The organism is Phaeobacter sp. 11ANDIMAR09 (assembly GCF_001294455.1).
Classification (GTDB): domain Bacteria; phylum Pseudomonadota; class Alphaproteobacteria; order Rhodobacterales; family Rhodobacteraceae; genus Pseudophaeobacter.
In genome coordinates this window covers 56,011-111,487 of record NZ_LIKT01000012.1, presented here as the reverse complement: position 1 = coordinate 111,487, position 55,477 = coordinate 56,011, and the positions used below count along the sequence as shown (strand labels likewise).

Below are 55,477 nucleotides of genomic sequence, written 5' to 3'. Positions count from 1 at the left end.
CTTTCAGAGCCTTGGCAATGGTCATTTTCACGACCTTATCGGCTTCTTTCATGAACTTCTCGCCTGTGGCAGGGTTGCGCACTTCGCGCTCGGGGCGTTCACGGCAATAGATTTTGCCAACGCCGGGCAGTGTCACGGCACCGCCGCCGGACACTTCGCGAGTGATCAGTGCGCAGACGGCTTCCAGAGCCGCACCTGCGGTCTTTTTGTCTTCGCCCATTTCCTCAGCCAGAGCTGCAACCAGCTGGGTCTTTGTCATTGGTTTGGACATTCTCAGATCTCCTTAAAACTGCCCGAACTATGGGGCCTCATCGCGCAACATTATCGTTATGTTGTGTAGGAACACAACGTGTTGTGTTAGAAAACACCATAGAAACCAGCGGTTTTTTGCAGAAAACAGTGGAAAACTCGCGTCAGAGGAAGGCGGTTTCGTCAAAGGAACGCAGTTTTCGGCTGTGAAGGCGTTCCAAAGGCATGGATCTGAGCTGTTCCATTGCCCTTATGCCAATCTGCAAATGGCGCGCAACCTGTGTCTGATAGAAATCAGAGGCCATACCTGGCAGCTTCAGCTCGCCATGCAGCGGTTTATCAGACACACAGAGCAGGGTGCCGTAGGGAACCCGGAAGCGATAGCCATTGGCGGCGATGGTGGCGCTCTCCATATCCAGGGCGATGGCGCGCGATTGGCTGAGCCGCTGCACCGGGCCGGACTGGTCGCGCAGCTCCCAATTGCGGTTGTCGATGGTGGCGACGGTGCCGGTCCGCATGATGCGCTTGAGGTCATAGCCCTCATACTCGGTTACCTCGGCAACCGCCTGCTCCAGTGCAATTTGGATTTCCGCCAGCGCCGGGATCGGGGTCCAGACCGGCAGGTCATCATCCAGCACGTGGTCTTCGCGTAAGTAAGCATGGGCGAGGACAAAATCCCCCAGCGCCTGGGTATTGCGCAGGCCCGCGCAATGGCCGACCATCATCCAGGCATGCGGCCGCAGGACCGCGATATGATCGGTGGCGGTTTTGGCATTGGAGGGCCCGACGCCGATATTGACCAGGGTGATGCCTTTGCCGTCGGCGCGTTTCAAATGATAGGTCGGCATCTGCGGCAGTTTGGCGATCGCGGGGATCTCGGCCTCTGCATCGGTGATCTGGTGATTGCCGGTGCTGACAAAGCTGGTGTAGCCGGAGTTCGGATCGGCCAGCTGCGCGCGGGCATAGGCCTCAAACTCGGCGACGTAGAACTGGTAGTTGGTGAACAACACATGGTTCTGGAAATGCTCGGCATCCGTGGCGGTATAATGCGACAGCCGCGCCAGTGAATAATCAATGCGCTGGGCAGTGAACAGCGACAGCGGGCCGATGCCATCCTCAGATTTGTAGGTGCCATTGACGATATCGTCATTGGTGGTCGACAGGTCCGGTACATCAAAAACATCGCGCAGGGTGAATCCGGCAGCGCCCTCTTGCGGCACGGTCAGATCCGGGCGCGAGGCGACGGCAAAATGCACCGGGATTGGCGTGTCTGATGCGGCAATGGTGACGGGCTGGCCGTGGTTCTTGATCAATAGCGCGATCTGCTGGGTCAAGTAATTGCGGAACAGATCCGGTCGCGTCACCGTGGTGGCATAGGTGCCCGGTGCCGAGACATGGCCAAAGCTGAGACGGCTGTCCACCTGGGCAAAGCTGGAGGTGGTAAAGCGGATCTCTGGGTAAAAGGCGCGAATGCGCTGATCCCCTTGGGTGCCTGCGGCCATGCTGCGCATGAACTCTTCACAGAGAAAGGTTGTGGCCTGTTCATAGAGCTGTTCCAGCCGGGCTACGGCGGCGGCAGCATCGGTAAAGCTCTCGGGGGCGGGGATGCCGGGGTGTTTGATATCTGTTGCTGGGGCTGTTGGTGTCATGTCAGGGGCTCGATCACCGGAATCATCTCAAATGTGCGCACGTCCACCAGGCCAAGGTCCGAGATCCTGAGTTCAGGGATCACCACCAGGGCCAACAGGGAGTGCTGCATATAGGCATTATTGAGCGCGCAGCCGCAGGCCTCCATCGCCTCGCCCAGTTTCTGCGCCTTGGCGGCCACCTCGGTGGCGGGGCTGTCGGACATCAACCCGGCAATGGGCAGCTCCACCAGTGCCAGCTCTTTGCCATCGCGGAAGATGGTGACACCGCCACCGACTTCGGCCAGGCGGTTGGCAGCCAGCGCCATTTGATCCCGGTCGGTGCCGACCACGATCATGTGGTGGCTGTCATGAGCCACGGTCGAGGCCATGGCCATTTTGCCCTGATAGCCAAAGCCCGACACAAAGGCATTGGTGACGCCGCCGGTGGCGCGATGGCGTTCGACCAGAGCGATCTGGCAGGTCGCGCCCACACCTTCGACCAACCCGTCACGCACCGGCAGTTCCGCCTTCAGCGCCTTGGTCGGGGCCTGGTTTTCCACCATGCCGATGACATTGGCGGTGATGGCATTGGCGCCTTCAGGGGCCTTCAGTTCAAAATCTGCGGCGCTGAGTTCATGACCCAAATGGACGGTGCCACGGGCGCTTTCGGGCCAGTCAAGATGTGGGCAATCGACTGTAATAGAGCCTGATTCAGCGACGACTTTCCCACGCGCCACGACCAGCTCAATCGGCAGTTCTGTCAGGTCCGACGTCAGGATCACATCGGCGCGCCGCCCCGGAGTGATCGAGCCAAGCTCGCGCTCCAGGCCAAAATGAGTGGCGGTGTTGATGGTGGCCATCTGGATGGCGATCAAAGGGTCGCAGCCGCACTCAATGGCATGGCGCACCACTCGGTTCATGTGGCCGTCATTGACCAGGGTTCCGGAATGGCAATCATCGGTACAGAGAATGAAGTTGCGTGGGTCCAGGCCCTTTTCGGTAATGGCAGTGATCTGCGCCTCGACGTCATACCAGGCCGAGCCGAGCCGAACCATGGCACGCATACCCTGACGCATCCGGGCAATGGCGTCGGCCTCGCAGGTGCCCTCGTGATCATCTGCCGGACCGCCGGCCACATAGGCAGCAAAATCGGGCCCCAGATCAGGGGAGGCATAGTGCCCGCCGACGGTTTTACCAGCCCGCTGGGTGGCGGCGATTTCGGCCAGCATCTTGGGGTCGGCATTGGCAACGCCGGGGAAATTCATCATCTCTCCAAGGCCGATGATACCGGGCCATTGCATCGCTTCGGCCACATCCTCGGCGCTGATTTCATAACCTGTGGTCTCCAGCCCCGGCGCTGAGGGCGCACAGGACGGCATCTGGGTGAAGATATTGACCGGCTGCAACAGGGCCTCGTCATGCATCAACCGCACGCCCTCTAGCCCCAGAACATTGGCGATCTCATGCGGGTCGGTGAACATTGTGGTGGTGCCATGGGGGATCACGGCGCGGGCAAATTCGGCCGGCGTCAGCATGCCGCTCTCAATATGCATATGGGCATCACACAGACCCGGCATCATGTAGCGGCCATTAGCCTCGATCACCTGGGTGTCGGGGCCGGTGCAATAGCTGGCGTCGGGTCCAACATAGGCGATGCGGCCGCTTTTGATGGCGATGTCGTGACCGTCCAGCACCTCGCGGGTGTGAACATTTACCCATTTACCCTGACGTATCACCGTATCGGCGGGCGCACGCCCTGCTGCTACATTGATCAACTCTGGGGCGGTGTCGGGCCAACTGGGGAATGCGTTCTCTGTCATGTGCCAATTGTTCTGATTGCGCAGCAGAGCGCAAGCCCTGCACTTTGCTGTTCCAGCTAAAAGACCTATTGATATGGCAAGAGGATGACAGCCACCACAGAGCTGTGCGCAATACTGCCTGCTTCGGGACTGTTAGATCAGCTCCGGAGCAGATCCGCAGGCCAGTCTTTGCCGCCACCGTGCTCCAATGCCATCTCGCGGCGTAGCCAATCGGCAAAGGCACGTGCGCCAGGGGAGTGTTCCGCCGGGGCTGAGAGCAGCAGATAATAGGCTTCGGGCACGGGCACCCGGTGGTCAAAGGGCGCCATCAGTTTCCCCTGCCGGATCAGGTCGCCCGCCATGATGTCATGCGCCATGCCAACACCGGCGCCGGCCACCACAGCGGGCAGGCAGGCCATATAGGTGGTGGTATAGGTCACCGGCGGGTTGGGCCAGGGCAGGCCCTGATCCTCGGCCCAGGCAGGGAAATTGGCCATCAGATTGGCGCAGTCAAACAGCCGGTGCTGGTGCAGGGTGTCCAAGCTGACCTCATAGCCAGGGGCGCAGACCGGATAATAATGATCCCGGCGCAATAGCTCGCCACGCACCGTATCCGCCAGGCCGAGCGAAAAGCGGATCTCTACATCGGCGCCTTCCGCCATGTCACGCGGTTCCCAGATCTCGGTTGAGATATTCAGCAGAACATCCGGGTGCGCGTCATAGAAACGGCCCAGCCGAGGCGACAGCCATTGCACCGCAAAAGAGATATTGGACTGCACCTGCACCACATTTGTCTGGGGCCCGGATATGGCGCGGGTGCCATTGGTCAGGGTGCGAAAAGCCTCGCGCACCACCGGCAGATAGGTGGTGCCGGTCGGGGTCAGCTCCAAGGCGCGCGGGCGGCGGTGGAATAGGGTTTTGCCGAGATGCGATTCCAACCCTTTGATCTGCTGGCTTACAGCGCTTTGCGTCATATTGAGGTCGCGCGCAGCGCCCGTAAAAGAGAGATGCCGGGCAGCGGCCTCAAAGGTGCGCAGCCAGCCAAGGGGCGGGAGTGAGTTTTTCATACTCATAAGTTTGGCATAAGTTGAACTAATGGCAAGGCGGTAAATTTTTCGTTGGTCAAAGAGGGCTTTGCGGCTCAGGTTCTGAGAAACCCAAATATGCCAAGCGGCATCACCCAAGGAGCCCAAAGATGAGCGTTACAGAACTGCGTGCCAATATCGACCACTGGCAGGAGCGTGTGGATATGGCCGCAAGCTTTCGCTGGGTCGAGCGGCTCAACATGCACGAAGGGGTGGCCAATCACTTTAGCCTGGCGGTGAATGCGGATGGCACGCAGTTTTTGATGAATGCCAATCAGATGCATTTTGCCCGCATCACCGCGTCAAACCTGTTGTTTCTGGATGCCAATGATCCCGACACCATGACGAAACCCGGCGCGCCCGATCCCACCGCCTGGGGTCTGCATGGATCCATCCATCGGCTCTGTCCGCAGGCGCGTTGCGTGATGCATGTGCATTCGATCCACGCCACGGTTCTGGCCTCTTTGGCCGACAGCACCCTGCCGCCGATTGATCAGAACACTGCGACCTTTTTCAATCGCTATGTGATTGATGATGGCTATGGCGGTCTGGCCTTTGAAGATGAGGGCGCGCGTTGTGCGGCGATGCTGACCGACCCCAAGAAAAAGGTGATGATCATGGGAAACCACGGAGTGTTGGTGATTGGTTCTGACCCGGCGGATACTCTGAATCGTCTCTACTATTTTGAGCGCGCAGCCGAGACCTATATTCGAGCGCTTCAGACGGGGCAGCCTTTGCGCATTCTGTCGCATGAAATCGCTGAGAAGACTGCGCAGGAGCTGGAGGATTATCCCTCTCAGGCCGAGGCGCATCTGCGAGAGATCAAGCTGATCCTCGACAGTGAAGGTTCAACCTACACCAGCTAGGCACAGACCACGGTAAAACAGGCTCTAAACTAGGCATTGCCTCTCTCCCGCGTGACTTTCGCGGGGCCAGATAGGCTGTGCCTAAGGCCAGGAACAGTCCAGCACGAGGATTTTCAGACCATGCCAGACAACAAAGACAGCACAGAACAGATGCAGGATATGGGCCGCGACTGGAACTATCATCCTGATCTGCCGCTGACCAACCCGTCGATCTTTCAGTGGCCGCCCAACCCGGCCTTTTTGCTGCGCTGGCTGATGCGCAATTGGCTCACGCTGAGCGAGCGGGTTTTGATGCTGGTGCTCGCCATCGTGCTGTGGTGGCTGTTCTACCCGTCCCTGGAGGTGACACAGAGTTTTGCGCTGGGCTGGATACTACAGATCTGGCTGGTGAATTTTGTGATGATTTTTGGCGTGGCCGGAGGGTTGCATTGGTATTTCTACATGCGGCGCGGCCAGGGCAAAAAGCTGAAATTCGAGCGCCGCGAGCAGGGCCGCAACAACAAGCTGTGGGATTTCAGCGATCAGGTGAAAGACAATATGTTCTGGAGCCTCGGCTCGGGTGTGTTGCAGCTCACTGGGTTTCAGGTGGTGACCATGTGGTTGATGGCCAATGGCTATACGCCGATGATCACTTTTGCTGACAGCCCGGTCTGGTTTGTCGCCTTTCTGGTGATCCTGCCGATGTGGTCGGCCTTTCATTTCTACTGGGTGCATCGGCTACTGCATCAGCCGTTTCTGTACAAACGCGTGCACTCGCTGCACCACCGTAACGTCAATATCGGTCCCTGGTCGGGGTTTTCCATGCATCCGGTGGAGCATTTCATCTATCTGACCACGCTTTGCATTCACTGGGTGGTCGCGAGCCACCCGATCCACCTCTACTTTCACATCGTCTTCCAGGGGCCGGGCGCCGCAATGACCCACACGGGATACGAGGATCTGCTGATCAAGGACAAACGCTGGCTGGCGCTGGGCACTTTCTATCACCAGCTGCACCACCGCTATTACGAGTGTAACTATGGCAATCAGGAAATGCCCTGGGACCGTTGGTTTGGCACTTTCCACGATGGCAGCGCCCAGGCCACCGCTGAAACCCGCGCACGCAAGAAGCGGATGTTTGGCTAGATTACGCGAAGCGTCTGCCCGGGCGGGAGCGGAACGCGCCCGCCGTGGGGCGGGCAGGCGCGTGTCCGCCGCTGACGCGACAGACCTTTGCTATTTTGCCCGCAAGATCAATGCCATGATACAAACTGAGCCGAGTTTGAAGGTTGCGGCGGCAAGCCTACTGGTTGTTGCTCCGCATCTGGCGTGGGGTGGCGCCAAACTCCTGCCGATAGGCGCGGGTCATGGCGCTGGGGTCTTCGTATCCTGCGCGCAGGGCGACCTCGGCGACGGTCAAATCCGTCTCTAACACCAGCTTTCTGGCCTGTATCAGCCGGAGCCGCCGATAGATCGCCTGCGGTGTTGCCCCCAGCTGAGCCCTCATGCGCTGTTCCAGGTCCTTGCGGTTGCGCCCCACCTGGCGGGCAATTTCACGGATGCTCAGCGGGGCCTCGATATGTTCCTGCATAATCGACAGGGCGCGGGCCACCGATCGGCTGCGCGCCAGAGTCTGGCTGGTGGCTTGAACCGGGGCTTCGGTGACTTCCGGGCTCATGAACAGGGCGGCGACCTCCAGCCGCAGGGCAGGGCCGTGGCTCTGGCCAATCAGATCCATCATCAGATCAAAGGCCGCCAACGCACCAGAGCAAGTGATGCGGTTGCCATCCTGCACATGGCGCAGGCGCTGGGCGTCGACCTGGGGGAAATCCTCGGCAAAGCCGGACAGTTCCTCCCAATGGATGGTGGCCCTGCGCCCGTCCAGCAGTCCGGCGGCCGCCAGCAGCCAGGCGCCGGCGTCAAACCCGGCCAGGGTGGCATAGCGCTCTTCCGCAGCCCGCAACCCGCGCAGCACGGCCTGGCTGCCAAAACGGCGGTAGCGATAGCTGGGCAGCGCGATCAGTATCTCGCCACGACAATCGGCCAGCCTGGCGTCGGGGCTGACTTCCATCCCGGCCGAAGAGGTGGCCGAAGCCCCAGCCAGCGTCACAAAACGCCAGGCATAAAGCGGACGTCCAGCCAGGGTATTGGCGGCACGCATCGGCTCTACCGTATTGGCCAGACAATGACCTGAAAAATCGTCAAACAGCAGCAGATCGACCTGCTGCACTGCGGCGTTATCTTTCTCCCAACTCTGCATGAAATCATCCCAAGCTGCACGAAGAGAACCTAGCGCAGCGCTAGACTGATCGGCAAGTCAAAGAGAAGGATACGCGCGATGCAGTTTGGCATGACAGAAGAACAGGCAATGATCGTCGAGACGACCCGTGCCTTTGTGGAAAAAGAGCTCTACCCCCATGAGCTGGAAATCGAACGCAGCGGCCATCTGGATATGGATGTCATCAAGGATGTTCAGGCCAAGGCAATGGAGGCCGGCCTATATGCCGCAAACATGCCCGAAGAGGTGGGCGGGGCTGGGCTCGATACGCTCAGCTGGCTTATGTACGAAAAGGAACTGGGCCGCGCCAATTATGCGCTGCACTGGACCGGGGTGGCGCGGCCTTCGAACATTTTGCTGGCCGGCACCGAAGAGCAGAAAGAGAAATACCTGTTCCCCTGCATGAAGGGCGAAAAATGGGATTGTCTGGCGATGACAGAGCCAGATGCAGGGTCGGACCTGCGCGGCATGAAGGCCACGGCGCGTCAGGATGGCGATGACTGGATCCTGAACGGCACCAAACATTTCATCAGCCATGCCGACATTGCCGATTTTGCCATCTGTTTTATGGCGACCGGAGTAGAGGATACGCCGCGCGGACCCAAGAAAAAGATCACCGCCTTTTTTGTCGACAAGGGCACGCCCGGTTTTGAGGTGCGGGACGGCTACGGCAATGTCAGCCACCGGGGGTATACCAATGCGGTGCTGGAGTTTGACGACTGCCGACTGCCGTCCTCGGCCATCCTGGGCGAGGTCGACAAGGGCTTTGATGTGGCCAACACCTGGCTGGGTGCAACTCGCCTACAGGTGGCGGCAACCTGTCTGGGCCGGGCGGAGCGGGCGCTCCAGCATTCGGTCGAATATGCCGCCGAGCGTAAACAATTTGGCCAGCAGATCGGCAAATTCCAGGGCGTGTCTTTCAAGCTGGCGGATATGGCGCTGGAGCTCAAGGCGGCGAATCTTTTGACCTGGGAAGCGGGTTGGAAGTTCGATCAGGGCACTGTGACTGAATCTGACATGTCCATGGCCAAACTCAAAGCAACCGAGATGCTGGCCATGGTCGCGGATGAGGCGATCCAGATCCACGGTGGCATGGGTTTGATGGATGAGCTGCCGTTGGAACGCATCTGGCGCGATGCGCGGGTTGAACGCATTTGGGAGGGGACGAGCGAGATCCAACGTCATATCATCAGCCGGGAAATGCTACGCGCGCTTGGAGGCTGATACGCGATGACCACTCCCCAAAAACCCAAGGTGACCATTACTTACTGCATTGGCTGCAACTGGATGTTACGAGCGGCCTGGATGGCGCAGGAACTGCTCAGCACCTTTCAGGATATGCTGGGCAGCGTGACCTTGGTGCCGGGAGAGGTTGGCGGGATCTTTGAGATCTCAGTCGATGATGAACTGATCTGGGAGCGTAAACGCGACGGCGGATTTCCCGATGTGAAAGAGCTGAAAACCCGCGTGCGTGACCAGATCAATCCGCAACAGGATCTCGGTCATCTGGACCGGAACAAAAGTGGTGAATAGACACAGATGAAGTCTCTAAATAGGCTGTTTAGGCCCAGAACCATCGCCGTTGTCGGCGGCGGTGACTGGTGCAAATTGGTGATCGAACAGTGCCAGAAAATGGGGTTCGACGGTGAGATCTGGCCAGTACATCCCAAGGCGGAAGAACTCGCAGGTCTGCAGGCCTACAAAGATGTCGCCAGCCTGCCCGACGCACCGGATGCGACATTTGTCGGCGTCAATCGCTTTGCCACCATCGAGGTGGTGCGGGCTCTGTCCGAACGGGATGCAGGCGGTGCAGTGTGTTTTGCTTCGGGCTTTTTGGAAGCCCAGGCCGAAGATGCCGAAGGCGCGGATCTGCAAGCGCAGCTGCTGGCGGCGGCGGGCGATATGCCCTTTCTGGGGCCAAATTGCTATGGCTTCATCAACTACCTTGATGGGGCCTTGCTCTGGCCGGATCAGCATGGCGGTAAGCGGGTGGAAAAGGGCGTCGCCCTGGTCACCCAAAGCTCAAATATCGCCATCAATCTGACCATGCAGATGCGGGGACTGCCCATCGCCTATGTGGTGGCGGCGGGCAATCAGGCCCAGTCCGGCGTCGCCGAGATTGGCGAAGCCCTGCTGGAGGATAATCGCGTCACGGCACTGGGTCTGCATATCGAAGGCTTTGGCGATCTGCGCGCCTTTGAAGCCCTGGCGGCCAAGGCCCGGGCCTTAGGCAAGCCGATCATCGCGCTCAAGGTTGGCAAATCCGCCGAAGCCCAGGCAGCGACGATTTCCCATACGGCTTCGCTTGCGGGCGGTGACGCAGGGGCCTCAGCCTTGCTCTCACGTCTTGGCATCCCGCGTCTGGATGATCTGCCCTCTTTTCTGGAAGTACTGAAACTCATGCATGTGACGGGGCCCTTGCCCTCCAATCGCATTGCGTCAATCAGCTGTTCCGGAGGCGAGGCCAGCCTGGCGGCGGATACTGGCCACGGCTTGCCGGTGGTCTTTCCACCATTGAACGAGACCCAGCAGGTCAATCTGCGCGCCGCCCTGGGGCCGATGGTGGCTCTGGCCAACCCGCTGGACTATCACACCTATATCTGGCGTGACACAGAGGCGATGACACGGGCCTGGGCGGCGATGATGGATCCCTCCCTGGCGATGACCCTGCTGATTGTCGATTTCCCGCGCTCTGACCGCTGTTCTGCCAGTGATTGGGATTGCGCCATCGCGGCTGCCATTGGCGCACATCAGCAAACGGGTGCCAATGTCGCCATGGTCGCCACCCTGCCGGAACTGATGCCGGAGGAGGTGGCCGAGCGTCTGATGGCGGCGGGTGTGGTGCCCTTTTGTGGACTCAGCGAGGCCCTCACTGCCTGTGCCGCTGCCAGTGAGGCGGGCGGTGAGACGGCTCAAGCGGCTGCGGAACCGCTGTTGCTGCCAACACCCAGCGTGGAGCCAGGCTTGGTCCCCGAAGCAGAGGCAAAACAGCGGCTGTCCGACTATGGTCTGCGGGTGCCCAAATCGATCCGGGCCAAATCACCTGGGGCCGCGCGGGCGGCGGCAGCGGATATCGGCTATCCGGTGGTGCTCAAAGGCGAAGGCGTGGCCCATAAGACCGAAGCCGGGGCGGTTGTGCTCAACCTCCAGTCTGGTGCTGCGGTCAGTGAGTCGGCCAGTCAGATGTCCGCCCAGCGTTTTCTGGTCGAAGAGATGGTCACCGGGGCTGTGGCCGAGTTGTTGATCGGGGTGGTCAAGGACCCGGCCCATGGCTTTGTGCTGACCCTGGCCGCCGGGGGCACCCTGACCGAGATCCTAGGTGACAGCACCTCGCTGTTGATCCCGGCTAGCGAGTCGGCTGTCAATGCGGCTCTGGATCGGCTTAAGGTCGCTAAATTGCTGGTGGGCTATCGTGGCCAGCCCGCTGCGGATCGTGCGGCGATTCTGCGGGCGGTGCAGGCGGTGCAGGACTATGTGCAGGCTGATCCAGTTGGCCTGGAAGAAATTGAAATTAACCCGCTGCTTTGTACGCCTCAGGGGGCGGTGGCTGCGGATGCGCTGATGCGGAGAAAGGATATTTTGCGATGAGCGATGCTGTGACAGATCATGGGCCCGTAAAAACCCGGCGCGAGGGCGCCATTCTGGAGGTCACGCTGGACCGGCCCAAGGCCAATGCCATCGACCTGGCCACCAGCCGGATTATGGGCGAGGTGTTTCGTGATTTTCGCGACGATGCGGAATTGCGGGTGGCGATCCTGACGGGCGGTGGCGACAAGTTCTTTTGCCCGGGCTGGGATCTCAAAGCCGCAGCTGATGGCGATGAGGTTGATGGCGACTACGGTGTGGGCGGCTTTGGCGGCCTGCAAGAAATGCGCGACATGAACAAACCGGTGATTGCTGCTGTGAATGGCATTGCCTGCGGTGGTGGGCTGGAGCTGGCGATTTCGGCCGATATGATCCTGGCGGCAGATCATGCGACATTTGCGCTGCCAGAAATCCGTTCTGGCACCGTGGCTGATGCGGCCTCGATCAAGCTGCCCAAGCGCATTCCCTATCACATTGCCATGGAGCTGTTGCTGACCGGGCGTTGGTTCGACGCTGAGGAGGCCAATCGCTGGGGGCTGGTGAATGAAATCCTGCCCGCCGATCAGCTGATGAATCGCGCCTGGGAGCTCGCGCGCTTGCTCGCCTCAGGTCCGCCGCTGGTCTATGCCGCGATCAAAGAGGTGGTGCGGGACGCCGAGGACAGCAAATTCCAGGATGCGATGAACCATATCACCCAGCGCCAGCTGCGGTCTGTGGATGTGCTCTATTCCAGCGAAGACCAGATGGAGGGGGCGCGTGCCTTTGCCGAGAAACGCGATCCCGTCTGGAAAGGGCGCTAAACAGGCCAGGGCGGGCCTCCCGCCCCTGCCGCAGCAGTCAAAGACTGCCGCTTTAGGGTTGGGCCCGGCAGCGCGCTTGCGCGCGCTGCGCACCGCTTCTTTGGCGGACCTTGAATAGCCTTTGAGGGGACCGATCAGGTCTTGCACCTATGCGCCCTTGTGCCCAAATAGATCCCATGCAGAAAACGCTTCTTTGTCTTGGATATGGGTATACCGCGCGCCATTTGGCGCCGCAGCTTTTGGCGCGCGGCTGGCGGGTTATCGGCACGGCGCGTGAGCCGGTGGATGCACCTGGGGTGGAAATGATCACCTGGCCTGGGGCGCAGATCACCTGGCCGGGCGTCACCCATGTGTTGAACTCGATCGGGCCCAATGCAATGGGCGACCCGGTCCTGGCCGCATTGAGCCGCGAAATCGCCGCCATTGCTCCGAATCTAGAGTGGCTCGGCTATCTGTCGACCACGGCTGTCTATGGTGATCGTGGCGGCGATTGGGTGGATGAGGCAACCCCGATCGCCCCGACCAGTGAACGGGGAAACTGGCGTGCCCTGGCAGAGCGTCAATGGCAAGAGATCCCTGATCTGCCCCTGCATATTTTTCGGTTGGCGGGGATATACGGCCCGGGCCGCGGCCCCTTTGCCAAGCTGATGGCGGGCAAAGCACGGCGCATTGTCAAACCGGAGCAGGTGTTTTCACGGATCCATGTGGAGGATATCGCCCAGGCGCTGTTGGCCTCGATGGATCAGCCCAACCCAGGCGGCATCTATAACCTCTGCGATGATGACCCGGCGCCGCCCCAGGATGTGCTGGGCCATGCGGCCGAGCTGCTGGGCCTGCCCGTGCCCGCCGAAGTACCCTTTGACGAGGCGGGCATGACCCCAATGGCGCGCAGTTTTTATGGCGAGAATAAACGGGTGCGCAACAACCGCATCAAGACCGAGCTAAGGATGGAGTTGCTCTATCCCAGTTATCGCGAGGGGCTGCGGGCAGTTCTGGACGCTGAAGATATGGATAGTTTTGTGCCGCCAGCAGAGCCGACTGGGGTGTAGAATATGGGCATTTTACATCTGATTTTTGTGTTGTTGAACTTCCCAACACTTGGGCGGCTTTATTCAAGGATCAACACGCAGTTTCCAGGAGACGTCGATCAATTGTGGGAGCGGCAGTCAGTTGAACGAAAGATTGATGTATTGTTTGGTTTTGCAGTGTTTGCCAAGCGGGCGATGTTAATGAACTTGGCCGTGATGCAGCCAGAAGAACTGCCTGTCTATCTTCTGGGGGATGATCAGATTGCCAAACTTGTGGGTGCGTTGAACGATCGCCAGTCAGCCAGTGTTTATCGATTTTTCTGTCAGGTCACTGGCTACAACTAGGGTTGATTACTTCGCCGGGACGTTTGAGGCCCTGCTAGCGCCCCGGCCAGCGCATTTGCGCTTCCCCAGGCAGTCTCAGACCTATTGTTTGTGCAGATTAAGCTCGCTTTTCACCGATCTGCGCTACACCCAGTACCTCCAGCACCTTGGCTTCAATCTGGGGGGCGTTCATGGCGGCGGTCTCGTACATATCCTTGGGGCTGGCTTGATCAATGAATGTATCGGGCAGAACCATGGAGCGGAACTTGAAGCCTGCGTCAAAGACGCCCTCATCCGACAGTAGCTGCGCCACATGGGAGCCAAAGCCCCCCACGGCGCCCTCTTCAATCGTGATCAGCGCCTCGTGACCTGCCACCAGATCCAGGATCATCTCGCGGTCCAGAGGTTTGGCAAAACGGGCGTCGGCAATGGTGGGGGTGATACCCTTGGCCGTCAGCGCTTCGGCGGCCTTCTTGACCTCTCCCAGACGGGTGCCGAAGGAAAGGAGCGCCACGCGGCTGCCCTCCTGGATCATGCGGCCCTTGCCGATTTCCAGAAGCTGCGGTTCTTCCGGCATTTCAACGCCTTCCCCCTCGCCACGGGGGTAGCGGAAGGCGATAGGGCCCGCGTCATAGGCGGCGGCGGTATGGACCATATGCACCAGCTCAGCCTCGTCGGCGGCGGCCATGACCACCATGCCGGGCAGGTTGGCCATAAAGCCAATGTCAAAGCTCCCCGCATGGGTGGCGCCATCGGCACCGACCAGGCCGGCGCGGTCGATGGCAAAGCGCACGGGCAGGCGCTGGATGGCGACGTCATGCACCACCTGGTCATAGCCGCGCTGCAGGAAGGTCGAATACATTGCGCAAAACGGCTTCATCCCGCCGGCCGCCAGCGCGGCGGCAAAGGTGACGCCATGCTGTTCGGCGATGCCCACGTCAAAGCAGCGTGAGGGGTAGCGTTCCGCCATCAGGCTGAGGCCGGTGCCATCGGGCATGGCGGCGGTGACGGCGCAGATCTTATCGTCCTTGGCGGCCAGTTTCACCAGTTCATCCCCAAACACACCCGTGTAGGAGGGCGCGTTGGAGGGCGTCTTATGCTGTTTGCCCGTCACCACATCAAATTTGGCGGTGGCATGGCCTTTGTCGCGGGCGGCCTCCGCCGGGGCGTAGCCCTTGCCCTTTTTGGTCAGCACATGGATCAACACCGGGCCGGTGGCGCGGGCTTTGACGGTGCGCAGCACGGGCAAGAGCTGATCCATATCGTGGCCATCAATGGGGCCGAGATATGAGAAGCCAAAAGATTCAAACATTGTGCCGCCCACAGCCATGCCCTTGAGCATGTCCTTGGCGCGTTTGGCGCCCTCGCGGAAGGGTTCCGGCAAGAGCGAGGCGGCGCCCTTGGCCACGGCTTTCAGCTCCTGAAAGGGTTCCTCGGCATAGAGCCGCGACAGATAGGACGATAGCGCACCGACAGGGGGCGCGATGCTCATCTCATTGTCGTTGAGGATCACGATCATACGCTTGTTCAGATGGCCGGCGTTGTTCATCGCCTCAAAGGCCATGCCGGCCGACATCGAGCCATCGCCAATCACCGCGATTGCCTCGCCCAGGCCTTCGGGCACCACGCCGCCCAGATCGCGGGCAACCGAAAAACCCAGGGCCGCCGAGATCGAGGTGGAGCTATGAGCAGCGCCAAAGGGATCATAGGGAGATTCAGAGCGTTTGGTGAAACCCGACAACCCGCCCTTGGTGCGCAGGGTGCGGATACGGTCGCGCCGTTCAGTCAGGATCTTGTGGGGGTAGCTTTGATGCGAGACATCCCAGATCAGCTTATCCCGAGGGGTGTCAAAAATCGCATGCAGGGCCACGGTCAGTTCCACCACGCCCAGACCGGCGCCCAGATGGCCACCGGTGGTGGACACCGCCGAGATGGTCTCTTGCCGCAATTCATGAGCCAGCTGCACCAATTGGCTGTCACTCAGCCCCTTCATATCCGCAGGGCGTGCGATCTGGTCCAAAAGCGGGGTAGAGGGCCGGTCAGACATGGTGTTTCCTTGTGGCGGGCGGGGCAAAATTGGCCCCGGTGTCAGCTGTCTCGCGCAATAACGAAGCGGGCGGCCTGCTTCAAGGTTTCTCCCGCATCCCCGTAGGGGGCGAGGGCGGTGCAGGCCTCGTCGATCAGATCCCGCGCGCGCTGTTTGGCGGGCTCCAACCCCAGGAGCGAGACAAAGGTCGCCTTGCCGGCATCGGCATCTTTGCGCAGGGCCTTGCCGACCTTTTCCGCGTCTCCTTCAATATCCAAGATGTCGTCGGCGATCTGAAAAGCAAGGCCAAGGGCGGTTGCATATTGCCACAGGGCGCGGGAATCTTCGCCGGCAATCACCGGCCCAACGGTCGCGGACCAGTTGATCAGGCAACCGGTTTTGCGGTTCTGAAGGCGGGTGATCTGCTCCAATGTCAGCGGGGTGCTGGCGGTTTCGGCATCGATATCGAGCATCTGCCCCTGCACCATGCCAGAGTGTCCAGCCGCACGGGCCAAAAGCCGGATGAGCTCAAGCGCATTGGGGCCAAATTTGGTGTCGGCCATAAGATCAAAAGCCAGGGTTTGCAGCGCATCGCCCGTCAAAACAGCAGTGGCTTCATCCCATTTCTTATGAACGGTCGGCAAGCCGCGGCGCAGGTCATCGTCATCCATGCAGGGCAGATCGTCATGCACCAGGGAATAGGCGTGGATGCACTCAATAGCCACCGCGGCATCCAGAGCGGCCTCGGCATCAACGCCGTGCAGGCGGGCGCTTTCCAGCACCAGAAACCCGCGCAGCATTTTGCCGCCAAGAACGGCGTGCAGCATCGGTTTGCCAAGGGTGGCGCCCACAGGGATGATGGCATTCAAGCGGGCAGAGATATCGTGCTGCGCCTGTTTCAGCGCCTCGGTGAACGGGACAGCCATGCTGTTAGCCCGCATCCAGAGCCTGGGTTGCAATCGGTGTGCCGCTGGCATCGAGCGTCAGAGAGGCGACCTTTTCTTCGGCACGCTTCAATTCATCCTCGCAGCGCTGTTTCAACTGCGCGCCACGTTCGTAGAGCGCGATCGAGGCATCCAGCGCCACATCGCCGCGTTCCAGCTGGCCAACAACGGTTTCCAGTTCGCGCATGGCCTGTTCAAAGCTCATCTCGTTCACGGGTGTTTCGGTGGTCATGTCGCTGCCTTTATCAATTCTTCCACATGCGCGCGGGTGGCCTGCGCTAGCGCGTTCAGATCATATCCGCCTTCCAAAGTCGAGACGATACGACCCTGGCACAGCTGCACTGCCAGAGCGCACAGCTCAGCCGTGAGCCAGGCAAAATCCTCGGTGCTCCAATTCAGACTGGCCAGCGGGTCATCACGGTGTGCGTCAAAGCCGGCGGAGATGATGATCAGCTCCGGCTTGAAAGCCCGCAGTCGAGGAAAGGCCTGGCCCTCATAGGCTGCGCGCATCTCGGCACCGCCCGATTCGGGGGGCAGGGGCATGTTGAGGATCTGACCATGCACACCGTCCTCATCCGGGCGGCCGGAACCTGGCCAGAGCGGCATCTGCTGGCTGGAGATAAACAGGGCGCGGGGCTCGTCCCACAACAGATCCTGGGTGCCATTGCCGTGATGCACGTCAAAATCCACCACCGCGACGCGCTTCAACCCGTGATGGTCCAGCGCGTGTTTGGCGGCCAGGGCTGCATTGCCAAAGAAGCAAAAGCCCATTGCCGTCTCGGATTCGGCATGATGGCCGGGCGGGCGAATAGCGGCAAAAGCATTTTTCACCTCGCCCCCCAGTACCAAATCCACCGCCCGTACAGCTGCACCTGCCCCGCGAAGGGCCGCATCAAGCGTTCCGGGGGCCATAAAGGTATCACCGTCGATCTGAACCCATCCTTCGCTGGGATGGGCCGAGCGCAGGGCGCGCAGGTGATCCACGGGATGAATGCGCTGGATGTCATCCTCGGCCACCATCGGTGCCGATACCCGCTTTAAATTCATTGGCTCCAGCGCATGCAGGATATGTTCCAGGCGGGCCACCTGCTCTGGGTGGCCTGCGGGGGTCTCGTGGCGCAGGCAATCAGCATGGGTGATCAGAGCGGTGGTCATTTGGCGTGTTCCAGGACTGTGACAAGAAAAAGATCATCTTCAACTTGCTATACCTAAGGTCCAATCGGCAGAGGCCACAAGGTGCAACGCTGAATAATTGCACCCCTGTAAATTGCAGGTTGTCTGATCAGCCCATTTCTTCCTGGCAGGCGATGGCAGCCTCTAGCCCGGCGTAGGATCCCTCTAGGTCGATCGCCATGACCTCACCGTATTCATTGTACAGGGTCATGGTGTATTTCTGCGCCAGATCGAACAGAAAGTCGGGGTTGGAAAAGGCGATATCGGCGCCTGGAACATCATTCAGATAGATGCCAGTTGCCTCCCCTTGATACTCTTGGCTGTCCAGATCAAAGGCGATGGGATAGGTGACGCCTTCCTCGATGCCTTCCCAGGCCTGATTAAAGGCGGTCACATAGCCGTTGCCCTGGTTGCGATCAAAACCGATCCGGACCACAGAGCCATCAGCATAGGCCGCCTGGATAAGGCAGCCGTCCCCCAAGGAGGAATCGATCATCACATCCCAGCCGCCGGCTTCCCCCCAATATTCCAGTTCTTGCGCCGGGAGCGAAAGTGGCAGTAGGCAGGCGATGACGGTCAGTTTGAACAGTTTCATGTATCTCTCCCATGCTGCGTCTCCCTCTCTGTCAGGAGCTCACTGACAGCCTAGCAGATTTCACGTCAAAATCCTCCAACATATCTTTGGTCTTGAGTGAGGGCGGAGGCCGTCGCATTGGAAACAAGGCAGGTGGTCAGTCAGGGGCCAGCATATAGCCCGCACCGCGGACGGTCTGCAGATACTGGGGTTGCTTGGGGTTTGGCTCGATCTTGCGACGCAGCCGGGTGATCTGAACATCTACTGCGCGCTCCTGGGCCTGGCCGCGATCTCGGCCCAGATCCTCGACCAGTTTGGCCCGGCTCACGGGTTCGCCGGGGCAGGCCGAAAAGATCTTCATCAGCTGGCTTTCGGTGCCGGTCAGTCGCACCAGATCATTGCCCTGCCACATCTCGCCGCGTTCAATATCGTAGCGAATTTCACCTAAGTGCAGCACCTTGGGAGCACTGTCCTGTGCCGAAGTGTCCGGCACCCGCCGCAGGATGGCATTGACCCGTAACAGCAGTTCCTTGGGTTCAAAGGGTTTGGGCAGGTAGTCGTCTGCGCCGGCTTCAAAGCCGGTAATACGATCCTCTGTCTCGCCCTTGGCGGTGAGCAGCAGGATTGGGGTCGCCATGGTTTCGCGCAGGGATTTGGTCAGTGATATACCATCTTCGCCTGGCATCATCACATCCATGATGATCAGATCAAAGTCGAGCCCCGCCAGCACCCGACGGGCATGGGCCGCATCGCGGGCGGCAGAGACCAGAAACCCGGCCCGCATCAGGAACTTTTTCAGCAGTCCGCGAATGCGTTCATCGTCGTCCACGATCAGCAGATGTGAGTCAAAAGTGCTCATGATCCGGTTTCCCGCAAATTGATATAGGCCCTGCGCATATCGGCATCCATCATGGCCTCCAATACCTTTTTGAACCCTTGGACTGCTTCGGGGCCGGCATCCTTGTAGGCGGCGCGCATGCGGGCACGCTGGGCATCCGACAGTTTGGTTTCCAGCTGTCGCCCCTCCTCGGTCAGGTGCAGGTGCCGCTCACGCTTGTCAGTCACCCCAACCCGGCTTTCGACCAGGCCGTCGCTGATCAGTGTGCGCAGCACCCGGTTCAGCGATTGTTTGGTAACGCCAAGGATCGTCAGCATATTGTTGACAGTGGTTCCCGGCGCGCGATTGATAAAATGGATGGCACGGTGGTGGGCGCGCCCATAGGACATCTGCGCCAAAATACGGTCCGGATCAGCGGTAAAGCCGCGATAAGCAAAGAACATTGCCTCGATCCCTTGACGCAATTGTTCATCGGTCAAAAATAGCAGGCTTTCGCCACCAAATGCCTGGCTGGATCGCCCCATTGACCGCCCGTGTGAGTCACCCTGTGCCATGGTGCCCTCCTCTTTACTCGCCTCAAGTACCTGGCAGGCAGTTTATGTCAGCTATATTGACATTCCAAGGGTGAAGATGTATCGAATCGCAGCTTTGGCGCAACAATATGTCCGTTCCGGTCATTTGTGGCGCAACTTGTGAAAACTTACTACTTTAAGGAGGCTCCGGCATGGCTGGGTATGATGATCGTGACGGCTTGATCTGGATGGACGGAGAACTGGTGGATTGGCGCGATGCCAAGGTGCATGTCCTGACCCATGCGATGCATTATGCCTCTTCGGTATTTGAAGGTGAGCGCGCTTATAACGGCAAGATCTTCAAAAGCCGCGAACATTCCGAGCGTCTGATCGCCAGTGCCGAGGCGCTAGACATGCCGATGCCCTATTCGGTGGATGAAATCGAGGCCGCCAAGGAAGAGACGCTAAAGGCTTCGGGGCTCAAGGATGCCTATGTGCGTGCCTTGGTCTGGCGCGGCTCAGGTGAAGACATGGGCGTTGCCTCAGCCAAGAACCCGGTGCGCATGGCTGTGGCGGTCTGGGGCTGGGGCGCCTATTATGGCGACGCCAAGATGGAAGGCGCCAAGCTGGATATCGCGGAGTATAGACGGCCCAGCCCGGAAACCATCCCTGTTCATGCCAAAGCCGCCGGGCTCTACATGATCTGCACGATTTCCAAGCATAAGGCAGAGGCCAAGGGCTGCTCGGATGCCTTGTTCATGGATTACCGTGGCTATGTTGCCGAGGCGACGGGTGCCAATATTTTCTTTGTCAAGGACGGCGAAGTCCACACCCCGCTGGCGGATTGCTTCCTCAATGGCATTACCCGCCAGACTGTGATTGCGATGCTCAAGGAGAAGGGCATCACCGTACACGAGCGCCGCATCCTGCCCGAAGAAATGGAAGGGTTTGAGCAGTGCTGGCTGACCGGCACCGCCGCCGAGGTAACGCCCGTGGGCGAAATCGGCCCTTACAAGTTTGAGGTCGGCGAGATGACCCGCGACATTGCCGCCGCCTATGAGGCCCTGGTGCGCAGCTAATCCTTTCTGCTGTTCCCAAATTGAAAAAGCGCGGAAGATCCCTTCCGCGCTTTTGCTCTACCAGCACCTGACGGTGCAGTTGTCGCCCCTGGGCTTTTCATTTGGCTGAAAATATCCCGGAGCGCGAGGCAGAGCCTCGCAAAACCCCGGAGCCAGCGATCCCTTGGCTGTGGTCTTTCATCCCCCCTTGGGATCCGTCAGCGGTTTCGCCTTGCCCCGCTCCAGTCCCAGGCGGCTTTCGCGCCAGATCACCAGAATATTGCCGACGATCACCAGAAAGGCCCCCGAGAGCATCACCAGCGTGGGCAGCTCCGCAAACCAGAAGTAACCAATGACGATTGCAAAGAGCATCGAGACATAGTCATAGGGGGCCAGCATCGAGGCTGGGGCAAAGCGGTAAGAGGAGGTGACCAGGATCTGCGCCACTCCGCCGACGAGCCCGGCGCCAACCAGCAACAGGAGTGTTGTGAAATCGGGCAGGACCCAACCAAAGGGCAGTGTCAGCAGCGATAGCAACGAGGCGGTGACCGAAAAGTAGAAGACAATGGCCGCCGTCTGCTCGGTCATCACCATGCGCCGGATATGGATCTGGACAAAGCCACGCGCCACGGTGGCGCCCAGAATGAGCAAAACGCCGACAAAAGCCGTGCTGGACATATCCAGGCCACTGGAAAGCCGGGGGTAGATCATGATCAGAACCCCAAGCAAACCAATGCCAACGGCGCTGATCCGCACTAGGCGAATTCGCTCTCCCAAGAACAGGGCGGCCAGTATCAGGGTAAAGATCGGTGTCGCATAGCCGATAGCCGTGACCTCTGGCAGCGGCAACATGCCCAGCCCCATAAAGGTCATCGCCATGGCCGAGGTGCCCACCAAACCGCGCAGCACATGGCCCATGGGCCTGCTTGTGCGCAATCCGTTTTTCATCTCCCCGCGCAGGGTGAGCCAGACAACAATGACAGGGATTGCAAAAAAGGAGCGAAAGAACACCGCTTCGCCAGCGGGTACCACATCCGAGACCGCCTTGATCAGTGCGGAAAGTCCGGTGAACAGGCCAATCGCGATCACCTTAAGGGTGATTGCAAGCACGGGTCGATGCGATGTTAAGGATGTGGCCATGGGCGGACCCTGCGCCCCTGCGACAAAAAGATCAATGGGTTGATTTCCCGGCCTCCCCTGGCGCAGATTGCGGAAAACCCCGAGGAGCCCCCATCATGTATGATGATAACCATCTGATTTCGCAGTTGCACGCGGCCAGCAAGGGGCAGGAAACCCGCAACTTTGCATCGTTCCCGGCCCGCGCCAGTGTCACCTATGGCGAGCTCTACGCCGGGGCGGAACGCAATGCGGCAGCGCTAGTGGCTATGGGGGTAAAACCCGGAGACCGGGTAGCGGTGCAGGTGGAAAAGACCATCGAAGCGATCCAGCTTTACTTGGGAACCGTCATGGCGGGCGCTGTCTTTCTGCCATTGAACACAGCCTATACCGCAGCTGAGGTGGCCTATTTCCTCGGCGACGCCACGCCGCGTGTGGTGGTTTGTGATCCCGCGCGCATCGAGGAGGTCGCGGCTATCGCGGGCGCGGCGCGGGTGGTGACGCTGGATGCCAAGGGACTGGGCACGTTGACAGATTCGGTCGTCGGGCGTGGTGGCTTTACGCCGGTGTCACGTGGGCCGGATGATTTGGCCGCCATCCTCTATACTTCGGGCACCACCGGGCGTTCCAAGGGCGCGATGCTGAGCCATGACAACCTGGCGTCCAATTCGCTGACTTTGCGGGACTATTGGCAGTTCACCGAGCGTGATGTGCTGATCCATGCCCTGCCGATCTTTCATACCCATGGGCTGTTTGTGGCGACCAATGTGGCGCTTTTTGCCGGGGCGCGTGTGGTATTCCTGTCCGGCTTTAACGCGGATCAGATTTTACAGGCCATGCCGCAGGCAACCGCGCTTATGGGAGTGCCAACCTTCTATACACGTCTGTTGCAGGACGCGCGGCTGACGCCGGAGCATGCGGCCAATATGCGGCTGTTCATCTCCGGTTCGGCCCCCTTGCTGGTGGACACCCACGAGCAATGGCAGGCGCGCACCGGGCACCGTATTCTGGAACGCTACGGAATGACGGAAACCAACATGAGCACCTCCAACCCCTATGAGGGCGAGCGTCGCGCCGGCACTATTGGCTTTCCACTGCCCGGGGTTGAGGCCCGGATCATGGAGCAGGGCCACGAGGTCGCCCTGGGCGAAACCGGTGTTTTGGAAGTGCGTGGACCAAACGTTTTTCAGGGTTATTGGCAGATGCCGGAAAAAACCGCCGAGGAACTACAGGCGGATGGTTGGTTCATCACCGGTGATCTCGCGCGGCAAGACGCGGATGGCTATATCACCATTGTTGGGCGGCAAAAGGATCTGGTCATCACCGGGGGCTTTAACGTCTACCCCAAGGAGGTCGAGAGCCTGATTGACGATCTGCCGGGTGTTTTGGAAAGCGCAGTGATCGGTGTGCCGCATCCAGATTTTGGTGAGGCGGTGGTGGCCATTGTCGTCCCGTCCGCAGAGCACAGCATCAGCGCAGAGAGGATTGCCGAGGTCCTGTCAGATCAGCTCGCCAAGTTCAAACAGCCCAAAAGGATCGAGCTGGTTGCTGAATTGCCGCGCAACACCATGGGTAAAGTGCAGAAGAAGGCTCTACGCGAGGACTATGGGGATCTGTTTGCTCAAAAGTGACTTATTAGGGTCTAAACTATAGCCAGTCTTACCAGATCAGGTCAGACCCCAGAGCAGGGCGGTCAGGGTGACAAAAGCCAGGCTGGTTGCCGTGAGCATGGCAAGGCTCGCAGCCCCCTCCAACCCCTGGCGTTGGGCCAGAACGGTATAGATGCCAAACATCGGCATCGCGGCCGACAGGATAGCGGCACTGTGCAACTCCGGCGTCAGCGTGATCAGCCCAGAGGCCAGCAGAACAGTCGCACTCAGCGCAACCAGGGCCGGATGCAGCAACAGTTTCGAGGCGCTGATCTGTGCCGCAAGCGAACGGTTGCCATGCAAGGGCAAGCCCACCAGCGACCCGCCAATCACCAACAACGATATCGCTCCGGCTGAAACCGCGAGCATGTCGACAAACCGCATCATTGGACCGGGCAGCGGCACGCCGATGAGCGAGACCAGCATTCCGAGGGCCAAAGCGATCAGCATTGGCATCTTGGCCAGGCCCAGCAGAATGCGTCCCAGGCGCGGCAGAATTGGGTGCCCGGGGCTGCCGCTTGCAAGCTCAACCAACAACAGGCACAGCGGGATCAGGATCAGATTTTCGACCAAGAGGTTCAGCGCCAGAATGACGCCAGCCAGATCCGGGAAAGCCAAGAGCATGATTGGATAGCCGATAAAGCCGTTGTTCGGGCAGGTCGATCCCATCACGCCCAAAGCACGCCTTTGTGGATCGACCCCGCGCAGGGTGAACAGCAGATAGGCCAGCGCCACGGTTGCGAGCCCGCCCAGCGCATAGACAGAGACATAGCCGGGCTGAAAGACTTGGGCCGGACTGCGCGAGGCGACCGCCGAAAAGATCAGCGCCGGCAGGGCAATGTTGAGCACATAGCGGCCAAAGACACGCATCTCCTCCGCACTGAACCAGCCTTTCCAGACCACCAGATAGCCAAGTGCCAGAGCGGCATAGATGGGAAAGGTGATGGCGAGGATTGCGATCATCTCAGCAATTCGGCCCAGTGGTCTGGAAGCTCGGTATCCATTTCCTTGGCCAGTTGCCGCAGATAGGCGAGCATCAGACGCGCGCGTTTGCGGGCGATCTTGCGGCCCTTATCCGTGGCCATGTCACCGGGGAGTTTCAACAGCTTGAGATGCCAGTGGTCAATCGACCAGGTCTGATCATCCAAGGGCCGGTTGGCCGCAAAAGGATCATCTGCATCACACAGAGGACGATCAATGGTGCCCGCAACCATAAAGGTGCGCGCAATGCCCACAGCCCCCAGCGCATCCAGTCGGTCGGCATCGCGCAGGATCAGAGCCTCTAGGCTGTTTGCGGGCAAACCGGCAGAGAAACTATGGGCCTCGATCACGTGCTGGGAAGCGGCGATTTCGGTCGCCGAGTAGCCCAAACCCTCAAGGATAGGCTCTGATTTCTCCGCCGAGAGCCGTGAAGCGGCCTCTCGCTCTGGATGGTCCTTCGGCAGATTGACCAGATCGTGCAGATAGGCGCCGGCGATCAACACTCGGAGGTCGACGCGCCCCGGCTCATCCCTGTTTTCCTCCAGGGCGATCCGATGGGCATTGGCCCAGACGCGGTCCAGATGCGCAATATCATGGGCTGGGTCCTGCGCCATTTGGACTTCGGCAATACGGCGCAGTTTGACCTGAAGCGGTTTCAAGCTCATTCGCCGATATGGCCCTGGTTGCTGCCAACCTGCCCACGATGCAGCAGCAGGTGGTCCAGGAGGACGCAGGCCATCATCGCCTCGGCCACCGGTACGGCACGGATGCCAACGCAAGGGTCATGGCGCCCCTTGGTGATCACCTCGGCAGCAGTGCCATCCTTGCGGATCGATTGGCGTGGGGTCAGGATCGAGGAGGTCGGCTTGACCGCAAAGCGTACAACCACGTCCTGACCTGTCGAGATCCCCCCAAGGATGCCGCCGGCATGGTTGGAGGAATAGACCGGTTGGCCGTCATTGCCCATGAAGATCTCATCAGCATTCTGAGATCCCTTGAGGCGGGCGGCATTCATGCCTTCGCCGATTTCCACGGCCTTCACGGCGTTGATGGACATCATCGCCGCCGCCAGATCGGTGTCGAGTTTGTTATAAACGGGGGCGCCAATGCCGGCTGGGACGCCGCGCGCGACCACCTCGACCACGGCGCCAACGGAATCATGCGCCTTGCGTAGACCCTGGAGGTAATCCTCCCAATCCTGAACCGCACCGGCGTCGGGGATCCAGAAATCATTCTGGCCGATGGCCTCCCAGTCAAAGCGGGAGCGGTCGATTTCCATCTCGCCCATCTGGGTCATATAGCCGGTAATCTGCAGATCTGGCGCCAGGGCCTTGATCGCTTCACGTGCAACACCACCGGCAGCGACACGGGCCGCGGTTTCCCGGGCGGAGGAACGTCCGCCGCCGCGATAATCGCGATTGCCGTATTTCTGGAAATAGGTGATGTCGGCATGGCCGGGGCGGAAGGTCTGCGCAATATCGCCGTAATCCTTAGAACGCTGATCGGTGTTTTCGATCATCAGCTGGATCGGCGTGCCGGTGCTTTTGCCGTCAAAAACCCCAGAGAGGATTTTAACGGCATCTGGCTCATTGCGCTGGGTGGTGTTTTTGTTCTGGCCAGGGCGGCGCCGATCAAGCCACTGTTGCAGCATGGCGGGCTCCAGCGGAACATTGGGTGGGCAGCCGTCCACGGTTGCCCCCAGCGCCGGTCCGTGGCTTTCGCCCCAGGTGGTGACGCGGAAAAGATGGCCAAAGCTGTTCATCGACATGGGGCGGGATCTCCTTTGCGAGACGTGCTTAGCGAGGCGCGGCCCGTGGCTCAAGGGGTATTGCAGTTCGTTTGCCCCAGTGTGCGATAGGGGGAGAGGGAAGAGGGGGCGCTGCCCCCGCCGCTTTGGCGGCTCCCCCGGGATATTTTGGGCCAAATGAAACCGGCAGCTTTGGCGAGGGCTGGGCTTGCCTTTGCGGTCGTCGCGGCCTAGGAGATTAAATACCTCGGGGTGCCAAGGAGATCTTTGGCTGAGAGCAGACCCGTAGAACCTGAACCGGCTAGAACCGGCGGAGGGAAGGTTTCGGAGTTCCTCCACCCTTGCCCGATGCCGCAAAGGAGGATGCCATGAAGTATTCCGTTTTTGCAGCAGCAGTCTTGAGCGCCTCGGCGGCCTACGCCGAGAAGCCCGAGTTGACTGTTTATACCTATGACAGCTTTGTGTCCGATTGGGGCCCTGGCCCTGCGGTGGAAGCGGCCTTTGAAGCCCAGTGTGGCTGTGATCTGAAATTGGTCGGGGCCGGAGATGGGGCGGCCTTGCTGGCCCGCATCAAGCTGGAAGGCGCGCGCTCTGACGCGGATGTGGTGCTGGGGCTGGATACCAATCTGACCGCTGCGGCAGCGGCGACCGGTCTTTTTGCCGAGCATGGGGTGACGGCTGAGTACAGCCTGCCGCTGGCCTGGGAGGATGCCACTTTTGCCCCCTATGACTGGGGCTACTTTGCCTTTGTTCATAATGCCGATGCCACTGTGCCGGGTGATTTCAAGGCGCTGGGCGCCAGTGATATGAAGATTGTCATTCAGGATCCGCGGTCCTCAACCCCTGGTCTGGGGCTGCTGATGTGGGTCAAGGCGGCCTATGGCGCGGAGGCTCCGGCGATCTGGGCAGATCTGGCGGATAATGTGGTCACCGTGACCAAAGGCTGGTCCGAAGCCTATGGCCTGTTTCTGGAGGGCGAGGCGGATATGGTGCTGTCCTATACCACATCGCCTGCCTACCACCTGATCGCCGAGGAGGATGGCTCAAAAGCGGCGGCCTCTTTTGCCGAAGGTCATTACATGCAGGTTGAGGTCGCCGGCATTCTGGCAGGCAGCGATCAGCCGGAACTGGCGCAGGAGTTCATGGGGTTTATGGTGTCTGAAGCCTTTCAGTCGATCATTCCGACGACCAATTGGATGTATCCGGCTGTGACACCTGCAGCGGGCCTGCCTGAGGGTTTTGAAACCCTGATCACACCTGCAAAATCGCTGCTGTTGTCGGCGGATGAGGCGGCAGAGATGCGCGATGGCGCATTGGCGGAATGGCTCGACGCGCTCAGCCAATAAGCGCGGTTTCCGGAAGGGGGGCCGCCTTTTTGGTGGCGGCCCTGATTCTGGGAACGCTGGTGGCGGTGGCCTTGCGGGCAGAGGCAGGGAGTGGTTTTGGCCCCTCTGACTGGGCGGCGCTTCGTTTTACGCTGATGCAGGCTCTGCTGTCGGCGGGGCTGAGCGTCGGGCTGGCCATCGGGGTGGCCCGGGCGCTGGCCCGCCGTCGCTTTCGGGGGCGGTCACTACTGATCGCGTTGTTGGGCGCGCCCTTTATCCTGCCGGTGATCGTGGCCATTCTGGGATTATTAGCGGTTTTTGGCCGCGCAGGCTGGATCAGTCAAATCCTGGTGTTCTTTGGGCTAGAACCCCTGCAGATCTATGGGCTGCATGGCGTGGTGCTGGCGCATGTGTTTTTTAACCTGCCGCTGGCGACACGGTTGATTCTGCAGGGTTGGCAGGAAATCCCGGCGGAGCGGTTTCGGCTGGCGGCGCAGTTGAATGCAGGTCCTGCTGCCATCTGGCAGTTGCTGGAAGCGCCCATGCTACGGCGCGTGGTTCCCGGTGCCCTGGCGGTGGTGTTTGCCATCTGCCTGTCGAGCTTTGCTGTGGCGTTGACCCTGGGAGGGGGCCCGCGGGCGACCACGATCGAGCTGGCGATCTATCAGGCCTTTCGTTTTGATTTTGATCTGGGCCGCGCTGCGCTGTTGTCGGCGGTGCAGCTGGGGTTGACCGGTGTGGCGGGGTTTGCGGCGTTGCGGGTTGCAGACAATGAAGGGGTCGGGGTCGGGTTGGACCGGGCTCTGCGGCGCTGGGATGGCGAGACGATGCTGGCGCGCTGTTTGGATGCGGGTTGGATTTTGTTTGCGACCCTGTTTCTGATCCTGCCGCTATCGGCGATGGCTGTTGCGGGAATATCCGGGATGTTTCTGCTGCAGGCTTCGGTCTGGGTGGCGGCGCTGACTTCAGTGCTCGTGGCGGCGGTGAGCACACTGCTATTGTTGATCTTGGCCCTGCCGATGGCGGCAGCTGTGGCCACGGGGCGCAGCACATTGATCGAGGTCGCAGGCATCCTGGGACTGGCGGCCTCGCCATTGGTGATTGGCACCGGATTGTTCATCGTGATCTATCCCTTTGCCGATCCCTTTGCATTGGCGTTGCCGGTCACGGCGCTGGTCAATGCGGTGATGGCGTTGCCCTTTGCGCTGCGCATTCTGGTGCCGCGCGCCCGTGAGGTCATGGCGCGCTACGGCAGGCTGGCGCTATCGCTGAATATGGCGGGCGGGCCGTTCTGGTGGTGGGTGTTCCTGCCGCGGATGCGGGCGCAGATCGGCTTTGCGGCCGGGTTGGCGGCGGCTCTGTCGATGGGAGATCTGGGCGTCATTACCCTATTTGCTGACCCAGAGGTGGCAACTCTGCCGTTGCAGGTCTACCGCCTGATGGGCGCCTATAGGATGGAGGCGGCGGCCGGGGCGGCGCTATTGCTGTTGATTCTGGCGATGGGCGCATTTTGGATTCTGGATCGCGGAGGCCGTTGGCATGCTGAGGCTTGAGAGCTGTGAAATAGAGAATGGCGGCTTTTCCCTCTCGGCGGACCTGCAGGTCGAAGCCGGAGCAAAACTGGCCATTATCGGCCCTTCGGGGGCGGGGAAGTCTACCTTGATCGAGGCGATTGCCGGCTTCTTGCCCCTGCGCGCGGGGCGGTTGTATTGGCAGGGGGATGATTTGACGGAGCGGGCGCCGGGCCAGCGGCCGGTGGCGATGCTGTTTCAGGATGGAAATCTGTTTCCCCATCTGACTGTGGCACAGAACGCGGGGCTGGGGCTGCGGGCCAATCTGCGTTTGTCCCGGCCCGAGCAGGACCAGGTGCAACAGGCGCTGAGCCGTGTGGGCCTGGGGGATCTGGCAGCCCGCAAACCAGCGGAACTCTCGGGGGGGCAACAAAGCCGGGTGGCTCTGGCGCGAGTGCTGTTGCAGCGCCGCGATATCCTGCTGCTGGATGAGCCCTTTGCCGCGCTTGGGCCAGCTTTGAAGAATGAAATGTTGGATCTGGTGGCAGAGATCGTCAGTGAAACAGGTGCCACTGTATTGATGGTCAGCCATGATCCCAGGGATGCGCGCCGTATTGCGGATCAGGTGATCTTGGTGGCTGAGGGCAGGGCGCAGCCACCGCTGGTTACGGCGGAGCTGTTGGACAACCCGCCACCAGTGTTAAAGGCTTATCTGGGGTAGGGCGGTGGGCTTGCAGGCCCACCACCGCCAGAAAGTTCTAGGCAACTGCAGCCAGTTTTTGCCGCGATTTGGCTATCATCAGTGCGGCCTGAGCAGCTTCGCGGCCTTTGTCGACAAAATGGGCGCGGTAGATGGCATTGTGATGATCCGTCTCTTGATACTGGTGCGGGGTCAGCGAGACAGAGAGCACTGGAACGCCGGTATCCAGCCCGACGCGCATCAGCCCGTCGACAACGGATTGGGCGACAAAATCGTGGCGGTAGATACCGCCGTCTACCACAAAGGCGGCGCAGGCCACGGCGGCATAGGTGCCGGTCTTGGCCAAATCCTGTGCCATCAGCGGCATCTCAAACGCGCCTGGCACGTCAAAGACATCAACCTGTTCGGCGGGGATAAGCTGGGTAAAGCCAAGCAGAGCCTGGTCAACGATATCGGCATGCCATTGGGCCTTGATAAAGGCGTAGCGGGTGTGTGTCATGGGTATCTCCTATAGGTTTGACACGTCACCCAAGGCGATAACGAACGGCACAACTGCACCCGGCCCAGGCCGAAAGCAATCCTGTCGCACGTTCTCTTCCATCCGGACTATGACCGTCGGCTCTGGAATCACACCAGATCTGCTGACACTTTTTTGTTTGCTCCACAGCACAGTCCAAAAACCGGTTCCCACTTTTCGGGCTGTGGAGGCGTAAAACGCAAAAGCCGCTCGCGGGCTCACGAAGGGAGGCCCCTCGCATACCGCCGGTGGGGAATTTCACCCCGCCCTGAGAACAGGGGGAGGTTTACAAGCTGTGGGGTGATTTTCAAGAGCCAGAGTCACCTTTGCCTAAAGGACGCCACGGGACAGAGCCGTCGGGCTGCTATTGGTTGGGTCAAAATGACTGAAATTGGGTCTTCCCTCTGCCTGGGCAAGAGAACAAAAGCAAAGGCGAGGAGAGAGACATGCACCCAAATCCCATTTTCCGCGCCGCGGACAGAGATCAGAACCTCGCCTATGCGCGCGACAGGGGCTTTGGTATTCTTGCGGTTTGCGATGGTGACCTGCCGCTGTTGAGCCATGTGCCCTTTGTTTTGTCAGAGGATGGCACCTGGGCCGATCTGCATCTGGTGCGCTCCAATCCCATTGTGCGGCTCTTGAAACCCGCAGGCCCGGCCAGGTTGGCGGTGAGCGGGCCGGATGGATATGTCTCGCCGGATTGGTACGGGCTGGAAGATCAGGTGCCGACCTGGAACTATATCGCAGTGCATCTGATGGGGGAGCTGGAGCTGCGTCCACAAGAGGAACTGCGGGACCTGCTGGAGCGGCAGTCTGACTTTTTTGAACAGCGCCTGGCGCCCAAGCCGGTTTGGCGCAGTGAAAAGATGGCGCCGGAAGCGCTGGATCGCATGATGCGGATGATCGTGCCTCTGCGTTTGAACGTGGCAGAGAGCAGCGGAACCTGGAAGCTGAGCCAGAATAAACCTGAGCCCGCACGTCGCGCGGTTTGTGACAGTATCGAACAGGGGAGCGGAGCCGACCTGTCCGGTCTCGCCCAGGCGATGCGGGATGCGCTGGACTAGGCGGCACATTCACCTGCGCCAATTCCACTCTGCCGCTACGCCGGGGTTTTCTTTCTACCGAGAGTGGCTAGGCTGCGCCTAAACTGAGAGGAACCCGCGATGAAATTGCACTATGCCCCGACCTCCCCCTTTGTGCGAAAGGTGATGGTCCTGCTGCACGAAACCGAAACCCTGGACAGTGTGGAGCTACACAATGTCGCAACCACCCCCTATGCGCCCAGTGCCGATGTGCGGGCCAGCAACCCCTTGGCCAAGATCCCGGCGTTGGAGCGAGGCGACGGGCCAGCCCTGTATGATAGCCGGGTGATCTGCGCCTATCTGGACGAACGTGCAGGGGCCGGGCTTTATGCGGCAGGTTGGGACACAAAGGTACTGGAGGCCACGGCCGATGGCATCATGGAGGCTGCGGTGCTCATGACCTATGAGATGCGTCTGCGCCCTGAGGACAAACAGTCGCCGGAGTGGATCAAGGCGCAACTGGGTAAGGTGCTGGGCGCCTGTTCGGCGCTGAATGCGCGCTGGATGAGTCACCTGCAAGGCCCGCTGGATATGGGCCAGATCGCGGTGGGCTGCGCCCTGGCCTATGTGGATTTTCGCCATCCAGATGCGGGTTGGCGCAGCGACAATGAGGCCCTGGCGGATTGGTTCGCAGCTTTCGAATCGCGCGCCTCTATGCAGGCGACTCGGCCGCCTGAGGGTTAATTCTTTCTTTATAACGCGGGGGCTGGAGCGGTTTCGCTGTGGTTTTGAGAGCGCCCATTCAAAGAAACTTGAAACTGGAGTGCCATGTGCGCCTTTGACCGCTGGACGAAAGCGCCTCACCCGGCTATGACCCGCGATGAGTCACCGCGTTTATCGTGGTGCATGCGCATGTTTGCCCTAAACGGGCGCTGGAAATGGAGAAAACCTCGTGTCCCACGCAGAAGACAACGAAGGAACCCGGAGAGATTTCCTCTACTACGCCACTGCCGGCGCCGGGGCAGTGACTGCGGGTGCCGCTGTATGGCCCCTGGTCAATCAGATGAACCCCTCGGCTGACGTCAAAGCTTTGTCCTCGATTCTCGTGGACATCAGCGGTGTAGAAGTTGGAACGCAGATCAGTGTGATGTTCCTGGGGAAACCCGTGTTCATTCGCCGCCGTACCCAGGCTGAGATCGACGAAGCGCGCGCAGTTGATGTCGCTGGTTTGATCGATACCGCATCCGAAAACCCCAATAAGCCAGGCACCGATGCCGCGGATGCGAACCGCGCCATGGATGAGAATGGCGAATGGTTGGTGATGATGGGTGTTTGTACCCACCTCGGCTGTGTGCCGCTTGGTGATGGTGCCGGCGACTTCAATGGCTGGTTCTGCCCCTGTCACGGGTCGCACTACGACACCGCTGGCCGGATCCGCAAAGGCCCCGCGCCTGAGAACCTGCACGTTCCCGTGGCCGAGTTCACTGACGCCAACACCATCAAACTGGGATAAGGAGGTACGCAATGTCTGGCATTCCGCACGATCATTACGAACCAAAGACTGGCGCAGAGAAATGGCTGCATAGCCGCCTGCCCATCGTCGGTCTGGTATATGACACCATCATGATCCCCACCCCCAAGAACCTGAACTGGTGGTGGATCTGGGGCATCGTTCTGGCTTTCTGCCTGGTGCTGCAAATTGTCACCGGCATCGTTCTGGTGATGCATTACACCCCGCATGTTGACCTGGCGTTCTCGAGCGTTGAGCACATCATGCGCGATGTGAATGGCGGCTATATGCTGCGCTACATTCACGCAAACGGCGCCTCGCTGTTCTTCGTGGCCGTTTACATCCACATTTTCCGCGGTCTCTTCTACGGCTCCTACAAGGCCCCACGTGAAGTCACCTGGATCATCGGCATGATCATCTACCTCTTGATGATGGCAACCGGTTTCATGGGCTATGTTCTGCCCTGGGGTCAGATGTCCTTCTGGGGTGCGACCGTGATCACCGGCCTCTTTGGCGCCATTCCTTTTGTTGGCGAAGCGCTGCAGACCTTCCTGCTGGGCGGACCTGCGGTGGATAACGCAACGCTGAACCGTTTCTTCTCGCTGCACTATCTGCTGCCATTTGTCATTGCGGCGCTGGTTGTGGTCCATATCTGGGCCTTCCACACCACCGGCAACAACAACCCAACCGGGGTTGATGTGCGCAAGGGCTCGAAAGAGGAAGCCGAAAAAGACACCCTGCCGTTCTGGCCCTACTTTGTGATCAAGGATTTCCTCGGCCTGGCCGTGGTTCTGGTGATCTTCTGGGCGATCGTTGGCTTTATGCCAAACTACCTGGGCCACCCCGATAACTATATCGAGGCCAACCCGCTGGTGACCCCTGCGCATATCGTTCCGGAATGGTACTTCCTGCCCTTCTACGCGATCCTGCGGGCCTTCACCTCGGAAGTCTGGGTCGTGCAGATTGCCTCCTTTGTGACCGGTGGCATCATCGACGCCAAGTTCTTTGGGGTTCTGGCGATGTTCGGTGCGATTGCCATCATGGCTCTGGTGCCATGGCTCGACACCTCGCGTGTGCGCTCTGGTCGCTATCGTCCGATGTTCAAATGGTGGTTCTATCTCTTGGTCTTTGACTTCTTTGCCCTGATGTGGCTGGGCGCGATGCCGGCGGAAGAGCCCTATGCATCGTTCTCGCTGATCGCATCGGCCTATTGGTTTGGCTACTTCCTGGTGATCCTGCCGATCCTGGGTGTGATCGAGAAGCCCCTGGCAGAGCCTGCTACAATCGAAGAAGATTTCGACGCTCACTACGGCGAGAAATCCGACGCAGCCACGCCTGCCGAGTAAGAGAGAAGGACAGCTCCCAATGTTGAAGACACTCGCAATCGGTGCCGCCTTCGCTCTGGCCCTTATCCCTGCTGCATCCAATGCGGCAGGTGGTAGCGGCCACGTCGAGGACTTCCAGTTCTCGTTCGAGGGACCATTTGGCGCCTATGACCAAAATCAGCTGCAACGTGGCTTGCAGATCTACACCGAGGTTTGTGCGGCCTGTCACGGGTTGAAGTTTGTGCCCCTGCGCACTCTGGCGGATGAGGGTGGCCCCGCGCTGCCCGCCGACCAAGTGCGTGCCTATGCGGCTGAGAACTTCACCGTCTATGACGCGGAACTGGATGAGGACGTGCCTGCCAAGCCGGTAGATCACTTCCCTGCCAATACCGCAGCTGGTGCACCTGACCTGAGCCTGATGGCCAAGGCGCGTGCCGGTTTCCACGGCCCCTATGGCTCCGGTATGAACCAGCTGTTCAAAGGCATCGGTGGCGCGGAATACATCGCCTCTTTGCTGGACGGTTATACCGGTGAGGAAAAGGAAGAAGCTGGCACCCTGTTTTATGAGAACACCGCCTTCCCAGGTGGCTGGATCTCGATGGCACCACCGCTGTCGGACGAGCAGGTTGAATTTGCCGATGGCCACGACAATTCCGTTAAGGCGATGTCGCAGGATGTTGCGGCTTTCCTGATGTGGACCGCTGAGCCCAAAATGATGGCGCGTAAGCAAACCGGTTTTGTTGGGGTTCTGATCCTGACAGTTTTGTCGGTTCTGCTTTATCTGACCAACAAACAGCTCTGGGCGCCGCACAAGGGCAAAAAATCCGCCTGATTGGCTGATTTCCCATGAACTAGAATTGGCCCCTGCAAGGTGACTTGCGGGGGCCTTTTTTGTTTTGCAGGCGTTGGGACAGTGGGGCGCTGCCCCTCTGCGCGCAAGGCGCGCATTCACCCCGGAATATTTGGGGAAAGATGATGAGGAAAAGGGCAGACTGTCAGGCAGTGAGCTGGGTGCCTTGCTGACCGAGAATGGTGGCGGTGACGATCTGGCCTTCTTCTTGCGGCGTGGCAAATTTCACTTCGCTAAATTGCTCGGTCCGGCCCATATGTGGGTTTTCCATCAGCACCTGATGGGTCTTGCCAATCTGTGCTGCCAGATGGGACTGTACCCGGGCCTCACCCGCGGCGCGCAGCCGGGCGGCGCGGGATTTGATCACTGTGCCATTGACCTGTTTGGGGATTTTGGCGGCCGGGGTGCCGGCCCGTTTGGAATAGGGGAAGACATGCAGCCAGGTGAGGTTGCAGTCGGTGACCAGTTTCAGCGAGTTTTCAAAATGCGCTTCGGTTTCGGTCGGAAAGCCGGCGATGATATCGGCGCCAAAGGTCATTTCGGGTCGCAGTTTGAGCGCCTCTTCGCAGAACCGGATGGCATCATCGCGCAGGTGACGCCGGGCCATGCGTTTGAGGATCATATCGTCGCCGTGTTGCAGCGATAGATGCAGATGTGGCATCAGGCGCGGCTCGGTGGCGATGGCCTGCATCAGGTTTTCATCCACTTCGATCGAATCAATCGAGGAAATGCGCAGCCGCGGCAGGTCCGGAACAAGTTTGAGGATCCGCATCACCAGATCGCCGAGCTTTGGCGTGGCGGGCAGATCAGCCCCCCAAGAGGTGAGGTCAACGCCTGTGAGCACCACCTCGTTGTAGCCCTTGTCGACCAGGCGTTTGATCTGATCGACCACTACACCTGCAGGCACAGAGCGGGAATTGCCGCGACCATAGGGGATGATGCAGAAGGTGCAGCGGTGATCGCAGCCGTTTTGCACCTGCACATAGGCGCGGCTGCGGGTGCCAAAACCGTCGATCAGGTGGCCGGCAGTTTCGGTCACGGACATGATGTCATCGACCTGGACCTTTTCGGTCTCTCCGATGAAGTTGGCCGCCATGCCGTTCCAGGTTTCCGGCTGCATCTTTTCGGTATTGCCAATGACGGTATCAACCTCTGCCATCTGGGCAAAGGTTTCCGGTTCAGTCTGGGCGGCGCAGCCCGTCACCACGATGCGGGCTTTGGGGTTGTCGCGGCGAAGGCGACGAATTTCCTGGCGTGATTTGCGCACGGCCTCGGCGGTGACGGCGCAGGTATTGACCACCACCAGATCCTCCAGCCCGGCCTGCTGCGACAGCTCCTTCATGGCTTCTGTCTCATAGGCGTTGAGACGACAGCCGAGGGTGGTGAACTTGGGCGCGGACATGGATCAGAGACTTTCGAGAAAGGCGGCGGTAAAGGTGCCGGAGAATACATGCATTGTCGGGCCGGTCATCCAGACGCCATCTTCGCGCCAGTCGATCCAAAGCGTGCCGCCATCCAGGTCGATCTGCACGCGGCGCCCGGTGAGCCCTCGGCGCGCGGCGGCCACTGCGGTGGCGCAGGAGGAGGAGCCAGAGGCCAGGGTGACGCCGACACCACGCTCCCAGACGCGCATGCGGATGTGATCGGGGCCAACCAGATGGGCCACCTGCACATTGGTGCGTTCAGGGTAGAGCGGGTGATGCTCATAACGGGGGCCAAAGTCCTGCAGTGGGACGGTCTCGGCATCCTCGACAAAGAAGGTGCAGTGGGGATTGCCCATACCGGTGGCTGTAGGGGCTCCCTCAATAGGCAGTTCCAGCGTGTCGATATCTTTAGCCAGGGGGACGTCATTCCAGAGGAGCTGCGGCTGCCCCATATTGACCGAGGTGAGGCCATCGCCGGCGTCGCGGGCAAAGAGGTCTCCGCGATCGGTGGTGAGATGCAGTTCGGCCTTGCCGCTTTCCTCCATCAGATGGCGGGCAATGCAGCGGGTGGCATTGCCACAGGCCGCCGAGGTAGAGCCATCGGCATTGTAGAATGTCAGATGCGCATCGCTGCGGCCCGTTTCGATCAGGGCAAGCTGATCAAAGCCCACGCCAAACTGGCGATGGGCGATTCCCTTAGCCAGGGTAGGGGTTATCTCCAGGTTTTGCGCCCGTGCATCGACAACGACAAAATCATTGCCAAGCCCGTGCATCTTCATGAAGGGGAAAAGGGGTTCTGAATGCGTGCTCATATTGGGCATATAGACCTGCGGTGAAAATGAATCCAGCCTGTGACGCATAAAGTTCAAAAAAGGGCTTGACCCTTTCCCGTCCTAACCGTAGACAGCCGCCAATCGAGACGGCAAAGACGATACGGACGCGCCAGACGATAGCAAATTAAGTGCTTGATCCTTATAGGAAATTCGCTTAGACTGCGCATATAAAGTGGGCCGTTAGCTCAGCTGGTAGAGCAACTGACTTTTAATCAGTAGGTCGATGGTTCGAACCCATCACGGCTCACCACTTTATCAAAGCCTTAGGCGGAAACGCCTGAGGCTTTCTATTTTCCAGCATCCATTTTTCACCGGGACAGGGCTTGGTGCGAATCTCTATTGGGGAAAGAGACCGCGCCTCAACGCCTGCCAGAGGCGGGGGCTGGTGGATCTTCCACTTGGGGCCGCCTGGCAATGGGCAGGTTGTGTTACGGTCTGTCCAGGGGCAGCGCGAACTGGGTCTTGCGGGCGGTGCCGCTGATCAGGTCAAAACTCTGGCCTAACCGGCGTTCGGCCAGGAGCACCACCTGGGCCGCAGCACGGGCGTCTTCGCCGGCATCATGGTGCTGAAAGGAGAGCCGGAGTTCCTGTTTCAGATTGCCCAGGCCATGGCCGCCGTTTCCTTTGAACTCGGGCCAGGCCTTGCGGGCGATTTTGACGCTGTCACTCCAGCTGAGGTCCGCATTGGGCAGGCGATAGGCGCGGCAGGCGGCCTCGATGGCGCGGCTGTCAAAACTGCTGTGTTGAACCAGATGGTGCAGCTGCAACAGAGGTTTGAGCATTTCCCAAGCCTCGGGGAAGCTGGGGGCTGAGGCAACAGTCTCTGCGTCGATCCCGTGCAATTCGGTGTTGAAGGGGGCAAAGCTCTGCTCGGGGTTCACATAGGTGGTATAGGTTTTGATGTGGTTGTCGCGGCGCACGCAAGCGATGCCGATCTGGCAAATGCTGGCGCTGTCCCGGCTGGCGGTTTCCACATCCAGCGCAATAAAACGAAAAGGGCCTTTGGGCGGGGTGGTCACAGTGGAATACGCGCTCACGTGGTGACCTCGTCAGTGCCAAGCCGGTTGGCCAACAGCTCCAGCAGCGTTTTGCAATACTGGCGCAGCGCTTCGATGTCGCGACTGCCGCGCGACTGCGCCCAGAGCCCCTGGAGTGATATCAGAGTAAAGCGGGCCAGGGCTTCTATTTCTGCCTCATCCAGCTTTTGATGTTTTTGGTTCTCTTGCCAGAGCGCCTGATACAGCCCCTTTTGCAGGCGTCTGCCATGGGCCTTGAGCCGCGCTAGGGTTTCCGTCTCCTCCGGGGTGACTTGGGCCAGGGTATTGAGCACCAGACAGCCGACATCCGGCCCGGGATGCGCGGCATTGCGGGCAAGCAATTTGTCGAGATATTGCCCCACTTCGGCAAGGCCGGCGCCCTTGGCTTCGACCCCCCCAAAGGCGGGGGTGACCACGGTCTCTTGGTAGCGGTCCAGACAGGCGTGAAACAGTGCCTCTTTGCCAGCAAAGTCACTGTAAAGACTGCCGCGGCCGACGCCGGTTTCACGCACCAGGTCGCCCATGGACACTCTGTGATAGCCCCGCTTCCAAAACAGCTTGAGAGCCGAATCCACCAGGGCGTGACGTGAGGGAGATTTTGCGCGGGCCATATCCATCCTTGTTCTGGAATGACCATTCCAATAGCCTTTTGCCAGGGAGATCATCAAGAGCGGAGAATGACAGATGGTGCAGAATTTTCGAGACAAAAAGAAGTTCGCCACCGTGCATGGCAAACAGATGGCCTATATTGAGGAGGGCGAAGGTGATCCCATTGTCTTTTTGCATGGCAATCCGACATCCTCATATCTGTGGCGCAATATCATGCCCCATCTCGTCGGGAGCGGGCGCCTGATCGCGCCGGATCTGATTGGGATGGGCGATTCGGAGAAGCTCGAAGAGAGCGGTCCGGATCGTTATACCTTTGTTGAACACCGCAAATATCTGTTTGCCTTGTTGGAGCAGTTGGGCGTGACGGAAAATGTCACCCTGGTGATCCATGACTGGGGCTCTGGCTTGGGCTTTCACTGGGCGCATATGCACCCGGAGGCGCTGCGCGGCATCGCCTTTATGGAGGGTATCGTGGCGCCTGTGCCGGGTTGGGACAGCTTTCCCGAAGCGCCCCGCGCGATGTTCCAGAGCCTGCGCTCTGAGGCGGGCGAAGAGATGGTGCTAGAGAAGAACCTCTTTGTCGAAGCAATCCTGCCCGGCTCAATCCTGCGTAGGCTCTCCGAAGAAGAGATGGCGGAGTACCGCCGCCCCTTTGTCTCCGCTGGCGAAGACCGTCGCCCTACCCTGACCTGGCCCCGGCAAATCCCGATTGGGGGTGAGCCGGCCGATGTGACCGAAATCGTCGGGGCCTATTCCGCCTGGCTGCGCGAAACGCCCGTCCCAAAACTGTTTGTCAATGCCGAGCCGGGGGCGCTTATCGCCGGCCCAGTGCGGGACTTTGTGCGCAGCTTCCCCAACCTCGCAGAGGTCACCGTGGCGGGTACGCATTTCATCCAAGAGGATTCCCCGGATGAAATCGGCCAGGCCCTCAAAGACTGGCATTCCCGACTTTAGGAGGTTTGGGGTTAAATCATGCCAAAACCGCATGAGTCACGCCGTTAATCTCATTGGAAGTCATGGCTGTTCTGACCGATAAGGGGGGCTGGAACAGCAAAGGGATTGCCAATGGACCGCGCTCAGATCGTGCATCAAAACTTCCTGGATCGGGTCAGGGCCGGGGAGCTGCCCCAGGGCGCGGAACCGTTGGCTGGATTGACAGCAGAGCAGGCCGTTGGGATCTACCGGGCACAGGTGCTCAGCCGGGCTTTGGATCTCACCAGCCGGGCGATGCAAAAGGCGGGTCAGGGGTTTTACACCATTGGGTCCTCCGGGCATGAGGGCATGGCCGCGGTGGCCCAGGCCCTGCGCCCCGATGACATGGCCTTTTTGCATTACCGTGATGCGGCGTTTCAGATTGCCCGCGCCGACCAGGTGCCGGGTCAGCGCATCGCTTGGGACATGCTCTTATCCTTTGCCTGCTCTTCCGAGGATCCGACCTCTGGCGGGCGGCACAAGGTGCTGGGCTCCAGGGCGCTGATGATCCCGCCCCAGACTTCGACCATTGCCAGCCATCTGCCCAAAGCAGTGGGGGCCGCCTATTCCATCGGCGCCGCCAAACGTCACGCGCCTGAACATCAGGTGATGCGTGACGACAGCATAGTGATGTGCTCCTTTGGCGATGCCTCGGCCAATCACTCCACCGCACAGGGGGCCATCAACACGGCAGGCTGGACCTCGGTGCAGTCGACGCCTCTGCCGCTGCTCTTTGTCTGCGAAGACAATGGCATCGGCATCTCCACCAAAACCCCGCAGGGCTGGATTGAGAGCTCGATGCGGGCGCGCCCGGGCATCAAGTATTTCAAAGCCGATGGGCTGGATATTTTTGCCGCCCATGCGGTGGCACAAGAGGCCGCCGACTATGTGCGCCTGCGGAAAAAGCCTGCCTTCCTGCATCTGCGCACCGTGCGCCTATACGGGCATGCCGGGGCGGATGTGCCAACGACCTATCTGCCAAAATCCGAGGTTGAGGCGGATGAGGCCAATGATCCCCTGTTGCATTCGGTGCGCCTGCTGGAACAGGCGGGTGCCCTGTCGCGCGAGGCTGCGCTGAAGATCTACACGGATACCTGCGCCCGCGTGGAACGCATCCGCGCCGAAGTGGTGACGCGCCCGCATCTCAAAACCGGCACGGATGTGGCGGCCAGCCTGATCCCTCCAGCGCGCGACTGTGCTGCCAGCAATGGTCCCAGTGCAGAGGCCCGCGCCGAGGTCTTTGGCAGCGATATGCGCGCCATGGCGGATCCACAGCCGATGTCGCGGCTGATCAATTGGGCGCTGACCGATCTGATGCTGCAGCATGGTGAAATCGTGATGATGGGCGAGGACGTGGGCCGCAAAGGCGGGGTCTATGGCGTCACCCAAAAGCTGCACCAGCGCTTTGGTCCCGACCGGATGATCGACACGCTGCTGGATGAGCAATCTATTCTGGGGCTGGCGATCGGCATGGGCCACAATGGCTTTGTGCCGATGCCGGAAATCCAGTTCCTGGCCTATTTGCACAATGCCGAAGACCAGCTGCGCGGCGAGGCGGCAACCCTGCCGTTTTTCTCCAATGGCCAGTTTAGCAACCCAATGGTGCTGCGGATCGCGGGGCTGGGCTACCAAAAGGGCTTTGGCGGCCATTTTCACAACGATAACTCCCTGGCGGTGCTGCGCGATATCCCAGGGATTATCATTGCCTGCCCATCGGATGGGGCAGAGGCCACGATGATGATGCGCGAAGCAGTGCGCCTGGCCCGCGAAGAGCAGCGGGTGGTGGTCTTTGTCGAGCCCATCGCGCTTTATCCGATGCGGGATCTGCACGAGGCCAAGGATGGTGGCTGGATGCGGCACTATCCGGCCGCGGACCAGAGCATCGCTTTGGGAGAGGTTGGTCAGCACGGGACTGGCACTGACCTGGCCATCGTCACCTATGGCAACGGCCGCTACCTGTCGTCTCAGGCACGGGTCGATCTGGAGGCTAAAGGCATCAAGACCCGCATCATCGACCTGCGCTGGCTGGCACCGCTGCCGACCGAGGCCCTGATTGCCGCCACCAAGGGTTGCAAACATGTGCTCATCGTTGATGAATGCCGCACCACCGGCAGCCAGTCCGAGGCATTGATGGCGCTCTTTGCAGAGGCCAGTGATACGCCCACAGCGCGTATCGCAGCTGGCGACTGCTTCATTGCAACTGGCCCGGCCTATGCGGCAACCCTACCCTCCAAGGAGAGTATCCTGGCCGCAGCTCTGGATTTGCTAGGAGAGAGCGTATGACTCGCACCACTGTTTTGATCTGCCCCGGTCGGGGTACCTACAACAAGCCTGAGCTGGGCTATCTGCACCGCCACCACGCCGATAAAGCGGCCCTGTTCGCGGGTTTTGATAAAGCGCGGGCGGCACAGGGGCAGGAGGAAGTCACGGCTCTGGATGGGGCAACACGCTTTTCTGTGGGCAAATACTCGCGCGGAGATATTGCCTCGCCGCTGATCTATGCCAGCGCCCTGGCGGATGCGCAGTCCCTGGCGGATGACATCGAGGTTGTCGCGGTTACAGGCAATTCCATGGGCTGGTACATCGCGCTGGCCGCAGCCGGGGCGCTGTCGCCGCAACACGGGTTTGAGCTGGTCAATACCATGGGCAGCCTGATGCAACAGCATCTGATCGGCGGCCAGCTGGTCTATCCCTTTACAGGCCATGACTGGCGCCCAGATCCCCGGCACAAGGCCGAACTCCTGGCGCTGGTGGATCAGATCAATGCCCGCGAATCTCACATGCTGGCCCTGTCGATTGATCTCGGCGGCATGCTGGTGCTGGCTGGGGATGAGGCCGGCTTGACGGCCTTTGAAAGCGCCGTGCCCCGGGTTGATGACCGCTTTCCGATGCGGCTGGCCAATCACGCCGGGTTCCATACCGCACTTCAGGCGCCAGTGGCCGCTCAGGGGCGCCAGCAGCTGAACGGTGAGATGTTAAAACAGCCAGCCGTGCCACTGGTCGATGGGCGCGGTGCGATCTGGCAACCGGGATCAACGGATTTGGCGGCGCTTTGGGACTACACACTGGGCCATCAAGTGGTCGAAAGCTATGACTTCACCCACGCGGTGCAAAGTGCCGCGCGGGAGTTTGCGCCGGACCTCTTTATTGTCACTGGCCCGGGCACCACACTGGGAGGTGCCGTGGCGCAGTCCCTGGTGCAGCAAGAGTGGCGCGGCCTGTCAGACAAGGCCGATTTCAAGCACCACCAGGCCAACTCCCCATTATTGGTCTCTATGGGCGATGCGCTACAGCGTGAGCTGGCCACCAGGGTTCCTTCATAGGCCACAGAGATACAAGCGCCGCGCCATCCCCTTCATTTGGCCCAAAATATCCTGGGGGTGAGCGTCCCTAGACGCGAGGGGGCAAGGCCCCCTATTGCCGGGCCTTCCCCCTGGAGGTTGTTACTTTGAAACAGCTTCCGGTGCGGGCGGCGGTCCCTTTGGGCTCTCCTGCGACTTCTTTTCAGGGGCAACAGTCAAGGGGCTGACAGCAAAGGCCTCTACCGGTTGGCTGACGTTATGCAGGGCGAGCGCGCCCAGTGGCGTGGTGTTCTGATAGCTGCTGGGAAGGGAGTTTTGGCTGACCACGATCTGATGGCCCAGGGTTTTGCCATAGTCGCCGAGGCGGGCGGCAATATTGGCGGCTTGGCCAATGACGGTGAAATCCAGCCGTTCGCGTGAGCCGACATTGCCATAGGTTACGGTGCCATAGGCAATACCACTGGCGCATTCCAGCTGTGGCAGATCATGTTCGGAGGCAACCTGCGCGAGGGCCGGAACAATGCTACGGGCAGATATCAACGCCTGTGCACGGGCCTGATTGGCATCTGCTCCAGCGGCATCCCCAACGGGGAACACCGCCAAAACCGCATCTCCGATGAACTTCAACACCTCACCGCCATTGTCCTGTACGATGGTCGAGGCGGTGTCGAAAAACTCGTTCAGAAGCTTGATATAGTCGCGCCGCCCCAGCTGCTCTTCCAGCAGGGTCGAGCCACGCAGGTCGCAGAACATGATGGCGGCGTCGATCTCATCGCCTTCGCCGCGACGAATCTTGCCCCCCAATACCCGTTCGCCGGTGCGTTTGCCCACATAGGTTTCCAGCAGCGACTGGGCGTTTTCGCGCTGCATGAAGACCTCATAATAGCGGGCCACCACAGCCGAGCATTCAAAGATCAGCCCCAGGTTTGCGGTGGAAAACCCGTCCGGGTGGTCCGAGGCCACGGTGAGCACATTGATCCGGCCATCGGAAAAGGGCAGGGGCATGGCGACATAATCGGTTGATCCGGCGGCGCGCAGATCGCTGAGGATCGGGAAGGCATCGGCGCTGTCTTCACTATCGATGCGGTGGCGCACACCGCCTAGCCCCTTGGAGACATGGCGCAGCGGACTGGCATTATAGGCAGGGTGTTCATAGATTTCATAGCTGGGGGCATAGGTGGTCACCTCATCAGTGGATTTTTGCCAGATGAAATTCTTGCCCGCGATCTGCGGATGCAGGGACCAGGCGAGCACCGACAAGCGCGATAGACAGACCCCCTGTTCCAGCAGTTTTTGTGAAAAGGCTCTGGTGAAGTCTTCGGGGGTGGGCAGAAAGGCGGCCTCGCGCAGCAGCCAGTCAATCAGCGGACCAGAGATATTGCCATATTCCGGCGGCGCAATCTGATTGCTGCCCAGGTCGATCTCGGTGCAGGGGTCTGCCACAAACCCCACATGCCCCTCGATCTGGCTCGCCTCTGGCAGGGTGTTTTCATAGATCCAGACCGCATTGTCGATGCGGCCCTCGGCGAGCTTGAGATCGTGATATTGGGCGGTGCCCTTGAAGGGGCAAAAGGTTTGCAATCCGACCCTGTTGGACAGATCCACCACCAAATCATCGCGTGGAATATAGATGGTGGGCTGCAATCGGGTTTCATACATCACCCGCGCTCGGCTGCTTTTGGCCAAGAGACAGCCCCCCCGCCGCACCAGCACCTCGCCCCGCAGAGGTTCGACCAGGATGCCGTAGCCACGGTTTTGAGGTCCACGCCCCTGGGGGGCGGCTGGGTTGGGGGGGGAGGGAACATGCGCGTTCATCGGGGATATCCTCTTGTCCCCCGTCTCCGAGGGTCCTGTTGGGATCACAGGGTGCGCAAGCGCAGCCCAGGATGCCTCCCTTGGGGAGGCAGGCCTATATGTGGGGGTGTCGCGCCAAATATCCAGTGGCTGGAAGGATCACTTTTGCACAGGCTATGTTGTTTCTTGCGCAGACTGCGCTTTCAACTCCCTGGCGTTGAGCCGTGGCCAGGACTGCCAAAGCCACCGATCATACCATACGGATGACATCCTTGCTAATTGCCAGCACATAGCCCCGCTTGGCGATATTTTTGACCAACAGTTCGCTGACCATCTGATTGCCCAGGGTATCGCGCAGCCGTTTGATGCGGGTGGCGCCGGCGGCCTCTTCGCAATCGCTGCTGTGTTTGCCGGAAATCACCGCTTCGATTTCGGCCCCAGAGAGTACATCGTCATCCATGCGGGCCTCAGCCAGGGCAGAGAGCGTCTCCATCGCTGCGGGTGTCAGCTTAAAACCCATGTTGTTGAGATAGACAGTGTGTTCTTCGCGGCTGATCAGCAATTCAGTGACCTGAATACCGGCGCGTTCGATCTGCGCCATGCGGCGATTGAGCAGCAGGAGCATGGCCAGAACCACCAAGGCAACAATCATCATTGCAGTGGCAAAGACCAACAGCACAAAGATCACCACCCGGTAGCTGGCCAGGGTATCGGCAAAGGCGGTGCCGGATTGGGCCAGGATCTCCAGCAGTTTGATTTCGGCCTGGGTGGTCAGGTCGTTTTCAACAAACAGCTGTTCCACGCGCGCATTAAAGGCATTGGCATCGGGCAGCGCCAGCAAAAGCACTGTTCCAGCGATGGCCAGTAGGGCAGCAATCAGGGCGATGCCAATTGCGATGATGCGACTGCCTGCAGAGCGGGCCTCAGAAACGGAGATAGTAGGGTCCGGCATTGGCCTTCCTTTGTTGCAGGCCTTCGGGGCCAAAGACCGACATCACATTGAGCAGGGTCCAGCCAGAGGCTGCCAGGCGGTCCTGCACTTCCCCCTGTGCGGCGGACTTACTGCAGGCGCCCCGAATCTGGATTACCCCGTAATGTAGTTTCAGCGGGTTGTTCTGCTTGGCCTTGTAATCGGCGTAGCAATCGGCGGCCTGTGCTGGCGCCGTCGCGGCCAGCAGGGAGGCGCATATCAGCGGTATGGCAAGGATGTGTCTCATCGTTTCACCCTGCGCCAAAAGCGGGGTGAAATTCAATAACAACAGCGCTTTGGCCTCTTGGTTATTCGATATCATAACGCTGTTATTGCCTGTCTGAACTGCTTGGGTCGAGTGTGAGGTCACAGATTTGAACCCGCCACTACAGCCAAAGGGCGGCGGGTTTGCTGCCCCTCCCGGCGGCGCCACCAGACAATAAAGCAAGAGGAAACGATTCGATGACCCAGAGCGCAAAACCAAAACAGCACCGCAAATTTATCGCCATCATTCTGGCCGCTGCCATGGCCATCACTGGCGCCTCCTCGGCCCCTGCCCAGGCCGGAGAGGACTTTGGCAAGGTGGTGGCAGGGTTGGCAGTCCTGGGCATCCTCGGGGCGGCACTGCATGATCACAACACCCGGGATCGTCGCCGCTCGCGGGAGGTGGTGACCCGGCCGCATCGCCCCAATCCCGGCCCCCAGCCGCGTCCGTTGCCGCCGCGCTTTGGTCGCTATGACCTGCCTGCGCAATGCGTGAAGTATTTCCCCAACTTCCGGAACGGCCGAAGCCTGGTGGCGCGCGGTTGCCTGAAACGCAATTACGGGCATGTCCGGTCGCTGCCACAAAACTGCAAGGTGACGTTCTGGAACGGCCAAAAGAACCGCACGGCCTACAAACCACGCTGCCTGCAGAACCAAGGCTACCGCCTGGTGAACCGCTGAACCGTGGTCAACGGGCAACAGATCGAGCAGACCTCAGGGGGCTTCGGCCCCCTCTTTTTTGGCACCTCGGCGGGTCTAGGCGGGCTGCTCTTGCAAATTTGTCCGGATTTGGGTCTGACAGAGACATGGAACAGCCAGACAACAGCCTAGAGATCGCCGCCCTTGCCAAGGGCTTTTTGAGGATTGCCGGAGTGGATGAGGTGGGGCGCGGCCCCCTGGCCGGACCGGTCACGGCTGCGGCCGTCGTGCTGGATCTGGAAAAACTGCCTGAGGGGTTGAATGATTCAAAGAAGCTGAGCGCCAAGAAACGTGCGGCCCTGGCTCAGGAAATCTGGCAGAGAGCAGAGGTTTCGGTGGCGGAGGCCAGCGTCGAAGAGATTGATTCTATTAACATACTCAGGGCTTCGCACCTGGCGATGGAGCGCGCGGTGGCGGCGCTGGATCCGCCCCCGGACTACCTGCTGATCGACGGCAATTTGATCCCCCGCGACCTCACGATCAAAGCCGAAGCAGTGGTCAAAGGAGATGGCAAATCAGTCTCCATCGCGGCGGCGTCGATCGTGGCAAAAGAAGCACGCGACACCCTCATGGTGGATTTGGCGCAACAGTTTCCAGGATATGGATGGGAGAAGAACGCGGGATATCCCTCAAAGCAACACCGTGAGGCGCTTGTCGAATTGGGGGTGACACCACATCATCGGCGCTCATTTAAGCCGGTACACAAGATATTGTATCAAGAGTGAACCGCAGCACGCTGATCTAAAAAACAAATTGACCTCGAATCCCGGATGACTCATCCTGTGGATAACCAAAATGAGCGCAAAAATGCGCCGAATGGTTTTGAGGCAGAGCAAATGACTAAAACAATGACGAAGGGCGCCGCGGCGCTCCCTTTAAACACGATTCTTGACGGCGATTGTATCGACGTGATGGCCGGGTTGCCGGACAACTCGGTCGATCTGATCTTTGCGGATCCACCCTATAACCTGCAATTGAAGAACCAGCTGCACCGCCCCGACAACAGCAAGGTCGATGCGGTTGATGATGACTGGGATCAGTTCTCCAGCTTTGCGGCCTATGATGATTTCACCAGCCGATGGCTGCATCAGGCCCGCCGGATTCTGAAACCAAACGGCTCAATCTGGGTGATCGGCTCCTACCACAATATTTTCCGCGTCGGCACGGCGATGCAGGACGAAGGCTTCTGGATCCTCAACGATGTGGTCTGGCGCAAGTCCAATCCAATGCCGAACTTCCGCGGTAAGCGCTATACCAACGCCCATGAGACCATGATCTGGGCGTCAAAATCCGAGGGTGGCAAATACACCTTTAACTATGAGGCGCTGAAGGCGCTGAACGAGGGCATTCAGATGCGCTCGGACTGGGTGCTGCCGATCTGCACCGGCCATGAACGGCTAAAGAACGAGGATGGCGAAAAAGCCCATCCGACCCAAAAACCAGAATCCCTGTTGCACCGCATCCTTGTGGGCTCCACCAACCCCGGCGACGTGGTTCTTGACCCCTTCTTTGGCACCGGAACCACCGGCGCAGTTGCCAAGATGCTGGGCCGTGAATTCATCGGTATCGAACAGGAAGAGAGCTATCGCAAAGTGGCGGCCGAGCGGATCAAGTCCGTGCGCAAGTTCGACCGCGAGGCATTGCAGGTCTCGACCAGCAAACGTGCCGAGCCGCGGGTGCCTTTTGGCCAGTTGGTGGAACGCGGCATGCTGCGCCCCGGTGATGAGCTCTATTCGATGAACCAGCGCCACAAGGCCAAGGTCCGCGCGGATGGCACTCTGATTGGCGACAATGTCAAAGGCTCTATTCATCAAGTCGGCGCCCATCTGGAAAACGCCCCTTCCTGCAATGGCTGGACCTACTGGTGCTTTAAACGTGATGGCCAGACTGTGCCCATCGACGTTCTGCGCCAGCAAATTCGGGCCGAAATGCAAAACTAGGCCTGCTCCCGGTTTCAAAATCATCACAGTTAACCGACGGTCTGCGTTCCTGCGTCACCCCGCGTGACGCGGCATGAAACGCGCAGACCGCACCTTGCCCCGCCTTTATGGCGGGGTTTTTTCGTACCTCTGGCCGCTTAGGGGATGTATGCTGGCGCAAGACTGCCTATCTAGGGCGCAGCAATAGGGACTGCCCGATGACTGATACCGCTCTGATTTCGTCCAAGCCTAAGAACGGAAGATATTTCCCGGATCCGGCAGAGGCGCAGGCCGCAGAATCGCAATATGTCCTGGATGCGCTGGAAAACCACAAACGTCAGGGGCTGGAACTCGCGGTCAAAGCGCGCTGGATTGCCATGGCGATTTTTGTGGTCTTCCTGGTGATCGTTCATCCCCGGATTGAGGTCATCTATTACATTGGCATCATGGGATTGGTCTGCCTGAATGGCTGGTTCATTCAGCGGGCTGGCCGGGTGGGTCGGTCCCGTATGGAGCTGTTTTTGATTTTCATCGATCTGTTCCTGATGACATTGGGCATGGTCGGGCCCAATCCGTTGAGCACCGATTCCCTGCCGCTGGCGATGCAGTACCGATTCGACAACTTCATCTACTTCTTTGTGATCCTCGCCGCCGGGACCATGGCCTATTCCTGGCGTACAGTGATCGCCATTGGCGTCTGGACCACGGGCATGTGGCTGGTGGCGCTGGGGCTTGCGGTCTGGTTTACCCTGCCGACAGCGGGGTTGACTGAGGCGGCCGTTGCAGCCTTTGGGGCTGACAGTGATCTGTTGCAGTTTCTGGATCCCAATGATTTCATGCTGTCGCTTAGGGTGCAGGAAGTCATTGTCTTTCTCATCGTCGCTATCACACTGGGGTTTTCGGTGCGGCGGATGAACACGCTCTTGCTGAGCAATGCCGGGCTGGAACGTGAACGCGCCAATCTGTCTCGCTATTTCTCCCCAAATGTGGTCGAGCAGCTGTCGCAGAATGATGAACCGCTCAAGCAGGTGAAAATTCAGAATGTTGCAGTTCTGTTTATCGATATCATCGGGTTTACTCGGCTTGCTGCGGATCGCGATCCGCATCAGGTTATTGCCCTGCTGCGGGGATTTCACGGTCGGATGGAGCGCGAGGTCTTTCGGCATAACGGGACGCTGGACAAATACCTGGGCGATGGTCTGATGGCGACCTTTGGTACTCCAACGGCAGGGGAGCGCGATGCCAGCAATGCTTTGGACTGTGCTTTGGCAATGCAGGAGTCCCTGACAATCTGGAACCGCGAACGCCGCCGCCAGGGAGAGCCGGAGATCCAGGCCGGAATTGGCATTCATTTCGGCGAGACGCTGCTGGGAGATATCGGTGCCAACCGGCTGGAATATGCGGTTATTGGCACTGCGGTAAATGTAGCTGCCAGGTTGGAAGAGATGACCCGGAGGCTGCAAACCCCCATCGTGATGAGCGACGAGCTGCGTCATCAGGCTCAGCAGGAACAACCCGCCTCCAATCTGGTGAGAGGATTCGACTGCCATCCAGATCAGGAAGTGCGCGGCCTGGATACCGCAATGACGGTCTGGGCCCGGCGCTGATTCTGACGGGTTAAGGTGGTGATTCTGCTTTAAGGTTAGGTGTTTAGCCGATTTATCGCTGGTGAAATGAATTTACTGATCAAATTTTTTTCGTTCAATTTCAAGCGCTTAATGATGACATCTCTGGGTTGCATGGCGCCCATTATGGATTTGGAAAGAGTGCACTGACAGGATGCCTTCGTTGCAGTGCAGCGGGGGGAGACCATCCTTCAGGTCCTTCCCTATCTGCGCCTCCTTGAGGCCCTCGCCAAGGGTCTTTAAAGAACACTGACCATTGGGCTGGTCAGTGTTCTTTTGCCTTTGTGGCCAAAATTTTGGGGATCAAGATTTTGGCATCGGGTTCTTTGCCTTGTTGTAGAGGCTCCAATCCGTGATTTCGGGATAATACATCTGACGCCAGCGTCGCACCCGGGGGTTCATCACTCGGCGCCACAGGGGCGGGATCATCGCAGCAACAGTCATCACCGGGTAGCCATAGGGCAGCTGCGGCGCATCGGCCGTGGTATAATTTTGCAGCAGCGGAAAGCGGCGGTCCGGGCGGTAGTGATGGTCTGAGTGGCGCTGCAGATTGATCAGGAGCCAGTTTGAAGCCTTATGGGCCGCATTCCAGGAATGATGCGGGCGCACATGTTCGTATTTGCCCTCGCCGAGATGTTTGCGGGTCAGCCCATAGTGTTCGACATAGTTCACCAGCTCTAGCTGCCAGATGGCCACCCCGGCCTGTACCAGAAACAGCAGCACCCCGGTCAGCCCCCCCAAGAGCACTGCGAGGGCAAGCATCAGAATCTGCAGCGCCCAATAGCGGAAGAAGGGGTTTTTGGCATGGGTCCAGGGCAGATTCTTTTTCGCCAGCTTCTCGCGCTCTGCCCGAAAGGCAGACTGCCAGCATTGCCGTAGCACACGCGGATAGAAGCGATGAAAGCCTTCGTTGTAATAAGCGGTTACAGGATCGCGTGGCGTACCCACGTAGCGGTGGTGCACCAGCAGGTGTTCCGAGCGGAAATGCGAATAAAGCACCATGGCCAGCAGGAGATCCCCAAGATTGCGCTCCAGGTTGTTCTTTTGGTGCATCAGCTCATGGCTGTAGTTGATGCCGATGGTGCCGGTGACGACTCCCGCGCCAAAGAACACCCCGAACTTTTCCAGCCCCGAAAGGTGACTGGCATCACTGACGAACCAGATCAGCCCAAAGAGGGTGAAAAACTGCAGGGGCACCCAGGCCGTGGTCAGCCGCCGATACCAGATCAAGTCGTCTTCCGGTGTTGTCGGATCGGCGTTTTCCAGATTGAGCCCCAAGAGACCGTCAAGGATGGCAAAAAGATACCAGGTCACCAGTGGCGGCAGCAGGATGACCCCTCCTCCAAAGAAGGCGGCCAGCCACAGGAGCGGCAGCAGCAAAAAGGAGAGCCAGAAGGGGAGGGCGGATTGCCAGCGCGGTAGGGTATCAGCGGCGATCATCGGTTAGACTCCAAAATCAGGGGCCCAGAGCGGGCCTGACGATATGGGCAGAGACTAGGCCTGTTCTATGTGAAACCCAAGAGGTCTGAAGCGCTTACAAAGGTGCAGTTTAGGTGCGGCTTTCCCTGGTGCGGGTTCAGTCCCTAGCCGGGTTGAAATCAGAGCCTTCCCACAGATCAAATGCCTTGCGCATCACGGTTGGCAGATCCTGAGGGCGAAACGCGTGCCGCGACAGCAGCTCCTGCCCGGGGGCAAGATTGTGACCGGCGGGCAGTTCTGCGATTTTTACCTGCAAAATGAGATGGAAATGGGTGAATGTGTGGCGGACCTCTCCGCCCAGATCGCGCCAGTTGGCTTCAAAGGGGGGGCGCGGTGCAGGGGCTTCGTTCCAGTCTGATCCTGGCCAGCCCAGCATGCCTCCCAGCAAGCCCTTGTCGGGGCGGCGCTCCAGCAGCCAGGCGCCATCAACGCTGCGGGCCAGATAGGCCAGCCCCAGCCGCGTGGGTTTGGGCTGTTTTGGGATCTTTTTGGGCAGATCAGGAGCGGTTCCTGCCACCCGTGCCAGACAGGGGGCACGCCAGGGGCAGATGCCGCAGGCGGGGTTTTTGGGGGTGCAGATGGTCGCTCCCAGATCCATCACCGCTTGGGCATAATCCCCGGGGCGCAGTTCTGGCGTCAGGCGCCCGGCGTGATCTTTCAGCACGGGTTTCACCGCAGGCAGCGGATCGTGGACATTATGCAGCCGCGACATGACCCGCTCCACATTACCGTCGAGCACCGTCTCGCGCTGGTCAAAGGCAATGGAGGCCACGGCGGCTGCGGTATAGGGGCCAATGCCGGGCAGCTTCAGCAGGGCCTCATAGGTGTCGGGAAAGTTGCCCTCCAGATCATGTGCCACCATACGGGCGCATTTCAGCAGATTGCGGGCGCGGGCATAATAGCCCAGCCCCGCCCACTCGGCCATCACCTGGGCATCTTCGGCAGCGGCCAGATCCATCACGCTTGGCCAGCGCTGGGTAAAGCGCTGGAAATAATCTGTTACGGCGGCAACCGTGGTCTGTTGCAGCATGACTTCGCTGAGCCAGACCCGATAGGGGTCGGGCTGCACCCCAAGGGCGCGATCTGCCGGGGAAATGCGCCAGGGCATACTGCGGGCATTGCGGTCGTACCAGCCGAGCAGCTCTTGATTCAGCACGGTCTCGTCTGCCACCGCCTGCGGGGTTTTGCCTAAATCACGCATTCTTTACCCCTTGGTGTCGTTGTTTTGATGACCATGCTACGTGCCCCCTTTACAATAGGGGGAGCAGTCAAGCAAAACCAGATTATGGCATTCAGGCGCAGCACCACACGCGGGTTCTCTCGCACCTCCCGGCTCCTGTCGGATCAGATTCGCAAGGCGGGCGAAAGCCGTGGCTTTGCGGTCTCGCGTCTGCTCACCCATTGGGAGGAGATTGCCGGCTCCGATATTGCTGCGATCGCCCGCCCGGTCAAGGTTGGCTATGGGCGCAGTTCCTTTGGTGCCACGCTGACGGTGCTGACCAATGGCGCCAATGCGCCAATGCTGGAGATGCAAAAGGAACGGCTGCGGGAAAAGGTGAACGCGGTCTACGGTTATAATGCCATTTCCAAGGTTTGGATCACCCAGACTGCTCCCACCGGGTTTTCCGATGGCCAGGTAGAATTCAAACACGCCCCCAAGGTGCAAAAGCTCGCCCCGGTTGATCCGCAGGATCAGGCAGAGGCGGCTCAGGCCGCCGAAGGGGTCGAAAACGAAGATCTGCGCGCCGCGCTTGAACGGTTGGGGCGCAATGTGCTGACAAAGAAGAAAACGCAAAGAAAGAGGTATGAATGACCCGTCTTATGTCTGGTGTTTTTGCTGCGGTGGCACTTGCTGCCGGGGCCTATGCCATCACTGGCTACAACAGCCAAACGCGCTTGCCCGATCTGTCCCTGGTTGGGGCCGCCACTGCGCAAGAGGCCGAAGTTGACACCTCGACTATTGTCGAAATGGTTGTCGGAGCTGAAGATGCGCCGGTCACCCTGATCGAATACGCCTCTTACACCTGTGTGCACTGCGCCAACTTCCACAAAGAAGTCTACCCGCAGATCGAGGCAGATTACATCGACACCGGGAAGGTCAAACTGATCTACCGCGAGGTCTATTTTGATCGCTACGGCCTCTGGGCTTCGATGATTGCCCGGTGTGGCGGTCCCGAGAAGTTCTTTGGTATCAGCGATCTGATCTACAAAGGTCAGTCCGACTGGACCCGTGCCGGTGGCGCATCTGAGGTCATCGACGCCCTACGCAAGATCGGCGCTGTGGCCGGGCTGGACAAAGACACGGTTGAAGCCTGCCTGCAGGATGGCGCCAAGGCACAGACTCTGGTCAGCTGGTATCAGGAAAATGCAACAGCGGACGGTGTCGAATCGACTCCTTCATTTGTTTTGAATGGCACCAAGATTGCCAATCAGTCCTATGCAAGTTTCAAAGCTCTGATCGACGCCGAACTCGACGGCTAAGCCTGGTTTGACTGTTTGAGATTGCGAGGGCCCGGGGGAAACTCCGGGCCTTTTTTGTTTGATGCAGTTCCGGATGACTAGGGGGCGGGCGCAACGGTCTTTAGCCGCTCCATGAGGGCCTGATCATCCTTGATATTCAGGCGCACGGGCAGCGTGATGACCTTGTGGCGGAAACTCGCGGGCAGGCGCACAGCGTCCTTTTCGGTGGTGACCAATTGTGCACCACGCAGTTTTGAATCTGCCTCCAGCCGGGTCATCAACGCGGTGGAGAGCGGCTGGTGATCATCCAGAGCTTCGGCGTGGAGGATCCTGGCCCCCAGGCCACGCAGGGTGTCAAAGAACTTTTGCGGGTGGCCGATGCCGGCAAAGGCGAGAACGGGTGTGTCTTTCCAGGGCATGCCAGTCTGTAAGGGCTCAAGTACAGCTTGGACATGGGGCAAGCCCCGCAGGTGACTGCCCCAGAGTTTGATGAACTGTTCCTGGGCCACCGCTGTGCCAATGGACAGAACCAAATCGGCACGGCGCAGGCCTGGCTCCACGGGTTCACGTAGGGGGCCTGCCGGCAGACAGCTGCCATTGCCAAAGCCACGGGCGGCATCCACCACCACAAGCGATAGATCCTTGGTCACGCTGGGGTTTTGGAACCCGTCATCCAGCAGGATAACGCTGGCCCCTGCGGCTTCTGCGGCCTGGGCGCCAGCAGCCCGATCACGGGCCACCCAGACCTCGCCAAAGGCCGCCAGCAACAGGGGTTCGTCTCCGCAATCGCTTGCCCGGTGTTTGCCGGGGTCCACTGCCACGGGCCCCTGCAAGGTGCCGCCATAGCCCCGTGTCACCACATGAGGGTCATGCCCCATGTTCCGCAGGGCCTCCATCAGCCAGATCACGGTTGGAGTCTTGCCGGTGCCCCCGGCATTGAGATTGCCGACGCAGATCACCGGCACAGTGGCCTGATATCCGGGGCTACGCTGTCGCCGGGCGGTGGCCGCGCCGTAGACCCAGCCCAAAGGTGCAAGCAGCAGGCGGCGCAGATCAAAGCTCTGCGGCGGTTTGTTCCAAAACTCAGGAGG

55 protein-coding genes, 1 tRNA gene and 2 riboswitches (3 of these 58 only partly in view) are annotated in these 55,477 nt (G+C 59.7%); of the genes, 28 read left to right on the top strand and 28 right to left on the bottom strand.

Going from position 1 to position 55,477, the window contains the following annotated elements:
* From AN476_RS12200 to AN476_RS12185, 4 genes are all read right to left on the bottom strand, one after another.
* A protein-coding gene (locus tag AN476_RS12200; protein WP_054461859.1) for an HU family DNA-binding protein crosses the window boundary here: on the bottom strand, window positions 1-271 show its 5' portion. 23 nt of this gene lie to the left of the window's left edge; the window shows 271 of its 294 coding nt (coding positions 1-271); it begins with the start codon at window positions 269-271; its stop codon lies beyond the left edge, outside the window.
* A gap of 142 nt (window positions 272-413) precedes the next feature.
* On the bottom strand, window positions 414-1,898 hold the full coding sequence (locus tag AN476_RS12195) for an AMP nucleosidase (protein WP_054461858.1): 1,485 nt from the start codon (window positions 1,896-1,898) through the stop codon (window positions 414-416).
* Window positions 1,895-3,697 carry an adenine deaminase gene (ade, locus tag AN476_RS12190; RefSeq protein ID WP_054461857.1) on the bottom strand — a complete coding sequence of 601 codons (1,803 nt, stop codon included), beginning with the start codon at window positions 3,695-3,697 and terminating at the stop codon, window positions 1,895-1,897. The genes AN476_RS12195 and ade overlap by 4 nt, the downstream gene beginning before the upstream one ends.
* A 137-nt stretch (window positions 3,698-3,834) precedes the next feature.
* The gene (locus AN476_RS12185; protein WP_054461884.1) at window positions 3,835-4,743 is read right to left on the bottom strand and encodes a LysR substrate-binding domain-containing protein; all 909 of its coding nucleotides are present in this window, start codon (window positions 4,741-4,743) and stop codon (window positions 3,835-3,837) included.
* Between the two features lie 128 nt (window positions 4,744-4,871).
* Between AN476_RS12185 and AN476_RS12180 the strand changes: the two genes are divergently transcribed.
* Both AN476_RS12180 and AN476_RS12175 read left to right on the top strand, forming a co-directional pair.
* Window positions 4,872-5,627 carry a class II aldolase and adducin N-terminal domain-containing protein gene (locus AN476_RS12180; protein WP_054461856.1) on the top strand — a complete coding sequence of 252 codons (756 nt, stop codon included), beginning with the start codon at window positions 4,872-4,874 and terminating at the stop codon, window positions 5,625-5,627.
* A 120-nt stretch (window positions 5,628-5,747) separates the two neighbouring features.
* Entirely contained in the window at window positions 5,748-6,752 is a 1,005-nt protein-coding gene (locus tag AN476_RS12175; RefSeq protein WP_054461855.1) for a sterol desaturase family protein, read from the top strand.
* A gap of 157 nt (window positions 6,753-6,909) precedes the next feature.
* On the opposite strand, the gene AN476_RS12170 is transcribed toward AN476_RS12175, so the two are convergent.
* On the bottom strand, window positions 6,910-7,866 hold the full coding sequence (locus AN476_RS12170; protein WP_054461854.1) for a GlxA family transcriptional regulator: 957 nt from the start codon (window positions 7,864-7,866) through the stop codon (window positions 6,910-6,912).
* Between the two features lie 78 nt (window positions 7,867-7,944).
* Between AN476_RS12170 and AN476_RS12165 the strand changes: the two genes are divergently transcribed.
* The 6 genes from AN476_RS12165 (at window position 7,945) to AN476_RS12140 (ending at window position 13,642) form a co-directional block, all read left to right on the top strand.
* Window positions 7,945-9,108: an acyl-CoA dehydrogenase family protein gene (locus AN476_RS12165; protein ID WP_054461853.1), complete on the top strand. Its 1,164-nt coding sequence runs from the start codon at window positions 7,945-7,947 to the stop codon at window positions 9,106-9,108.
* A 6-nt stretch (window positions 9,109-9,114) separates the two neighbouring features.
* The gene (locus AN476_RS12160; RefSeq protein WP_054461852.1) at window positions 9,115-9,417 is read left to right on the top strand and encodes a SelT/SelW/SelH family protein; all 303 of its coding nucleotides are present in this window, start codon (window positions 9,115-9,117) and stop codon (window positions 9,415-9,417) included.
* A gap of 6 nt (window positions 9,418-9,423) precedes the next feature.
* On the top strand, window positions 9,424-11,472 hold the full coding sequence (locus AN476_RS12155) for an acetate--CoA ligase family protein (protein ID WP_054461851.1): 2,049 nt from the start codon (window positions 9,424-9,426) through the stop codon (window positions 11,470-11,472).
* Complete coding sequence (locus AN476_RS12150) at window positions 11,469-12,269, top strand: carnitinyl-CoA dehydratase (RefSeq protein WP_172684825.1); 801 nt, start codon at window positions 11,469-11,471, stop codon at window positions 12,267-12,269. The genes AN476_RS12155 and AN476_RS12150 overlap by 4 nt, the downstream gene beginning before the upstream one ends.
* 176 nt (window positions 12,270-12,445) lie before the next feature.
* Window positions 12,446-13,318 carry an SDR family oxidoreductase gene (locus tag AN476_RS12145; protein ID WP_054461850.1) on the top strand — a complete coding sequence of 291 codons (873 nt, stop codon included), beginning with the start codon at window positions 12,446-12,448 and terminating at the stop codon, window positions 13,316-13,318.
* Window positions 13,319-13,321: 3 nt separating this feature from the next.
* Window positions 13,322-13,642, top strand: a complete 321-nt coding sequence (locus tag AN476_RS12140) for a hypothetical protein (RefSeq protein ID WP_054461849.1) — start codon at window positions 13,322-13,324, stop codon at window positions 13,640-13,642.
* Between the two features lie 97 nt (window positions 13,643-13,739).
* On the opposite strand, the gene dxs is transcribed toward AN476_RS12140, so the two are convergent.
* The 7 genes from dxs to AN476_RS12105 all read right to left on the bottom strand — a co-directional run bounded on the left by dxs (window position 13,740) and on the right by AN476_RS12105 (window position 19,730).
* Window positions 13,740-15,668: a 1-deoxy-D-xylulose-5-phosphate synthase gene (dxs, locus tag AN476_RS12135; RefSeq protein ID WP_054461848.1), complete on the bottom strand. Its 1,929-nt coding sequence runs from the start codon at window positions 15,666-15,668 to the stop codon at window positions 13,740-13,742.
* Between the two features lie 41 nt (window positions 15,669-15,709).
* Window positions 15,710-16,573, bottom strand: coding sequence for a polyprenyl synthetase family protein (locus AN476_RS12130; protein ID WP_054461882.1), 864 nt, complete (start codon window positions 16,571-16,573; stop codon window positions 15,710-15,712).
* Window positions 16,574-16,577: 4 nt separating this feature from the next.
* Window positions 16,578-16,823: an exodeoxyribonuclease VII small subunit gene (locus AN476_RS12125; RefSeq protein WP_054461847.1), complete on the bottom strand. Its 246-nt coding sequence runs from the start codon at window positions 16,821-16,823 to the stop codon at window positions 16,578-16,580.
* Entirely contained in the window at window positions 16,820-17,746 is a 927-nt protein-coding gene (locus AN476_RS12120; protein WP_054461846.1) for a histone deacetylase family protein, read from the bottom strand. Before AN476_RS12120 ends, AN476_RS12125 begins: the two co-directional genes overlap by 4 nt.
* 127 nt (window positions 17,747-17,873) lie before the next feature.
* Window positions 17,874-18,359, bottom strand: a complete 486-nt coding sequence (locus AN476_RS12115; RefSeq protein ID WP_054461845.1) for a hypothetical protein — start codon at window positions 18,357-18,359, stop codon at window positions 17,874-17,876.
* Window positions 18,360-18,495: 136 nt separating this feature from the next.
* On the bottom strand, window positions 18,496-19,197 hold the full coding sequence (locus AN476_RS12110) for a response regulator (protein ID WP_054461844.1): 702 nt from the start codon (window positions 19,195-19,197) through the stop codon (window positions 18,496-18,498).
* A complete protein-coding gene (locus tag AN476_RS12105; protein ID WP_054461843.1) occupies window positions 19,194-19,730 on the bottom strand; it encodes a MarR family winged helix-turn-helix transcriptional regulator in 537 nt (178 codons plus the stop codon). The genes AN476_RS12110 and AN476_RS12105 overlap by 4 nt, the downstream gene beginning before the upstream one ends.
* A 170-nt stretch (window positions 19,731-19,900) precedes the next feature.
* Between AN476_RS12105 and AN476_RS12100 the strand changes: the two genes are divergently transcribed.
* The gene (locus AN476_RS12100; protein WP_054461842.1) at window positions 19,901-20,767 is read left to right on the top strand and encodes a branched-chain amino acid aminotransferase; all 867 of its coding nucleotides are present in this window, start codon (window positions 19,901-19,903) and stop codon (window positions 20,765-20,767) included.
* A 177-nt stretch (window positions 20,768-20,944) separates the two neighbouring features.
* Here AN476_RS12100 and AN476_RS12095 read toward each other — a convergent pair whose 3' ends face one another.
* Window positions 20,945-21,886 (bottom strand): DMT family transporter, encoded by a 942-nt coding sequence (locus AN476_RS12095; protein WP_054461841.1) that lies wholly within the window; start codon window positions 21,884-21,886, stop codon window positions 20,945-20,947.
* A gap of 95 nt (window positions 21,887-21,981) precedes the next feature.
* Here AN476_RS12095 and AN476_RS12090 point away from each other — a divergent pair, with 95 nt between their 5' ends.
* The gene (locus AN476_RS12090) at window positions 21,982-23,493 is read left to right on the top strand and encodes a malonyl-CoA synthase (RefSeq protein ID WP_054461840.1); all 1,512 of its coding nucleotides are present in this window, start codon (window positions 21,982-21,984) and stop codon (window positions 23,491-23,493) included.
* A 36-nt stretch (window positions 23,494-23,529) separates the two neighbouring features.
* On the opposite strand, the gene AN476_RS12085 is transcribed toward AN476_RS12090, so the two are convergent.
* From AN476_RS12085 to aroC, 3 genes are read right to left on the bottom strand one after another with little or no spacing between them, the layout of a single operon-like run.
* Entirely contained in the window at window positions 23,530-24,474 is a 945-nt protein-coding gene (locus AN476_RS12085) for an AEC family transporter (RefSeq protein WP_054461839.1), read from the bottom strand.
* Window positions 24,471-25,157, bottom strand: a complete 687-nt coding sequence (locus tag AN476_RS12080) for an HD domain-containing protein (RefSeq protein ID WP_054461838.1) — start codon at window positions 25,155-25,157, stop codon at window positions 24,471-24,473. The genes AN476_RS12085 and AN476_RS12080 overlap by 4 nt, the downstream gene beginning before the upstream one ends.
* Complete coding sequence (gene aroC / locus AN476_RS12075) at window positions 25,154-26,260, bottom strand: chorismate synthase (RefSeq protein ID WP_054461837.1); 1,107 nt, start codon at window positions 26,258-26,260, stop codon at window positions 25,154-25,156. Before aroC ends, AN476_RS12080 begins: the two co-directional genes overlap by 4 nt.
* A gap of 217 nt (window positions 26,261-26,477) precedes the next feature.
* A riboswitch (TPP riboswitch) is annotated at window positions 26,478-26,575 on the top strand.
* Window positions 26,576-26,607: 32 nt separating this feature from the next.
* Between aroC and thiB the strand changes: the two genes are divergently transcribed.
* The 3 genes from thiB to AN476_RS12060 are packed head-to-tail and all read left to right on the top strand — an operon-like array spanning window position 26,608 to window position 29,796.
* The gene (gene thiB, locus AN476_RS12070; protein WP_054461836.1) at window positions 26,608-27,585 is read left to right on the top strand and encodes a thiamine ABC transporter substrate binding subunit; all 978 of its coding nucleotides are present in this window, start codon (window positions 26,608-26,610) and stop codon (window positions 27,583-27,585) included.
* Window positions 27,561-29,117, top strand: a complete 1,557-nt coding sequence (locus AN476_RS12065; RefSeq protein WP_054461835.1) for a thiamine/thiamine pyrophosphate ABC transporter permease ThiP — start codon at window positions 27,561-27,563, stop codon at window positions 29,115-29,117. The genes thiB and AN476_RS12065 overlap by 25 nt, the downstream gene beginning before the upstream one ends.
* Window positions 29,104-29,796 carry an ATP-binding cassette domain-containing protein gene (locus tag AN476_RS12060; RefSeq protein ID WP_054461834.1) on the top strand — a complete coding sequence of 231 codons (693 nt, stop codon included), beginning with the start codon at window positions 29,104-29,106 and terminating at the stop codon, window positions 29,794-29,796. The genes AN476_RS12065 and AN476_RS12060 overlap by 14 nt, the downstream gene beginning before the upstream one ends.
* A 37-nt stretch (window positions 29,797-29,833) precedes the next feature.
* Here the strand turns inward: AN476_RS12060 and AN476_RS12055 are convergent, their stop codons facing one another.
* Window positions 29,834-30,274 carry a 6,7-dimethyl-8-ribityllumazine synthase gene (locus tag AN476_RS12055; RefSeq protein ID WP_054461833.1) on the bottom strand — a complete coding sequence of 147 codons (441 nt, stop codon included), beginning with the start codon at window positions 30,272-30,274 and terminating at the stop codon, window positions 29,834-29,836.
* Between the two features lie 86 nt (window positions 30,275-30,360).
* Window positions 30,361-30,572, bottom strand: a riboswitch (FMN riboswitch).
* A gap of 166 nt (window positions 30,573-30,738) precedes the next feature.
* On the opposite strand from AN476_RS12055, the gene AN476_RS12050 reads away from it, so the two are divergent.
* The 5 genes from AN476_RS12050 to AN476_RS12030 all read left to right on the top strand — a co-directional run bounded on the left by AN476_RS12050 (window position 30,739) and on the right by AN476_RS12030 (window position 34,981).
* Window positions 30,739-31,356, top strand: coding sequence for an FMN-binding negative transcriptional regulator (locus AN476_RS12050; RefSeq protein ID WP_054461832.1), 618 nt, complete (start codon window positions 30,739-30,741; stop codon window positions 31,354-31,356).
* A gap of 99 nt (window positions 31,357-31,455) precedes the next feature.
* Window positions 31,456-32,058 (top strand): glutathione S-transferase, encoded by a 603-nt coding sequence (locus AN476_RS12045; protein ID WP_054461831.1) that lies wholly within the window; start codon window positions 31,456-31,458, stop codon window positions 32,056-32,058.
* 208 nt (window positions 32,059-32,266) lie between these two features.
* Window positions 32,267-32,827 (top strand): ubiquinol-cytochrome c reductase iron-sulfur subunit, encoded by a 561-nt coding sequence (petA, locus tag AN476_RS12040; RefSeq protein WP_054461830.1) that lies wholly within the window; start codon window positions 32,267-32,269, stop codon window positions 32,825-32,827.
* A gap of 11 nt (window positions 32,828-32,838) precedes the next feature.
* A complete protein-coding gene (gene petB / locus AN476_RS12035; RefSeq protein WP_054461829.1) occupies window positions 32,839-34,170 on the top strand; it encodes a cytochrome b in 1,332 nt (443 codons plus the stop codon).
* A 19-nt stretch (window positions 34,171-34,189) separates the two neighbouring features.
* On the top strand, window positions 34,190-34,981 hold the full coding sequence (locus AN476_RS12030) for a cytochrome c1 (protein ID WP_054461828.1): 792 nt from the start codon (window positions 34,190-34,192) through the stop codon (window positions 34,979-34,981).
* A 163-nt stretch (window positions 34,982-35,144) separates the two neighbouring features.
* Here AN476_RS12030 and mtaB read toward each other — a convergent pair whose 3' ends face one another.
* Together mtaB and dapF are read right to left on the bottom strand one after the other, a co-directional pair.
* On the bottom strand, window positions 35,145-36,401 hold the full coding sequence (mtaB, locus tag AN476_RS12025) for a tRNA (N(6)-L-threonylcarbamoyladenosine(37)-C(2))-methylthiotransferase MtaB (protein ID WP_054461827.1): 1,257 nt from the start codon (window positions 36,399-36,401) through the stop codon (window positions 35,145-35,147).
* A gap of 3 nt (window positions 36,402-36,404) precedes the next feature.
* A complete protein-coding gene (dapF, locus tag AN476_RS12020) occupies window positions 36,405-37,244 on the bottom strand; it encodes a diaminopimelate epimerase (RefSeq protein WP_054461881.1) in 840 nt (279 codons plus the stop codon).
* A 186-nt stretch (window positions 37,245-37,430) separates the two neighbouring features.
* Here dapF and AN476_RS12015 point away from each other — a divergent pair.
* Window positions 37,431-37,506: transfer RNA gene (locus AN476_RS12015), tRNA-Lys, on the top strand.
* A gap of 178 nt (window positions 37,507-37,684) precedes the next feature.
* On the opposite strand, the gene AN476_RS12010 is transcribed toward AN476_RS12015, so the two are convergent.
* A complete protein-coding gene (locus AN476_RS12010) occupies window positions 37,685-38,293 on the bottom strand; it encodes a 3'-5' exonuclease (protein WP_054461826.1) in 609 nt (202 codons plus the stop codon).
* Window positions 38,290-38,904 (bottom strand): TetR/AcrR family transcriptional regulator, encoded by a 615-nt coding sequence (locus AN476_RS12005; protein WP_253279893.1) that lies wholly within the window; start codon window positions 38,902-38,904, stop codon window positions 38,290-38,292. The genes AN476_RS12010 and AN476_RS12005 overlap by 4 nt, the downstream gene beginning before the upstream one ends.
* Before the next feature lie 73 nt (window positions 38,905-38,977).
* Between AN476_RS12005 and AN476_RS12000 the strand changes: the two genes are divergently transcribed.
* The 3 genes from AN476_RS12000 (at window position 38,978) to AN476_RS11990 (ending at window position 43,197) form a co-directional block, all read left to right on the top strand.
* Window positions 38,978-39,856, top strand: a complete 879-nt coding sequence (locus AN476_RS12000) for a haloalkane dehalogenase (protein ID WP_054461824.1) — start codon at window positions 38,978-38,980, stop codon at window positions 39,854-39,856.
* Window positions 39,857-39,967: 111 nt separating this feature from the next.
* Window positions 39,968-42,157, top strand: a complete 2,190-nt coding sequence (locus tag AN476_RS11995) for a thiamine pyrophosphate-dependent enzyme (RefSeq protein ID WP_054461823.1) — start codon at window positions 39,968-39,970, stop codon at window positions 42,155-42,157.
* A complete protein-coding gene (locus tag AN476_RS11990) occupies window positions 42,154-43,197 on the top strand; it encodes an acyl carrier protein (protein ID WP_054461822.1) in 1,044 nt (347 codons plus the stop codon). The genes AN476_RS11995 and AN476_RS11990 overlap by 4 nt, the downstream gene beginning before the upstream one ends.
* A 120-nt stretch (window positions 43,198-43,317) precedes the next feature.
* Here AN476_RS11990 and AN476_RS11985 read toward each other — a convergent pair whose 3' ends face one another.
* The 3 genes from AN476_RS11985 to AN476_RS11975 all read right to left on the bottom strand — a co-directional run bounded on the left by AN476_RS11985 (window position 43,318) and on the right by AN476_RS11975 (window position 46,187).
* The gene (locus AN476_RS11985) at window positions 43,318-44,991 is read right to left on the bottom strand and encodes a DUF427 domain-containing protein (RefSeq protein WP_054461821.1); all 1,674 of its coding nucleotides are present in this window, start codon (window positions 44,989-44,991) and stop codon (window positions 43,318-43,320) included.
* Window positions 44,992-45,220: 229 nt separating this feature from the next.
* Window positions 45,221-45,922: a histidine kinase gene (locus AN476_RS11980; protein WP_054461820.1), complete on the bottom strand. Its 702-nt coding sequence runs from the start codon at window positions 45,920-45,922 to the stop codon at window positions 45,221-45,223.
* Window positions 45,894-46,187 carry a hypothetical protein gene (locus AN476_RS11975; protein WP_054461880.1) on the bottom strand — a complete coding sequence of 98 codons (294 nt, stop codon included), beginning with the start codon at window positions 46,185-46,187 and terminating at the stop codon, window positions 45,894-45,896. Before AN476_RS11975 ends, AN476_RS11980 begins: the two co-directional genes overlap by 29 nt.
* Before the next feature lie 215 nt (window positions 46,188-46,402).
* Between AN476_RS11975 and AN476_RS11970 the strand changes: the two genes are divergently transcribed.
* From AN476_RS11970 to AN476_RS11955, 4 genes are all read left to right on the top strand, one after another.
* Window positions 46,403-46,885 (top strand): hypothetical protein, encoded by a 483-nt coding sequence (locus AN476_RS11970; protein WP_054461819.1) that lies wholly within the window; start codon window positions 46,403-46,405, stop codon window positions 46,883-46,885.
* 125 nt (window positions 46,886-47,010) lie between these two features.
* Window positions 47,011-47,628 carry a ribonuclease HII gene (locus tag AN476_RS11965; RefSeq protein WP_054461818.1) on the top strand — a complete coding sequence of 206 codons (618 nt, stop codon included), beginning with the start codon at window positions 47,011-47,013 and terminating at the stop codon, window positions 47,626-47,628.
* A 111-nt stretch (window positions 47,629-47,739) separates the two neighbouring features.
* Window positions 47,740-48,843 carry a site-specific DNA-methyltransferase gene (locus AN476_RS11960; protein ID WP_054461879.1) on the top strand — a complete coding sequence of 368 codons (1,104 nt, stop codon included), beginning with the start codon at window positions 47,740-47,742 and terminating at the stop codon, window positions 48,841-48,843.
* A 197-nt stretch (window positions 48,844-49,040) separates the two neighbouring features.
* Window positions 49,041-50,429 carry an adenylate/guanylate cyclase domain-containing protein gene (locus AN476_RS11955; RefSeq protein WP_054461878.1) on the top strand — a complete coding sequence of 463 codons (1,389 nt, stop codon included), beginning with the start codon at window positions 49,041-49,043 and terminating at the stop codon, window positions 50,427-50,429.
* Between the two features lie 321 nt (window positions 50,430-50,750).
* On the opposite strand, the gene AN476_RS11950 is transcribed toward AN476_RS11955, so the two are convergent.
* A complete protein-coding gene (locus AN476_RS11950) occupies window positions 50,751-51,887 on the bottom strand; it encodes an alkane 1-monooxygenase (RefSeq protein WP_054461817.1) in 1,137 nt (378 codons plus the stop codon).
* A gap of 136 nt (window positions 51,888-52,023) precedes the next feature.
* Window positions 52,024-53,127 (bottom strand): A/G-specific adenine glycosylase, encoded by a 1,104-nt coding sequence (mutY, locus tag AN476_RS11945; RefSeq protein WP_054461816.1) that lies wholly within the window; start codon window positions 53,125-53,127, stop codon window positions 52,024-52,026.
* A gap of 84 nt (window positions 53,128-53,211) precedes the next feature.
* Here mutY and AN476_RS11940 point away from each other — a divergent pair, with 84 nt between their 5' ends.
* Window positions 53,212-53,739 carry a DUF721 domain-containing protein gene (locus AN476_RS11940; RefSeq protein ID WP_054461815.1) on the top strand — a complete coding sequence of 176 codons (528 nt, stop codon included), beginning with the start codon at window positions 53,212-53,214 and terminating at the stop codon, window positions 53,737-53,739.
* Complete coding sequence (locus AN476_RS11935; protein WP_054461814.1) at window positions 53,736-54,407, top strand: DsbA family protein; 672 nt, start codon at window positions 53,736-53,738, stop codon at window positions 54,405-54,407. The genes AN476_RS11940 and AN476_RS11935 overlap by 4 nt, the downstream gene beginning before the upstream one ends.
* A gap of 77 nt (window positions 54,408-54,484) precedes the next feature.
* Here AN476_RS11935 and lpxK read toward each other — a convergent pair whose 3' ends face one another.
* Window positions 54,485-55,477, bottom strand: partial view of a tetraacyldisaccharide 4'-kinase gene (gene lpxK, locus AN476_RS11930; protein WP_054461813.1) — the 3' portion only. Its footprint extends 6 nt past the window's final position; the window shows 993 of its 999 coding nt (coding positions 7-999); its start codon lies beyond the right edge, outside the window — the gene reads right to left on this strand; its stop codon occupies window positions 54,485-54,487.
* A protein-coding gene (locus AN476_RS11925) for a 3-deoxy-D-manno-octulosonic acid transferase (RefSeq protein WP_253279892.1) crosses the window boundary here: on the bottom strand, window positions 55,470-55,477 show its 3' end. It continues 1,153 nt past the right edge of the window; the window shows 8 of its 1,161 coding nt (coding positions 1,154-1,161); its start codon lies off the right edge, out of view; its stop codon occupies window positions 55,470-55,472. Before AN476_RS11925 ends, lpxK begins: the two co-directional genes overlap by 14 nt.

Coding starts and splice junctions, on each gene's coding strand:
- AN476_RS12195 (WP_054461858.1), bottom strand. CDS start 1,898: ATGACACCAACAGCCCCAGCAACAGATATCAAACACCCCGGCATCCCC.
- ade (WP_054461857.1), bottom strand. CDS start 3,697: ATGACAGAGAACGCATTCCCCAGTTGGCCCGACACCGCCCCAGAGTTG.
- AN476_RS12185 (WP_054461884.1), bottom strand. CDS start 4,743: ATGAAAAACTCACTCCCGCCCCTTGGCTGGCTGCGCACCTTTGAGGCC.
- AN476_RS12180 (WP_054461856.1), top strand. CDS start 4,872: ATGAGCGTTACAGAACTGCGTGCCAATATCGACCACTGGCAGGAGCGT.
- AN476_RS12175 (WP_054461855.1), top strand. CDS start 5,748: ATGCCAGACAACAAAGACAGCACAGAACAGATGCAGGATATGGGCCGC.
- AN476_RS12170 (WP_054461854.1), bottom strand. CDS start 7,866: ATGCAGAGTTGGGAGAAAGATAACGCCGCAGTGCAGCAGGTCGATCTG.
- AN476_RS12165 (WP_054461853.1), top strand. CDS start 7,945: ATGCAGTTTGGCATGACAGAAGAACAGGCAATGATCGTCGAGACGACC.
- AN476_RS12160 (WP_054461852.1), top strand. CDS start 9,115: ATGACCACTCCCCAAAAACCCAAGGTGACCATTACTTACTGCATTGGC.
- AN476_RS12155 (WP_054461851.1), top strand. CDS start 9,424: ATGAAGTCTCTAAATAGGCTGTTTAGGCCCAGAACCATCGCCGTTGTC.
- AN476_RS12150 (WP_172684825.1), top strand. CDS start 11,469: ATGAGCGATGCTGTGACAGATCATGGGCCCGTAAAAACCCGGCGCGAG.
- AN476_RS12145 (WP_054461850.1), top strand. CDS start 12,446: ATGCAGAAAACGCTTCTTTGTCTTGGATATGGGTATACCGCGCGCCAT.
- AN476_RS12140 (WP_054461849.1), top strand. CDS start 13,322: ATGGGCATTTTACATCTGATTTTTGTGTTGTTGAACTTCCCAACACTT.
- dxs (WP_054461848.1), bottom strand. CDS start 15,668: ATGTCTGACCGGCCCTCTACCCCGCTTTTGGACCAGATCGCACGCCCT.
- AN476_RS12130 (WP_054461882.1), bottom strand. CDS start 16,573: ATGGCTGTCCCGTTCACCGAGGCGCTGAAACAGGCGCAGCACGATATC.
- AN476_RS12125 (WP_054461847.1), bottom strand. CDS start 16,823: ATGACCACCGAAACACCCGTGAACGAGATGAGCTTTGAACAGGCCATG.
- AN476_RS12120 (WP_054461846.1), bottom strand. CDS start 17,746: ATGACCACCGCTCTGATCACCCATGCTGATTGCCTGCGCCACGAGACC.
- AN476_RS12115 (WP_054461845.1), bottom strand. CDS start 18,359: ATGAAACTGTTCAAACTGACCGTCATCGCCTGCCTACTGCCACTTTCG.
- AN476_RS12110 (WP_054461844.1), bottom strand. CDS start 19,197: ATGAGCACTTTTGACTCACATCTGCTGATCGTGGACGACGATGAACGC.
- AN476_RS12105 (WP_054461843.1), bottom strand. CDS start 19,730: ATGGCACAGGGTGACTCACACGGGCGGTCAATGGGGCGATCCAGCCAG.
- AN476_RS12100 (WP_054461842.1), top strand. CDS start 19,901: ATGGCTGGGTATGATGATCGTGACGGCTTGATCTGGATGGACGGAGAA.
- AN476_RS12095 (WP_054461841.1), bottom strand. CDS start 21,886: ATGGCCACATCCTTAACATCGCATCGACCCGTGCTTGCAATCACCCTT.
- AN476_RS12090 (WP_054461840.1), top strand. CDS start 21,982: ATGTATGATGATAACCATCTGATTTCGCAGTTGCACGCGGCCAGCAAG.
- AN476_RS12085 (WP_054461839.1), bottom strand. CDS start 24,474: ATGATCGCAATCCTCGCCATCACCTTTCCCATCTATGCCGCTCTGGCA.
- AN476_RS12080 (WP_054461838.1), bottom strand. CDS start 25,157: ATGAGCTTGAAACCGCTTCAGGTCAAACTGCGCCGTATTGCCGAAGTC.
- aroC (WP_054461837.1), bottom strand. CDS start 26,260: ATGTCGATGAACAGCTTTGGCCATCTTTTCCGCGTCACCACCTGGGGC.
- thiB (WP_054461836.1), top strand. CDS start 26,608: ATGAAGTATTCCGTTTTTGCAGCAGCAGTCTTGAGCGCCTCGGCGGCC.
- AN476_RS12065 (WP_054461835.1), top strand. CDS start 27,561: ATGGCTCGACGCGCTCAGCCAATAAGCGCGGTTTCCGGAAGGGGGGCC.
- AN476_RS12060 (WP_054461834.1), top strand. CDS start 29,104: ATGCTGAGGCTTGAGAGCTGTGAAATAGAGAATGGCGGCTTTTCCCTC.
- AN476_RS12055 (WP_054461833.1), bottom strand. CDS start 30,274: ATGACACACACCCGCTACGCCTTTATCAAGGCCCAATGGCATGCCGAT.
- AN476_RS12050 (WP_054461832.1), top strand. CDS start 30,739: ATGCACCCAAATCCCATTTTCCGCGCCGCGGACAGAGATCAGAACCTC.
- AN476_RS12045 (WP_054461831.1), top strand. CDS start 31,456: ATGAAATTGCACTATGCCCCGACCTCCCCCTTTGTGCGAAAGGTGATG.
- petB (WP_054461829.1), top strand. CDS start 32,839: ATGTCTGGCATTCCGCACGATCATTACGAACCAAAGACTGGCGCAGAG.
- AN476_RS12030 (WP_054461828.1), top strand. CDS start 34,190: ATGTTGAAGACACTCGCAATCGGTGCCGCCTTCGCTCTGGCCCTTATC.
- mtaB (WP_054461827.1), bottom strand. CDS start 36,401: ATGTCCGCGCCCAAGTTCACCACCCTCGGCTGTCGTCTCAACGCCTAT.
- dapF (WP_054461881.1), bottom strand. CDS start 37,244: ATGCCCAATATGAGCACGCATTCAGAACCCCTTTTCCCCTTCATGAAG.
- AN476_RS12005 (WP_253279893.1), bottom strand. CDS start 38,904: ATGGCCCGCGCAAAATCTCCCTCACGTCACGCCCTGGTGGATTCGGCT.
- AN476_RS12000 (WP_054461824.1), top strand. CDS start 38,978: ATGGTGCAGAATTTTCGAGACAAAAAGAAGTTCGCCACCGTGCATGGC.
- AN476_RS11995 (WP_054461823.1), top strand. CDS start 39,968: ATGGACCGCGCTCAGATCGTGCATCAAAACTTCCTGGATCGGGTCAGG.
- AN476_RS11990 (WP_054461822.1), top strand. CDS start 42,154: ATGACTCGCACCACTGTTTTGATCTGCCCCGGTCGGGGTACCTACAAC.
- AN476_RS11985 (WP_054461821.1), bottom strand. CDS start 44,991: ATGAACGCGCATGTTCCCTCCCCCCCCAACCCAGCCGCCCCCCAGGGG.
- AN476_RS11980 (WP_054461820.1), bottom strand. CDS start 45,922: ATGCCGGACCCTACTATCTCCGTTTCTGAGGCCCGCTCTGCAGGCAGT.
- AN476_RS11975 (WP_054461880.1), bottom strand. CDS start 46,187: ATGAGACACATCCTTGCCATACCGCTGATATGCGCCTCCCTGCTGGCC.
- AN476_RS11970 (WP_054461819.1), top strand. CDS start 46,403: ATGACCCAGAGCGCAAAACCAAAACAGCACCGCAAATTTATCGCCATC.
- AN476_RS11965 (WP_054461818.1), top strand. CDS start 47,011: ATGGAACAGCCAGACAACAGCCTAGAGATCGCCGCCCTTGCCAAGGGC.
- AN476_RS11960 (WP_054461879.1), top strand. CDS start 47,740: ATGACTAAAACAATGACGAAGGGCGCCGCGGCGCTCCCTTTAAACACG.
- AN476_RS11955 (WP_054461878.1), top strand. CDS start 49,041: ATGACTGATACCGCTCTGATTTCGTCCAAGCCTAAGAACGGAAGATAT.
- AN476_RS11950 (WP_054461817.1), bottom strand. CDS start 51,887: ATGATCGCCGCTGATACCCTACCGCGCTGGCAATCCGCCCTCCCCTTC.
- mutY (WP_054461816.1), bottom strand. CDS start 53,127: ATGCGTGATTTAGGCAAAACCCCGCAGGCGGTGGCAGACGAGACCGTG.
- AN476_RS11940 (WP_054461815.1), top strand. CDS start 53,212: ATGGCATTCAGGCGCAGCACCACACGCGGGTTCTCTCGCACCTCCCGG.
- AN476_RS11935 (WP_054461814.1), top strand. CDS start 53,736: ATGACCCGTCTTATGTCTGGTGTTTTTGCTGCGGTGGCACTTGCTGCC.